Raw genomic sequence first — 57,671 nt, forward strand, 5'->3', positions numbered from 1 at the left:
GAAGCGGAATCCACCCAAGGCCTCGGCAAGACCGTCCTCGCCGAAGCCCCCGGACAGAAAATCCGCCTGCCCCTGCAAGTCCTGCAGAACATGGGCATCGACCCGAAAAACTGCATGTGCGTCGCCATGGTCGGCAACAGCATGGCCGACAAGATCCAGGACGGCTCGATCCTCGGCGTCGACCGCGAACTGACCCAGGTCATCGACGGCGAAATCTACGCCCTCGAACACGGCGGCATCCTGCGCGTCCGCTACCTCTACCGCCTGCCCAACGGCGGCCTGCGCCTGCGCAGCCACAACGACGCCGAATACCCGGACGAACTGTTCAGCGCCGAAGACATCGACCGGGAGAAAATACGGATTCTGGGCTGGATATTCTGGTGGTCGACCCTGAACAGCCGACGCAATGCCATGCTGCTGTTATGAGGTGTTTACGGCTGAAAGGCATTCGGGCTGGGCATGGGAGGCGAAGTTCAGTATCCTGTTCGCCATCCAGAGCACCTGACGCAGTCATGCGATGCGGTGTTTGAACGGGGCATGTGATCCGTTTGCCCTGTTGTCTATTCGCGCTTCTTCAAGAGGCGTACCTGTTGAAGGCGATTGCGGTCTATCAAAAATAGATCAGAACCGCCTACGAGAAGCCGGCCACAAGCCGGCTTTTTAATGTCTGCTGCTTTCTTACTGCGGCCGGACAGTGGATATCATCTGCTTGAGAAGCTTCCCGCCAAATCAGCCGCTGGCAGTACTTTGCTGGTTGTCCAATTGCTCACAGAAACTACCCACCGCCCTTCCCCAACCGCCTCCGCCGCGCCACCAGCGCCCTGCGCAGGGAAACATCCGCATACTCCATAAACAGCGTTGCCAATCGATTCAGCGCTGCCTCTTCCTCTTCACCGCCCACGATTGAATCGAAGCCGAGCGCACGCTTGTTCTGTTCGGGCAGTTCTTCCCAGCTGGTCATGAGATAGGCGTACATTGCGCTGACGATTTGGGGGCCAGTCGAGGGCTTGGGCTTTGGGGATGCCTCGGCTAGAACACCTATCCGCGAACGCAGGCGCTGGAGAGCGCGACATTTTTTGCAGATGGGTAGGTATCTTGATGCTTGACGCCGTTGCGATGATCCGCAGGCTTTGTGACGACTCATGAAGCATCTACTCCTTTGCTGTGGCAGCGACTCATCCTTGTAAAGCGCACTCGGCATAATGAATGCTATAGCGTGTAGCGCTATAACGTGCATTCAAGCGAAATCCCTTCCTTTTGTAAAGGGGGTGCGCAATGGATCTGAGCAACGCAATCGGAGCAGCACTGAAAGAAGCGCGCGAAGCGAAGGGTCTCACGCAGGAGGATTTTGTCGGGGTCAGCGGCAGGACGTATCTGTCCGAGATCGAACGCGGGTTGAAGAGCCCGACGCTTGAAAAGCTGGATCAGCTCGCGACCAGGATCGGAATTCATCCGCTTGAGCTGCTGGTCTCGTGCTATGCAAAGCAGGCGTCGATGAGTCAGCAAGCTTTGCTGGATATGCTGGATGAACGCTTGCGTAACGCGTGACGTATTTCGATACCTACACACGCCCAGCCCTCAAACCCGATAAGACTCCGCATGCGCCACGTTCCTCAGCGTGCGCCAGTACGAGCGAATGCGCTTGGCGAGAGTCGGTGAGGTGCTGAACAGTACGATGGTCGCAAAGGACACCCACCAGCCGGGGCGCAGGCAGGTCAGCAGGTATTGATTGAGCCAGATGCGCGCTATTCTCAGCCTGTAGCCCTTCGGGTCAAGCCTTTGCAATTGCTCTATCGCAGAGGCTTTGTAGAGTGTGGTCAGTACGCGGGGGCTGGTCAGAAAACGTTCCGGGAAGTCGACGCCAGCCTCGCAGTGGTTGAGGACTCTGAAGCTGCGTCTCAAGACGTTGTCCCATAACTTCAGGTTGCTCAGCCCTACCTCGCAGGGTCGTGCGAGCCGGGCGTCGATGCCCTTCCTGCGCATGACACCCAGCATCAGTGCCTGCTCGCTCACCAGGCGCGCGGACGTGTAGCCAATGAAGTTGCCAAACGGGTTGCGAGACGGCCTGTCGTTGAAAAGCGCGTCCCTTGCGAACAGTGGTTGCTCCCACATGGCGAGCATTGCTTCGCGCGTGCCGAATTGAACGAGATCCGATATGTGGAACAACATCGGCAACCGTTCAGGGTCGCGAATATAAAGCGTCGTGGTGGTGATGGGCGTGTCGAACAGCTGTGTCTCGCCCGGCTCGGTATCATCGGACTGACCTATGACAGCCAGTGCAGCGCTGGTCAGGTTGTGATCGGCGCGCATTTTCATGACATAGGGTCTTGAAGCGCTTTGAATACCGCATAGCGTCGACCGCAGCATGCGATTGATGTTGATCTGATTACCGGCGTCATCAACGAAGGCACCCGGATCATCCGACATGACGATCTGGTCCGCCTTCACATCGGACGTATCTTCATGACGCCAGGTCGAAACGATGATTTCGGCATCTGGCAGGTGCGTCCGGATCGATACGATGCAGGCGAAGATATTTCGTTTGGAACTCAGGTTGCGATACAGGGGCCCCTGAATAACCACGCTGATTTTTCTGGAGTCGACGGCCACAAGATGAGGCATGTGTTTAACCTTGTAATGAGAAGCGCCTGCTACCGACGGCTAGCGGCAGATCGGTCAATGGGATCTTGCAACACGCCGAAAGACGCGCAGAGCAACACGCCGCATTCGACGCAGGATGCCCGCCAGCAATGGAAGACTTATCAGTACTCTTTCAAGACGAGTGACCATGAACAGCCTGCCAATCTGAACGGAACGGGCTGAGGCTGTTGTGCTTGCCGGCAAATTGTTGAACGACGCATTGAGGGTTCGCGAATAAATGCCCAGGTGCATGGCGGGCACCATGATCACGAGGTTTCGCTTTCGCAGCTTGGTGCTCAGATAGTTGTAGCGAGCAATTTTCTGGATGAAGTCCATGCAGGTAGCAGAGTCATGCTGGCCAAAATCGATCAGCACCCAGTCGCTTTCGACTTTATCCATGTGCTGGGCAACTCTGTTTGCCACGATGCCGCTTACAGCATTGCAGTGAAGAAAATCATCCAGGCTGAACAAAGCGTGTTCGGTCGATGAATCGCTGGCGGGTAGTTCGGCCAGGTTGTAACGGTCATCAATCACAAGGACGGGAACGGTCGTCCTATGCTCGTGCTGAATGCGCGCCAACTGACAGATCAACTGATGGCTGGCGTTGCTGGGGCTCAAATGAGAAACGACGAATACCTTCACTTCGCCCCCTTGCTGTAGGACATAAAGGGAGTCGAGTTGTAGATGGCTTTCACAGCAGCCCACAGGCTTTCAAAATAGAAACTTTTCCCGTTATTTCGATAAGCACGAACGGCCGAAATCAAAATGCCGGGGAGCGACAGAAGGTTGTGGTGAAAGTAATCATCCTGCTGGCGAGCAAACCAGGTCTGCCTGCCGCGTTGACGCAACATATTGCGCACCTCGCAGCTCTGTGTGATCAGTGTCTGTTTGGCCAGCACAGGGTCTGTGAGGAAGCGATTGACCAGAAACTCCTGACGCATGCTCGGTAGCTGGTCGAGCAACACGAGCCTCTCGAAGTCGTTGATAAACGCTCTGACCGTCTCACTGTCGTTTTTGAACGTGGACTGCTGCACCACATTATCGATCAGTTCGATCCAGGCTCGAACAGGGAGGTGAACAAGACCGGTTGGAATAACGACCGCCGACGGATTGGCCAGGTATTTGTCAGCGAACTGCCGCAATCTGGCCAGTGCGGTCTCGGCAGACAGGTTCAAAAGAGGTTTCTTTTCCAGCAGGGACACATAACAAGGCCCGGATATTCCGAGACATCCGCCAACGGATTCGACCGGAGCATTGCCACCCAGCAGCGCCCGGGAGGTCACCGACTGAGTGATGCCAAAGGGATTGATACGGTTTGGAATACCCGCGCGCGACGCTCGCAACGCATGCTCGATGTCTTCGTACTCCACCCAGTGCAGGGACTCGTCCAGCGGGCAGGCATTCCAGACATCCTTGCGACAAATGTAGAGGCTGCCTGTCGGGTAGCTGGCGTCACTGTTGTAGCGCATCGGGCTGGCGAAACAGAACCCGGTCCGGTCGACGTCCGGGAATATTGACGGCGCAATGGACTGAGCATTACCGCTGGTGCGGTGCAGCCCCAGCAGCCCCTGAGCGACCTCGTCCATAGCCATGCCGTAATCCGAGTAACGCCGCGGATGCATGCTGATTCGGTTATCGAAGAACATGCTTTGCAAGGTCATCAACGGATAGCGCGGGCCAAAGCGGCGGACAACTTCCCCGAAGTGTTTTGGCAGAAAGACGCGGTCGTGCAGGATCACCAGATTGCTGTGTCTGGCCTCCAGTGCGAGACGGTTTTTCTTCTTGCAGATCTGCACGGGCGGGGCAGTGATGTCCTCCCCCACGATGCGGACCTTGTCGAAATAGGCGAAATTACTTCCCGGTGTGCCGCACAGCAGTATCTCCTTGTGCGGGATGTCAATTTCCAGAATGCGCTTCACGACGGCATTGAGAACAGTGGCGTCGCCCGGACCGACAGGAATGCCGAAGGTCCAGCTGTCGAGATCGTCGTTAGATTCCGCAGTCAGCCTGGATACTTTCCTGTAAGTGACCGAGTTGGCCGAACGCGCAATGACCTTGAGCGATCCCGCGAAGTAATCACGATCCAGATAACACTCGATTGGCGTGTCTTCGATAACCGTGATCTTTTCGCCAACATTCAGAAAGTGCGCACCGTCCCACAGCAGCAGCGGAGACAGCGGTGAATCACTCTGAACACCATAAAAACAGTAGCTACCCGCCCCATACAAGCACAACGGACGCCGTGCGGCATGCAGTTTCCTGATCACCCGTTCAGGCTTGCGAAACGGATGCGCGCGGAACGAGATGAAGCTGGAGCACTCATGGGGCAGCAGTAGCCCCACCGGGAGGCTGCGCAGACTGCCCGCCGCTATGTAACCGAGGCTTGGGTGGTGCTGGAGATGGGTCGTTTTCATGGTCAGACGACGTACTTGTCAGCAAGCGCACCCGGCACCTTCACGACAACGGTGGTCGCATCGGTGAGCGCTTCAAACGCCGTGATATCGCCCGGTTCCAGAACGATGATGTCGCCGGCATGCCAGACCTGATCGCGCATGTTGACCGACCCGGCAATGAGTACGGTTATCTCGGTGGCGACCTTGTGGTAATGAGCCGCTTCCTTTTCACCTGCCTTGTAGGTCTTGACCCCGACCTCACAGGACTCGGTACTGAAAACTGCAGGTTCGAATCCACCCACGAACCAGCCTTTGACCATGTCTTCCAGTCTTGCCGTTTTCATCGCATCTCTCCTGCTTCGAAAGCGTGGAGCTGACTGTCGGTTTTCAGTGGCCGGTACTGATTGGGTTCGATCCGGTAGGCGCCGATCTTCTTCTGCAACAGCACCAGCTCATTGAGAGCGGGGGCTATGTAGAAGTTGTCGTTGACCCTGGCGTCCTTGCGAATCATCTCCTTGGCTGCCGATACGAATAGCGAGCCGGACTTGAACCAGTACACACCGGCAATGGCGTTTGAGCTGATCGGGTTCTTTTCGGCTGCTTCGATAACCCGGCAGTCGCTGTCCAGGCGCGCGAATGAATAACGAGGGTGCAGAGAATTGAAGATGACCACTCCGGCATCCTCATGACGTTGCCGAAACGCACGTACTGCATCCAGCAGCTGGATATCCAGAAAGTCGCTGATGCTGAGAATCAGCAGTTCGTCATCGTTGTCGATTTCTTCGCTCGCCAGAAGCGCTGTGCAAGCCGCACCACGGGTGATGTTGTGGACCGGTAGAACACTGGCCGACGGGTGCATTTGCGGGACCATGTTGCGAAGGTGCAGCCGGGCGATATCGTTGTTCGAGAATGTGCAGATCATCCTGCGCGGCTGAAGTACTGCGCAGTTGTCTATCAGCGTATGAATCAGCGGCTTGCCTTTGAGTTCGCACAGGTAGTGCGGGTACTCGCCCTCATCATGCGGCGCCTCTGTCTGCCTGCCGGTCAGAAGAATGATATTCAACGCGCTCACAGGACTGCCGCCTTGTCGAAGTTGATCTGTTCAACTTTGCCAAGAATGTTATTGAGGTTTACATCGCAGGTTTCAGCCACGACCAGAACATGTGCGCCTGAGTCTCTGGCGGCCTTGATGCCATTCTCGTTGTCCTCGACGATGAGGCATTCTTCAGGCTGAAGACCCAGTTGGCTGATGGCCTTGGTGTAGATATCCGGCGCTGGTTTGGCATGCTTGACGTCTTCGTTGGAGAGCCGCAGATCGAGGTATCGGTCTAGATCCGCCCTGTTCATCATGACCTCCACGGTGTTGCGAATGGAGTTGGACGCCACTGCCAGCTTGTAACCCAGCGTTTTCAGTGATGACAACGCGTACTGATGCACAAAGGTCGGTTTGCACTGGGCGTAAACAATCTCCATGGTGTACTGCTGCTTCATCTCGTTGATGAAGGCGTGCAACGCAACCGGCAGGTCGCGTTCGACACTCAGCATGTCGAGTTTGCGCGAGGTGGGCAGACCGTCGTAGGCGGTGAGGTGTTCGTGGCGACTGATGTTGTAACCGAACAGGCTGAGCGCTCTGTTGAGTGCGTTGTAATGCCATTCCTTGGCGTCGATAAGAACACCGTCCATATCGAAAATCACTGCCTTGATCATGATTGCCTCACGTGAAGAAAGTGGCTGCGTCTGCGGGAAGATCAGTACACAGCATCAAACGGTCCTGCGACCTGAACTCGAGCAATTGCTGCCACAGGGCGCCATGACCACGCCCGTGCAATTCGGGTGACACCACACAAACCTGCTTGCCCAGGGAAAGAAGATCGCCAATGATCTGGTTGGAGAACCACTCACCCTCAAAACCGTCAAGCCAGACGCCTGCAGCCTGTTTGAGCCAGGCTGGCGACGGCTCTACATCGCTGAGACGGGTGTAAGTGGCGAGGTTGGCGTTGAGGTAACTCCGCATGTCCGGCACCGCCATATCGAAGGCGAACCAGTTGGTATGGCCGTAACGGGCGAAGGTTGCAGCGAGAGCCTGTGCCAGGCCATCCGCCTTGACGTTGATGGCCAGAGGCAGGTTGCGGCCCGCCATGATGTCGAGCAGGCCGTCCAGCGTCAGCTCGCCGCCCGCAGGCATGTCGTGGGAGATGACCAACTGGCCAGCCACATCACGGACATCGGTTTCGGTGCCGAAGCCAAGGTCGAATGATCGATGAAAGGCTTCGGGCAGATTGCGCTGCGGCCTTTGCAGCCAATAGCCGCGATGGCTGATGATCTGCATGTCAGGCCTCTTTTCCCGAGGCTGCCTGCCTGCTCAGCGGCAACGACAGGAACTGGTTGAGGTCTGCCGGGATGCCCAGGCCATACATGCCATGACCTTCTGCACCAATGCTGTAATGAATGACCCTGGCGCCCTGCCCGATGAGCTCGTTGTAAACCGGTGCGACATAGAACTCACCATTGACGCGAAGATCTTTCGCGACCATCGCCTCGATGGCCGATATCAGTTGACCTGCACGGCGAAAGTTATAAATGCCGACAGTGGCCTCGTCAGAGATAACCTCCTTTTCCACCACACGGTCGATCATGCCTGCTGCACTGAAGCCCACGAACGACCATTTCGGATCGCTGGCTTTCATGGTCATGATCAAGCCCTCTGCATCGCTCTCGTTAATTACCTGCAGATAGGCGTTTATATCCACATCGACGTACTGGTCGCTGTTGGCAATCATCACTTGCTGGCTGTCGTCGAGCAGGTGCCGCGCTGCATACACCGAGCACGCAGCGCCCCCGGTCAGGCCGCCGAGCTCGACGATCTCGCAGCCGGGCGCCCAGGCATTCAGTCTTTCCCTCAGCCCGTAACGTGCGACCTGTTCCGACTGACAGATAAAGATGAATCTGTGCGGGCACTTCGGCGTCAGGTTGTCGATCACGACCTTGATCATCGGTACACCATGTACAGGGATCAACGGTTTGGGGTCGGTGTAGCCCGCAACCGCAAAGCGACTCCCGGCCCCGGCCATCGGAACGATAATTTGCAACATGGAAATACCTTTATGAATTGAGTGATGGCCAAGTTGACTGGAAGCATGACATCACGAAACAATGAATCAGTAATAACCCTGCTCGGTCATCCGGCCGCGCTCAAGCGTCAAGTAACGCTGGCAAAACTCTTTACCTTCTTCTACTGCGTGGGTAACAAGGATCAAGGCCATCCCGTCATCCTGCATCATGCGAATTCGTTCGTGGCATTTGCGCTTGAACTCTTCGTCCCCTACCGCAAGAACTTCGTCAGCCAGTAATGTCTGAGGCTCGACATGAACGGCGACTGAAAAACCCAGCCTCATGTACATGCCTGACGAATAGTTCTTTACCGGCGTATCGATGAAGTTTCCCAACCCGGAAAAATCGACAATCTCGTTGAAGCGCGAACGCACTTCCTTGTTACTCAATCCAAACAGACTGGCATTGAGGTAGATATTTTCCTCGCCGGTCAGTTCAGGGTGAAAACCCACTCCTATTTCGATTAGCGGTGCTACTCGCCCCACACTGGTCAGCCGCCCACTGGTGGGCACAAGAATGCGTGAGACCAGTTGCAACAAGGTACTTTTACCTGAACCGTTATGCCCCACCAGTGCAAGCGACTCACCTTTGTGCAAGGTGAACGAGACATCACTGACTGCCGTGAATGTTTCGGCACGCTCACGATATCGAGTGTCAAACAGCCCCAGAAACTTCTTCTTCAAACCGCCTCTGTTATGGCGCAGAACAAACTGTTTGGTAAGGTTCTCTGCCTTGATGACCACGCGACTCATAGATATTCCACCACGCGGTCCACCTTCCTGAACATAAACAGGCCCACCAGCAGCGACGCAGCGCCCATGAACACGCACAGCAGCAAATCACGAGGCTCGGGAACGATTCCGCCATGCAGAATGCTGGTAAAACTGTTGAAGTACAGGCCTACCGGGTTATAGGCCGCAATGCGGGCGACACCGTCGGGCAGCGATGAGGTCACCCATACGATGGGTGTAAGCCAGAACAACAAGGGTAGAAACACATCGGTGAAGTGCTTGGCATCCCGTACGGTGACCTGGATGACGCTGAGTGCCAGACCAACGCCCATGATCAATGCCATGAAGGCGATCAGCACAATCGGATAAAACAACAGTGCACGCGAAAAGACACCGCCCAGCATGGCAAATAGCGATGCATAGACGAGCATGCAGCCGGCCCAGAAAACGACGATGGCCAGCGCCCCGGAAATGGGTAACAACAGACGGGGAAAACGCAACTTTCGAATGAGGTTGCCGTTATTGATCAGCCACTCTCCGCTTTGCGAAACAATTTGTGCCAGAAGCATCCAATGGACAACCCCTGTCACCAGGTGCAGCGCAAAGCGGTCCTGACTACTGGGCAGAATATAAGTGAACACCGTGTAATACGTGAGCGTGACAACCAATGGGTTACCCAACGACCAGACAAAACCCAACGTTGCACCCATGTAACGGATTTTTATTTCCTTGGAAACAAGATTGATGATCAGGTCACGCCACTTCATCACGCCCGGACTGCAGAAAGACGGCATACGGTATCCAGCTATTAATAGGTAAATCAGAGAGAGCGACTTTGACAACCAAGATCATAAATGGATAACCTTATGGCCTCACGCTGCGAACACATGTTCTCTTCTTTTACCCAGCTACAGCTATAGGACGCCGCCTTAGTTCCTGTGGGAATATTCCACAAGCTACCAACGGCAGCGAACTGAGCCCCTCGCTACACTCGTTCACGATCGCAAGGCACTTCCCTGCACGCGCGTTGATCTATAACGTCAATGGTCCTTTGCAACACGACCGGTCCAGCGATCCCCCTTGAACAAGCGAGGCTTCTCATGACGCAAACGCCCTACACTCCGCCGAAGGTCTGGCACCAGGAAACAAAAGCGGGCGGCACGTTCGCCAGCATCAACCGGCCCGTCGCCGGCCCTACGCACGACAAGGAGCTGCCGGTCGGCAAACACCCGCTGCAGCTTTATTCACTGGCCACACCCAACGGTGTAAAGGTCACGATCATGCTCGAAGAGCTGCTGGCGCTCGGACACCGCGGCGCGGAATACGATGCCTGGCTGATCCGCATCTCCGAGGGCGATCAGTTCTCCAGCGGCTTTGTCGAGATCAATCCCAATTCCAAGATCCCGGCATTGCTGGACCGAAGCCATGAAACACCTGTTCGGGTATTCGAGTCCGGCTCTATCCTGCTGTACCTGGCTGAGAAGTTTTCCAGCTTCCTGCCAGCCGACCCGGCAGGCCGTACCGAAACGCTGAACTGGCTGTTCTGGCAGATGGGCGCCGCGCCTTATCTGGGTGGCGGTTTCGGGCATTTCTATGCCTACGCGCCCGAGAAACTCGAATACCCCATCAACCGCTTCGCGATGGAGGCCAAGCGCCAACTCGATGTGCTCAACCGCCGCCTGGGCGAGCACCGCTATCTGGCTGGCGATACCTACACGATTGCCGATATCGCGGTCTGGCCATGGTATGGCGCGCTGGTGCGGAACAAAGTGTATTCGGCTGCCGAATTCCTCTCGGTACACGAATACCCGAACCTGATTCGCTGGACGGAAGAAATCGCCGCACGCCCGGCCGTTATCAAAGGCCAGAAGGTCAATCGCACCTGGGGCGAAGAAGCCGATCAGGTTCCGGAGCGGCATCAGGCATCCGATCTGGATAAATAAGGCACACGTCAAGTCCTTCGCGGACAGAAACCTGATGCTACAAACCCACAGGAAACTCTGGAACAGAACGTCCTGATCTGCACGTAAAGTAGCCGACCTTAACCACCGCCCAAGGACGCGCCTTTATGAGCCGAACAACCGTTCTTCCAGACTTTCGCTCGCAATCGCCCATCAGGTTGCTACGCAGTGGAGTACTTTCAGTATGAGTACTCCCAACACACCGCATACGCCTGTACATGATCGCTTTGATGAAGTGCTCGCCATGATCCGGAGCGCTCGACAGCAGGCCGCACAGGCGGTGAACACGCAATTGATCGAGCTTTACTGGCAAGTCGGCGCTTACATCAGTCGCAAGCTTGAAAACGCTGAATGGGGTGACGCGGTGGTCACCCAGCTTGCCGAGCATCTGGCCACCACCCAGCCAGGACTGCGTGGTTTCACACGCAGCAACCTTTTTCGCATGCGCCAATTCTATGAGATTTACCGTGCAGAAGAGAAAGTCGCGCCACTGGCGCGACGATTATCCTGGTCACATAACCTGATCATTTTCAGCCAGAGCAAGCGTCCTGAAGAACGCGAGTTCTACCTGAAAATGGCAACTCAGGAAAGGTGGTCAAAACGCGAACTTGAGCGCCAATTCAAGAACGCTCTATTCGAGCGTACTGTCACCCAGCCAGCCAAAGCCTCGGCGATGCTCAAGGAAACTCGGCCGGCCGCACTGGATATATTCCGTGATGCCTACATGGTGGAGTTTCTGGAGCTGCCACCGGGGCACGCCGAAGCGGACCTGCATGGCGGTTTGTTGAAACGCCTGAGGGACTTTCTGATCGAGCTAGGCCGCGACTTCTGTTTTGTCGGCTCCGAGTACGCGCTGCAGGTCGGCAGCCAGGACTTTGCTCTGGATCTGCTGTTTTTCCATCGAGGCCTCAATTGCCTCGTTGCCATTGAGCTCAAGGTCGGCCGCTTTGAGCCCGAATACCTCGGCAAACTGGACTTTTACCTGGAAGCGCTGGACCGCAACGAACGCAAACCCCATGAAAACCCGGCCATTGGCGTCTTACTCTGCGCCAGCAAAAACGACGAAGTCGTCGAGTACGCTCTGAACCGCTCGCTTTCACCCGCGTTGATTGCCGAGTACCAGACCCGCCTGCCGGACAGACAGTTACTGCAAGCGAAACTGCATGAGTTCTACGCGAGTGCTGTGTTGAACGATCAGTGATACCTGCCAGGCGCACGATGCATTACGCTTGCGGGTACCTGAGCCGCAGCCTGCAAGCCTTTTTCACCCGGAGCCTCCAATGCCGCAAGACAAAGACCCTCGTGCCCACACCGCCCTGTCGCAACGCGGTCGCAGTGCTGCCAGCGGGCCGGGGATTGCGGTCAACCCACCCGTCGTGCGCCTCAGTACGGTGCTGTTCGACAGTCTGGAAAGCTTGCGGCAGGCGGAAATTCGCACCGCAGGACCGGAGCGCTCGCTGACTTACGGCGCCAACGGCAACCCGACTGCGTTTGCCTTGCAGGACCTGATCTCCGAGCTCGAAGGTGCACACGGCACCTGCCTGTACCCGACCGGGCTGGCCGCAGTGGCGCAGATGTTTCAATCGTTTCTACGCCCTGGCGATCATGTCCTGATCACCGAATCGGTCTATGGTCCTGTTCGGCGGCTGGCGAAAACCATGCTGACCGCCTTCGACATCCCGTTCGATTTCTACGCGGCCGACGGCAGTAACGTGGAATCGCTGATCAAGGCCAACACCCGGATGATCTATGCCGAGGTGCCCGGCTCGCTGACATTCGACATGTGTGACCTGCCATCCCTGTCACAGCTGTGCAAAGCAAGGAATCTGCTGCTGGCTGTGGATAACTCCTGGGGCTCGGGGGTGCTGTACAAGCCGCTGGAACTGGGCGCGGACATTTCGCTGATGGCCCTGACCAAGTACGTGGCCGGCCACTCCGACGTGATGATGGGCAGCGTCAGCACCACCGAAGCGCACTGGCATACCCTGAAAACCATGAACACCGCCGTGGGCAATACCGTCAGCCCCGACGATGCCTATCTGGTGCTGCGTGGCGCCCGCAGTCTGGCGGCGCGCATGGCCATGCATGAGCGTCACGCGCTGCAGATCGCACAATGGCTGCAGACTCAGCCCCAGGTTGCCCGCGTGCTGTATCCCGCGTTGCCGGACGATCCGGGCCACGCGATCTGGAAGCGCGACTTCCATGGCTGCAACGGCTTGCTCAGTTTTGAATTCAACACCGTTGACCGGCAGGTGCTGGATCGCTTTACCGGCGCGTTGAAACTGTTCGGCGTCGGCTACTCCTGGGGTGGTTTTGAAAGCCTGATCACGGAAGTCGAACAACACGGTCCCGAGCGCGGTAGCGGCCCGATGCTGCGGCTGCAGGTCGGCCTGGAAAGCCCGGAAGACCTGATCGCGGATCTGCGCAACGGATTCGCGGCAGGTTGACCCCTGCAGTCGCTTGAAGAGCGCAGGTCCGTCGCCGCAATTTGCCCAGACGCCAACGCTCTGCTAGTGTCGCGCGGTTTAACCTCTACCGGAAATGCCCTCATGGCCCGCAAGAAAGCTGCACTGGATTTCGAACAGTCACTCGCTGACCTGCAAGCGCTGGTAGAGCGGCTGGAGAATGGCGAGTTGTCGCTGGAAGACTCCCTGACCGCCTTCGAGCAAGGTGTACGCCTGACCCGCGACTGCCAGAGCGCCCTCACCCAGGCCGAGCAGAAGGTTCAGGTATTGCTGGAACGCGATGGCGAGCTCAGCGAAGAGCCGTTCGACGATGCGGAACTCCCTGAATGATCGCGAGCTATCAAGCGCAAAGCCAGACTCGCGTAAACGCAGCACTCGACGCGCTGTTCAAGGCCCCGGGCCCTGAGCTCGAACGCCTCTACGAAGCCATGCGCTACAGCGTTATGAACGGCGGCAAGCGCGTGCGCCCGCTGCTCGCGTATGCCGCCTGCGAAGCACTGGGCGGTGTAGCCGAGGATGCCAACGGCGCCGCCTGTGCCGTTGAACTGATTCATGCCTACTCGCTGGTCCATGACGATTTGCCGGCAATGGACGACGACGACCTGCGTCGCGGTCAGCCGACCACCCACAAGGCCTTCGATGAAGCCTGCGCGATCCTCGCCGGTGACGGCCTGCAAAGCCTGGCCTTCACCGCCCTGCTCGCCCCTCACCTGACGTCACGCGATGCCGAGACGCGTCTGCAGATGGTCACGGCCCTCGCGACGGCGGCCGGACCGGCGGGCATGGTGGGTGGCCAGGCTATCGATCTGGGTTCAGTGGGGCTGAAGCTCGATCAGGCGGCGCTGGAATACATGCATCGCCACAAGACCGGTGCATTGATCGAAGCCAGCGTCCGGCTGGGCGCACTGGCCAGCGGTCACGCCGATCAGCCCCGCCTCGATGCCCTCCAGGTCTACGCGCGTGCAATCGGTCTGGCGTTTCAGGTTCAGGACGACATTCTCGATGTTGAAAGCGATACCTCCACCCTCGGCAAGCGCCAGGGCGCCGACATCGCCCGCGACAAGCCGACCTACCCAGCGCTGCTGGGCCTGGAAGCGGCCAAACACTACGCACTGGAACTGCGTGATCAGGCGCTGCAGGCGCTGAGCCCGTTCGATGCCGCCGCAGAGCCGTTGCGCCAGCTGGCACGCTACATCGTCGAACGTCGCCACTGATCACTGTCACCCGAACCGGAAAATCCGCTGAATCAACCACGCGTCACCGTGGTCTCAGTGAGTACACATGTCAGTCGGCAGGTCATCCGCCGACTCACTTCATGGGCAGCGTGCGATGCATAAGGTAAACTGCCGCCTCTTTTACTTATAACGATTCGCCTGATGCCCACGACGTTCAAAGAGATCCCACGCGAGCGCCCGGTCACGCCGTTGCTCGACCGAGCCGACACCCCGCACGGCCTGCGCCGTCTGGGCGAAGCCGAGCTGGAAACACTGGCCGATGAACTGCGCCTGGAATTGCTGTATTCCGTTGGCCAGACCGGAGGGCATTTTGGTGCCGGCCTCGGGGTCATCGAGCTGACCATCGCGCTGCATTACGTTTTCGACACCCCGGACGACCGTCTGGTGTGGGACGTGGGTCATCAAGCCTATCCGCACAAGATCCTCACCGGCCGTCGCGCGCGCATGTCCACGCTGCGCCAGAAGGACGGGGTTGCGGCCTTTCCGCGTCGCAGCGAAAGCGAGTACGACACCTTTGGTGTCGGGCACTCCAGCACCTCGATCAGCGCCGCGCTGGGCATGGCGATTGCCTCGCGCCTACAGGGCAGCGAGCGCAAATCGATTGCCGTGATCGGCGACGGTGCGCTGACTGCCGGCATGGCCTTCGAAGCGCTGAACCACGCGCCGGAAGTGGCCGCCGACATGTTGGTGATCCTCAACGACAACGACATGTCGATCTCGCGCAATGTCGGCGGACTGTCGAATTATCTGGCCAAGATTCTTTCCAGCCGCACCTACAGCAGCATGCGTGAAGGCAGCAAAAAGGTGCTTTCGCGCCTGCCCGGTGCCTGGGAAATCGCGCGGCGCACCGAAGAGTACGCCAAAGGCATGCTGGTCCCGGGTACGCTCTTCGAAGAGCTGGGCTGGAATTACATCGGTCCTATCGACGGCCACGACCTGCCGACCCTGATCGCCACCCTGCGCAACATGCGTGACCTGAAAGGCCCGCAGTTTCTGCATGTGGTGACCAAGAAGGGCAAGGGGTTTGCGCCGGCCGAAGTCGATCCGATCGGCTATCACGCCATTACCAAGCTCGAGCCGCTGAATGCGCCTGCCGCGCAGAAAAAGATCAGCGCACCGAAATACTCCGGTGTGTTCGGCCAGTGGATCTGTGACATGGCCGACGCTGACGCACGGCTGGTCGGCATCACACCGGCGATGAAGGAAGGTTCGGACCTGGTTGCGTTCAGCGAACGCTTCCCCGAGCGCTATTTCGATGTGGCCATCGCCGAACAACACGCAGTGACCCTGGCGGCCGGTATGGCGTGTGAAGGCAGCAAGCCGGTGGTGGCGATCTATTCGACCTTCCTGCAGCGTGGTTACGATCAGCTGATCCACGACGTCGCGGTACAGAACCTCGACGTGCTGTTCGCCATCGACCGCGCCGGGTTGGTGGGCGAAGACGGTCCGACTCACGCGGGCAGCTTCGACCTTTCGTACCTGCGCTGCATCCCCGGCATGCTGGTGATGACGCCGAGCGATGAAAACGAACTGCGCAAGCTGCTCAGCACCGGTTACCTGCATACCGGCCCCGCGGCAGTACGCTACCCACGCGGCACCGGCCCTAACGCGGTGATCGAGGCCAGTCTTGACCCGGTCGAGATCGGCAAGGGCGTTGTGCGGCGTCAGGGCCAGGGCGTTGCGATACTGGCGTTCGGTGTGCAACTGGCCGAGGCGCTGGTGGTGGCCGAGAAGCTCGATGCAACGGTGATCGACATGCGTTTCGTCAAGCCACTGGACGAAGCCTTGGTCAGCGAAGCTGCCGCCAACCACGAGTTGCTGGTCACACTGGAAGAAAACGCCGTCATGGGCGGTGCAGGTGCTGCGGTCAGCGAATTCCTGGCGCGCGCCAATATCCTCAAGTCGGTATTGCACCTGGGTTTGCCGGATGTCTACGTCGAGCATGCCAAGCCTGCGCAGATGCTCACCGAGTGCGGCCTGGATGCCCAAGGGATCGAAGCCGCGATCAATGAGCGACTGGCGCTGATTGGCTGACTGCCAGAGGTTCCTCACGCGCCTGGCGTGAGGAACGATCATCACCCGCCCTCGTGCAGCAATCCTGATAACATGCTGCGCACTTCGACACTGCCGCGATGCCAGCCGATGCCTCATGTGACCCGCTCCGCCTCCACGCCTGAATTGACCTCGTTGTTCGCCGCCTTGCAGCAGCACTTCATGCAGGTCGTCGTTCCGCTGTGGCAGGGTCCTGGCTGGAACGCACAATTGGCATTGCCTTACGAAGCACTCGACGCCGGCGATCAACCGTTGCCGCCGCAACGCTATCGCGCCATGGCCTGTGCCCGTCAGCTGTTTCTGTTTTCCAGCCTCATCGATCACGCACAAGTGCCGGATGCACGGGCGCGGGCCGGTGAATTGTTCCGCTCCCTGCAACAGCACTTCCACGATGCCGAGCATGGCGGCTGGTTCTACAGCATCGATCCACAGGGCAAGCCGCTGGATCGCCGCAAGGACCTCTACACCCACGCTTTCATTATTTTTGCCTGTGCACACTACTGGGCGAAAGCTCAGGACCCGCTGGCAGAGTCGGTGCTCAATGCAGCGCTCAACGTTGTCGCCGAACGCTTTGCCGACAACGACGGGCTGTACGAGGCGCAGCTCGATGAAGACTGGTCGATACTGGGCACCGGACCTTTGCAAAACCCCTTGATGCACCTGGCAGAGGCCTTTCTGGCCACCCTGTCGGTGCGTGCCGACCCTGCCACACAGGCTGCACTGGACGCGCTGGTTATCCACATGCAACGCCGTTTCGTCGATACGGCAACCGGCGTGATGCTGGAGAAGCCTCTGGGCGCTGTGGATAACTGGTACGAGCCAGGTCATCAGTTCGAATGGTTCTTCCTGCTGCAATCGTCCCCGGAACTGCACGGGCGCGAGCTGCATGAGTCCATGACCCGCGCGTTCGTCTACGCTCAGGCGCAAGGTGTCGATCCTCACAGCGGGGCTGTGACGGCGATGCTGGCGCTGGATGGTACAGTGCGCGATGCCACCCAGCGTATCTGGGCCCAGGCGGAATACCTGCGGGCGATGGCCCTGCGCCCGGACTGCGAAGCGGCCTTGACCCGGCAGCTGTCGGCCTTCGAGCAGCGCTTTCTGCATGCCCGGGGCTGGAACGAGTGCGTCGAGCCCGATGGCAGGGTCAGCCGCAGCGATATGCCGTCGACGACGCCCTACCACTTGGCCACCTGCTACATCGGCCTGGCAGATTTCGTCGAAAATCGCTTCGTCAGCGCATTCCCGCCGCCAACGCCGGCAGATAGCTGATCAGACCGCATCTGCGCGGCCCGATCAGCACATCATTCAACCGCGGTTGCGATCAATCGCAAAGCCGGCCCAGGTCTGGCTGACTGGCATCAGTTCCAGGCTGTTGATGTTGACGTGCGCTGGCGTGTTCATGATCCAGAAGATGGTGTCGGCGATGTCCTGAGGCTGAATCGGCTCGGCACCTGCGTAGGTCGCATCGTACTTGGCCTGATCACCGCCGAAACGTACCAGCGAAAACTCGCTCTCGCACAGCCCTGGCTCAAGGTTGGTGACTCTCACGCCCGTGCCGATCAGATCGTTGCGCAGGTTCAGCGAGAACTGCCCGACAAAGGCCTTGGTGCCACCGTAGACGTTGCCACCCGGATACGGGTAGTTACCGGCGACCGAACCCAGGTTGACAATGCTCGCGCCGCGACCATGCGCGATCAGGCGTGGCAGCAGCAGACGCGTGGTGTAGACCAGACCTTTGACGTTGGTGTCGATCATGGTGTCCCAGTCATCCAGATCGCACTTGGGTGCAGGATCGATCCCCAGCGCCAGGCCGGCATTATTGATCAGCCCGCGAATGGTGCCGAACTCTTCAGGCAAATCTGCGATGGCGCTCTCCATCGCCTTGCGGTCACGCACATCCAGCACCAGCGTATGCACCTTGGTCTGCTTCGACAGCTCGGCGCTCAAGGCATCCAGACGGTCCTTGCGTCGACCGGTCAGCACCAGCGACCAGCCCGCCTCGGCGAAACGGCGGGCACACGCCTCGCCAAAACCGGAAGTGGCGCCCGTGATGAATACAGTGGAAGTCATTTCATTCTCCTGACATGGCGCAAAAACAGCGCTGCCTGTTAATAAGTTTCTGGCAAGGGCAGCAGAATGCCCGTCAGCGGGACATCGATGCAACAACCGAGTGCATTTGTACAAAAAACAACCAACCCGGAGCAAGCCTTGCGACACGGGCCTCGCAGGTACTTTTGCCCACCTTATCCACAGTCAGACCCACAATCTCTGGGGGCAAGTCAGTGGCGCTGGACATCACGTGTTTCGGGGCCTGCAGCGTATCAGGCGAAGTTTTTTCCTTGACTTTGCCCGACACTGACAAGAGGCCGGAAAGCGTCAGAAAACGGTGATGGCCTGTAGCCCAGACCCTATAACGTCCGGGGCAGTCTTTCCAAGGCTTGTTAACAGACTTATCCACAGGCTGTTCACCTGAAAACCCTGTATGAACGACCAGCCCCCATGCTGTTGACAAACGCCCCATCAGGCCGGTCGAAAATCACTGTGCGAAATTTAACCACTCTTCTACAGGCCTTATGCATAAAGGGCTGCAGGCAAATACTCCCAAGTTATTAACAGCCGGTTCCACAGTAAACCTGAACAAGTCAAAACGGTGACAAAACAACCATTTGCAGCGGTTTTATGTCGCACTTATCAGACGCGCCAAAATTGTTTTCCACAATTGCATACGACCGCGCCCCGGATGTTTGAGCATCCAGGGCGCGCGAAGAAAACGGCAGGGTTTTGACGAACTCAATGCCCGCCCAGATAAGCGTTCCTTACCTCTTCATTTACCAGCAATTCCTGCCCGGTGCCGGACAGGCGAATCTCGCCATTGACCATGACGTAAGCCCGGTCGGACAGCTTGAGCGCATGGTTGGCGTTCTGCTCGACCAGGAATATCGTCATGCCTGTGGCTGCCAGTTCACGCAGGGTCGAGAAGATCTGTTTGACGATGATCGGGGCCAGCCCCAGGCTTGGCTCATCGAGCAGCAGCAGTTTCGGACGACTCATCAGCGCGCGGGCGATGGCGAGCATTTGCTGCTCGCCTCCGGACATGGTCATGGCTCGCTGATTGCGGCGCTCCTTGAGCCTGGGGAACAGCTCGAACATGCGCTGCATGTCTTCGGCCGAATGCTTGTCGCCAATCGGAATGGTGCCCATCATCAGGTTTTCCTCGACCGACATGTCGGGAAAGACCCGCCGCCCCTCCGGCGACTGCGCAATACCGTTGGAGGCGATGTAATGCGAGGACTTCTGGGTGATATCGGTGCCCTGATAGATGATCTGCCCGCTGGCCGCGCGCGGCTGACCGAAGATCGACATCAGCAGCGTGGACTTGCCCGCGCCGTTGGAGCCGATCAGGCTCACCGTTTCGCCCTCATTGATGTGCAGCGAGACTTTCTTCAGGGCCTGAATCGGCCCGTAAAACACATCGATCTCTTTCAGTTCGAGGATCGGCTTGCTCATACCAGCTCCTCTTCATCAGCGCCCAGATACGCGGCGATCACCTTCGGATCGTTACGGATCTGTTCCGGCCCCCCCATCGCAATCACGTTGCCATGGTCGAGCACCACAATATCGTCGGAAATCCCCATGACCATGCCCATATCATGCTCGATCAGCACGATGGTCATGTCGTGCTCGTCACGCAGCAGACGGATCATGCCGCTGAGCGCCTCGGTTTCCTGCGGGTTGAGGCCGGCAGCCGGCTCATCCAGGCAGATCACCTGCGGCCGCGTGCACATGGCTCGTGCAATCTCCAGACGGCGTTGCTGCCCGTAGGACAACTCGCCAGCCAGACGATTGGCGCAGTCCACCAGATCGACCACCTCCAGCCAGTAAAAGGCGGTATTCAGCGCGTCCTCTTCGGCCTTGCGATAGCCCCTGGTATTCAGGATCCCGCTGATCAGGCTGCGGTTGACCCACATGTGCTGGGCGACCAGCAGGTTTTCAACCACCGACATTTCCTTGAACAGGCGAATGTTCTGAAACGTGCGCGCCAGCCCTGCCCTGTTGACCAGATGGGTGCCGCCGAACATCTTGTAGTACACCCGGCTGAGGAAGCTTTTCGGCGACACGAAGTCGGTCGCCTGGAACGGCTCGCCCAATAGCTTGATCACATTGGTGGTCTTGCCACGAGTGTGCAGTTCGATGCGTCCGCCAGTGGCCTTGTAGAAACCGGTCAGGCAGTTGAAGACCGTAGTCTTGCCCGCACCGTTGGGGCCGATCAGGGCGAAAATCGAATTGCGACGGACCTTGAGGCTGACGTCGCTGAGGGCCTTGATGCCGCCAAAGTGCATCATCAGGTGCTCTACGGAGAGAATCACTTCAGTGCTCATCGCGCAGCCCCCTCAGTCACCAGCGCGCCCTTGCGCGGTTTCACCCCGGTGCGGCTGATGCGAATCAGGCCGCGTGGTCGCCAGATCATCATCAGCACCATCAGAATCCCGAACAGCAGCACGCGGTACTCGGAGAAGCTGCGCAGCAGCTCAGGCGCAACGGTCAGCACAAACGCGGCGATCACCACACCGACGGTCGAGCCCATGCCGCCCAGCACCACAATCGCCAGAATCAGCGCCGATTCGAAAAAGGTGAATGAGGTTGGGTTGACGAAGCCCTGATAGCTGGCAAAAAACACACCGGCAAGGCCTGCGGTCGATGCGCCAATCGTGAACGCCGACAGCTTGACCAGCACGTGATTGAGGCCCATCGAACGACAGGCGATCTCATCCTCGCGCAAGGCTTCCCAGGCACGCCCGATCGGCATGCGGGTCAGGCGATGCTTGATGAACAGCACCGCCAGCACGACAAGAAACAGCACGGCGTAGATGAAGATGAATTTCAGGTCAGGGTTGTAATCGAAGCCGAAATATTCATGGATCGGCACCCCGCCATCCTTGGCGCGTCGGCCGAATTCCAGCCCCAGGAAGGTAGGCGCGGGCACCGGCACACCGTTCGGGCCGCCGGTGAACGAAAGCCAGTTGTTCAGCACCAGACGAATGATCTCGCCGAACCCGAGGGTCACGATGGCCAGATAGTCACCATGCATGCGCAACACCGGGAAACCAAGAATGCATCCGGCCAGCGCCGCCGCAATCGCCGCCAGCGGTAACGCCGACCAGAAGCCCAGCCCCAGATACTGATAGCCCAGCGCCAGACCATAGGCTCCGATGGCATAAAACGCCACGTAGCCAAGATCGAGCAGCCCCGCCAGACCGACCACGATGTTCAGCCCCAGGCCCAGCAGCACGTAGATAAGACCGAGGATGACCACGGTCAGAATGTACTTGTTGGCGAAAATCGGGAACACGATGGCAATCACGATCAGCAGCGGAATGATCCAGTACAGGCGCGATCGATGATCCGGTTTGAGCACATGCACGCCGGAGTCGGAGCTTTCGAAGCTCTGGGAAACACGCAGGCCGCTGGGCGTCTGCAGAAACAGACTGAGCAGGAAGCGACCGATCATGACCACACCCACCAGCCAGGCCACGCGGGTCGGTTGCAGGTTGAAGCTGTAGCCATCGAGCACGATCCCGACGATGGGGCCGAACACAATCAGCGCCAGCAACCCGGCAACCACGGCATCGATCAGACTCTTCTTGATGTCGACAGGTTTGGAAACAGGAACAGCAACAGGAACGGACATACTTATACCTTCGCCACGAGTGGGCGACCCAGCAGGCCTTGGGGACGGAAAATCAGGATCAGCACCAGCAGGCCGAAACTGAACACGTCTTTGTAATCGGAGTTGATCAGACCGGAGAACTGCGACTCGGCAACCCCCAGGATCAAACCGCCCAGCATGGCACCCGGCAACGAGCCGATCCCGCCCAGCACGGCGGCAGTGAACGCCTTGATGCCGATGATGAAGCCGGCATAGAAGTCGAACGTACCGTAATTCATGGTGATCAGCACACCGGCCAACGCCGCCATGGCCGCGCCGATGATGAACACATAGGAAATGACCCGGTCGGTGTTGATGCCGAGAATCGAGGCCATCTTGCGGTCTTGCTGGGTGGCCCGGCACATGCGGCCCAGCTTGGTGTACTTGATGATGTAGGTCAGCACGCCCATGCCGACGAAGGCGGCAATGAGGATGAAGATCTTGGTGTAGGTGATCTGCACGAAGCCGCTGCCGACTTCAAAGCGCCACGCACCTTCGAGCAATGTAGGCACGCCTTGCTGGCGCGCACCCTGGCTGATCTGTGCGTAGTTCTGCAGGATCAGGGAAATGCCGATAGCGCTGATCAGCGGCGCCAGACGGGTCGAGTTGCGCAGTGGCTTGTACGCCACGCGCTCGATGACGAAGCCGTAAACACCGGTCACCACGATGGTGAAGATCAGCGTACCGAGAATCAGGAACGGAAAGGATTCCAGTCCGAAGAAAGACAGAACCGCGAGGCCGATGGCGGCCAGGTAGGCGGAAATCATGTACACGTCGCCATGGGCGAAGTTAATCATGCCGATGATGCCGTAGACCATCGTATAGCCGATGGCGATGAGGCCATAGACAGACCCGAGGGTGAGTCCGTTGACCATTTGTTGCAGGAAGATTCCATCCATCACGCACGCTCACACAAAAAGGCAGCTCAGCACCCTGTCAGTCACGCCCTCGTGAGGCATGACCGACAGGTCCGAAAACGATAAAAGAGATGCAGGCTCGCTCCTGGGCGAGCCCATCATCGGATCAGCGCCTGACGCGCAGGGCCGACGCGAGGTCTATCTCACTTCTGTTTTTCGAGTTGCTTGTACTTGCCGGCGGCGTCCCACTGGTAAACCACGTAGTCGGAGACTTTCAGGTCACCCTTGGCATCCCAGGCTTTCTCGCCCATGACGGTCTTGACCGGGTTGGCCTTGAGCCACGTGGCGGCTGCGTCACCCTTGTTGGACTTGGCACCATTGAAACCGGCCGCCAGGGCCTGTACCGAAGCGTACGCGTAGAGGGTGTAGCCTTCAGGCTCGTAACCGGCCTTGCGGAACTGGTCCACGACAGCCTTGCTGTCCGGCAATGCGCGCGGGTCAGCGCCGAAGGTCATGTACACGCCATCGACGTACTGTGCACCACCTGCAGTGGTGACCAGCCCGTCGGTCACGACGCCATCATCGGACATGAACTTGACGTCCTTGAGGCCCTGCTCGCGCATCTGACGAACCAGCGGACCGGCTTCCGGGTGCAGACCACCGAAGTACACGACGTCAGCGCCTACCGAACGAATCTTCGTGACCAGCGCACTGAAATCTTTTTCGCCACGGGTCAGACCCTCTTCGAGGATCGGCTTGACGCCCCGCGCGGTCAGTTGCTTGGCCGTTGCGTCAGCGAGGCCCTTACCGTAAGTGTCCTTGTCGTTGATAACGGCGACTTTCTTGCCTTTGAGCACGTCGACGATGTAGTCACCCGCAACGACACCCTGCTGGTCGTCACGGCCGCACATGCGGAACATCTCTTTCAGGCCACGTTCGGTCACGGCCGGGTTGGTCGAGCCTGGCGTAATGGCAATAATGCCAGCGTCGCCGTAGATCTCCGAAGCAGGGATGGTCGACGACGAGCAGAAGTGACCGACTACACCAATCACTTTTTCCTGATCCACCAGGCGGTTGGCAACCGCCACGGCCTGCTTGGGCTCACAGGCGTCATCGCCCGCGACCAGTACTATTTTCTCCCCGTTGACACCACCTGCCGCATTGATCGCATCGGCTGCTGCCTGCGCGCCCTTCATGTACTGCTGACCAAACGACGCGTTCGCGCCGGTCATCGGGCCCGCTACGCCGATTTTCACGTCCGCCTGTGCAAACGAAGACACGCCCAATGCAGTAGCCACTGCGATTGCCAGAAAACCTTTCCTGTAAAACGTATGCGACATAAGTGGTGCTCCTGAGGATATTTTTTTAGTTGGCACTTTCATGATCAAACAGATACAGAGTTGCTCAGAGCAAGGCGCGTGCCATCGCTTTTTAGTTGAGGGAGATGTCGTGTTCTTCGTGTCGATCCATCATGCAACGCCGCGCAACAGGGGCACTCTGGTTGCTTCGAGCACGCAAGGTGCAACCCCGGACGAAAAAAGAGCAACCCAAGCGTACTCGAGTAGCAACCAGCACATGCCGTGATGGGCAACCCACCTGTAACAGCACACGTCACCGAATTGCACACGCCCGGTGCGCGAACGCTACGAGACGCACCATTTGAGGCTAGCGGATTAAACGGGACCTGCTGCAGCCATCGTCAGATTCTGAAAAGCGCGTCACGCGGCGCCAGTAATAACCTCCCTGCATGCGCCCGACAAACGACCTTTAAGCGAGATATCATTCCGATAATTCATATTGCTTACGCCAGCCCCTTCGCGCCGCAAACAGAGAAGTCATCATGCTGAACAAACGTCATCTGCCCTCGATAGCCGCATTGCAATGCTTTGAGGCAGTGACCCGGCACCTGAGCTTCACGCGCGCGGCAGAAGAACTCAACCTGACCCAGAGCGCCGTCAGCAAGCAGGTCGCGCAACTCGAAGAGCTGGTTCAGCACCTGTTGTTCCAGCGCGTGCGCCGCCGTCTGCAACTGACGCCGGCCGGGGCGCTGTACCTGGCCGAAGTGCGCAAGATCCTGACCCAGATTGAGATGTCCACCCACTTCCTGCGCTCCTACGGCGGAGAAACCGAAGTACTGCGCGTCTCCACCCCGTCGACATTCGGCGCCCGCTGGCTGGTGCCGCGCCTCAAGGGCTGGCGCTTGCGTCACCCGCACATTCATCTGGACCTGATCAACGAGCAGGAATCCGATGATCTGATCAAAGGCCGTTGCGACGTGTCGTTCTATTTCGGCCAGGCCGCCACGCCCGGTGCAGAAAGCGTGAAGCTGTTCGGCGAGGAACTGGTGGCGGTGTGCGCCCCCGAAAGCCTGCCGGACGAGCCGCTCAGCGACCCGACCCAACTGAGCGAGCTGGTCCTGCTGCAGAATGCCTTCCGCCCAGAAGCCTGGCATGAATGGTTCGAAAGCCAGGGCTATCACACCGACCACAGCTATCACGGGCCGCGCTTTGAAACCTTCTATATGTGCATCCGCGCAGCCCAGGTTGGCTGCGGCGTTGCGCTGCTGCCACGCTTTCTGGTCGAGGAGGAACTGGCCGAGGGCAAACTGGTGATTGCCTGGGATTACGCATTGCCCAGCACTAACAGCGCCTACTACCTGTCCTATCCGGAACACACCGCCGACGTGCCCAAAATCCGGGTTTTTCTACAGTGGATGCTGGAACAGTTGGATCAACCCCCCGCTTAAGGGCGACAATGCACACCCATCCGGCCGTGAGCCTTCCATGGTGACAGACAGGAAGTCACGTGCCCCACTTTATCCGGCTGCTCTGGAGAGCCTGATTCAATGAGCGAGAGCGCCTTTTCAAATCGCATCGTGCAAAGCCTGCTCGATACCGATTTCTACAAGCTGACCATGATGCAGGCCGTCCTGCATAACTACCCGAACGTGGACGTCGAGTGGGAGTTCCGTTGCCGCAACGGGGAGGACCTTCGCCCCTATCTGGATGAAATCAAGCACCAGATCGAGCTGTTGTGCGAGCTGTCGCTGAGCCCTGAACATTTGGCTTTTCTGGAGCGCATCACCTTCATCAAACCGGATTTCCTGCGCTTTCTCGGGCTGTTCCGCTTCAATACCCGCTACGTGAAAACCACCATCGAGAATGACGAACTGTGCATTCGCCTGCATGGGCCGTGGTTGCATGTCATTTTGTTTGAAGTGCCGCTGCTGGCCATCGTCAGCGAAGTGCGCAACCGGCATCGTTACCCGGATACCCTGCTCAGTCAGGCGCGGGATCGTCTGTATGACAAGTTCGAATGGCTGACCACGCATGCCACGGCAGATGAACTGGCCGAGCTGAAAGTGGCGGACTTCGGCACGCGCAGGCGGTTTTCCTATCGTGTGCAGGAAGAAATGCTTGGTGTCCTGAAAAACGACTTTCCAGGTCAGTTCGTCGGCACCAGCAACGTTCATCTGGCCCGTCAGCTGGACCTGAAACCCTTGGGCACCATGGCTCACGAATGGATCATGGCCCATCAGCAGCTGGGACCGCGTCTGATCGACAGTCAGATCGCCGCGCTTGATTGCTGGGTCCGCGAATACCGCGGCCTGCTGGGGATCGCGTTGACCGACTGCATCACCACCGATGCCTTCCTGAACGACTTCGATCTGTACTTCGCCAAGCTGTTCGACGGTTTGCGCCATGATTCGGGCGACCCGGTGAAGTGGGCCGAAAAATGCATCTCGCATTACCAGAAGCTCGGTATCGACCCGATGAGCAAGACGCTGGTGTTTTCCGATGGGCTGAACCTGCCCAAGGCGCTCGATATCTTTCGTGCGTTGCGCGGACGCATCAATGTCAGCTTCGGTATCGGCACCAACCTGACGGCCGACATCCCCGGCATTGCGCCGATGAACATGGTATTGAAAATGACCGCTTGCGCCGGTCAGGCCGTGGCGAAAATCTCTGACGAGCCCGGCAAGACGCAGTGCAAGGATCCGAACTTTGTCGCCTACCTGCGGCATGTGTTCAAGGTGCCGGATTTGCCGAGCCCGGAAAAACCCGCTTGAATTGTCCTATTTACGAGGAGTGAATCATGCACGCCGTACAGCGCCAGATTGCTGAACAGCTCAAGGTCCAGCCACCTTTCGCGGACCAGAACGCGCTGCAGGCCGAGGTCGCCCGCCGCGTCAACTTCATCAAGGAGTGCCTGCAGAACGCACGGCTCAAGACCCTGGTGCTCGGCATCAGTGGCGGGGTAGACTCACTGACGGCCGGCCTGCTCGCTCAGCGTGCGGTCAAGGAACTGCGTGAAAGCACGGGCGACAACGCTTATCGCTTCATCGCGGTGCGCCTGCCTTACGTGGTGCAGGCCGATGAGCACGAAGCCCAGGCCTCTGTCGATTTCATCGAGCCGGACGAGCGCCATACCATCAACATCGGCAGCAGCGTCAAGGCACTGGCCGCCGAGGTGAAGGCGTTCGACGGACTTCCGGCGACCTCGGTGGATTTCGTGCTCGGCAACACCAAGGCGCGCATGCGCATGGTCGCGCAGTACACCGTCGCCGGGGCCTATCATGGGCTGGTGATCGGCACTGATCACGCGGCCGAAGCGGTGATGGGCTTCTTCACCAAGTTCGGCGACGGCGCATGCGACCTGGCACCGTTGAGCGGTCTGGTGAAAAACCAGGTACGCGCCATCGCCCGCCATTTCGGCGCACCGGAATCATTGGTCGAGAAAGTACCGACTGCGGACCTGGAAGACCTGTCACCCGGCAAACCGGACGAAGCCTCGCACGGCGTGACCTACGCCGAGATCGACGCCTTCCTGCACGGCGAGCCGGTGCGCGAAGAAGCGTTCCGGATCATTTGCGAAACCTACGCCAAGACTCAGCACAAACGCGAATTGCCGTACGCGCCGTGAGAGGGTGCGGAACGAGAGAGCTGCAACACTATCGTGCCCATGCTCCGCGTGGGTACGCCTTTCTGGACGCTCTGCGTCCTATCCGGAATGTACGGCGCGGCGCAGATCTGTGACGCAGAGCGTCACCCAAGGCATTCCCACGCTGGAGCCTGAGGAACGATGATCTCAACTCGTGCGACGCTCCTCACACGCCTCAAGGGACCTGTCGTTACTTCAGGGTCACAGCGCCTTTCATCATGCTGATGTGCCCGGGGAAGGTGCAGAAGAACTGGTATTCCTGTGCCGGGTCGAGCTTCGACACGTCAAACGTCACCGCGTCCTTTTCGCCAGCGCCAATGACTTTGGTGTGGGCGATGACGCGGCTGTCGTCCGGCTTCAAATAGTCCTTGTCGATGCCCGCCGCCATGCCGTCGGTGACGATTGCCTGGGTGTCGGCCTTTTTGCCCAGCACCCAGTTATGGCCCATGACATTCTTCGGCAGGCTGCCGGAGTGAGTCAGGTTGACGGTGAATTCCTTGCAGCTCTTGTCGATCTCAATGGCTTTGGTGTCGTACATCATTTGATCGGTCGAATCGACTGTGACCGAGCACTCGGCAGCCAGCAATTGACCACTGGCCAATGACAACAGCGAAATCGCTACAAGCTTGCGAATCATTTGAATCTCCAGGGCAGGACTTGATTAACGTAAAACTGATGTAAGAAGAGAGTGCCCGATCAGGGCCGGGGTTCCAAGAACGTGCGTCAAATGGTCCCGCGGACGCTCGCGACGGAGCGCCCTTCTGAAGAACGATTCACGGGAGCAGGTAATTAGGCGCTGACCGGCATCACCGTCACCCTCACCTCAGGATCATGCGTGCCGCCGCCCAGAATCACGCCACGCAACGGCGAGACATCAGAGAAGTCGCGCCCCCAGGCCAGGCTGATATGCTCCAGCGCAGGCTGCACATTGTTGGTAGGGTCGAAGTCGACCCAGCCAGAGGCCGGACAGAATACCGAGACCCAGGCGTGCGAGGCGTCGGCACCGATCAACCGGGGTTGGCCCGGTGGCGGCTGGGTCAGCAGATAGCCGCTCACATAGCGCGCCGCCAGGCCACGGGAGCGCAGACACGCCAGCATCAAGTGGGCGAAGTCCTGACACACGCCTCGCCGCCGCTCCAGCACTTCCACCAGCGGCGTGGCGACCTGAGTGGCCTCTTCATCGAAGGTAAACTCCTCGAAGATCTTTTCCATCAAGGCCTGCACACACAGCAACAATGGACGGCCCGGCGGGAAACAGACCTGCGAGAACTCGACGAACGAGCGCTTCAGGTGAACGTAGGGGGATTCGAAACGATAGCGGCAGGCCTCCAGAATATCTTCGGTCATCGGCTTGGCGCTGTATGTCAGCGCGCTGCGGGTCACTTCCCATTCGGGCGACAGATTGAAGTCCAGAAACGGCTTCTCCATCACCTCGATACGCAACCGCGCATTGACCTGCAATTCATCATGTGGACGCTCGAAGGCCAGACGGGTCAGCGGGTTGCCGAATACATCCAGCTCATCGCGACGCGTGGTGGGTTCAGGAAGAATCTCCAGCGCCTGCTCGGTGCAACGCTGCCAGGGACTGCTGCGCGGCCACAGGTGCGCCAGTTGCTGGGCCAACGAGACCGGGCTGTCGTACTTGTAATGTGTGTCATGGAAAATCTGGTAGAAAGCGCTCATCAGACAGACACCGTACGTTGGCTGACATCATCGACGTGGGCAAAATGGCGCAACGCCAAGCGATCGGACGCCAGGCCACTGCTGTCGCCAATGCTCTGCAGCAGGTCCGCCAGCCCGTCGAGTACGGCGTCGATACTGCTCTGGCCAAACAAAGGATTCTCCAGGCTGCCCAGGTCGAACGCGGCAAGACGCTGCGCCAACACCGTCAGGCTGCTGTCGCGTGGCGCATCGAACTCGTCGTTCAGGCGGCGCAACGAGCGCTGCACCAGCTTGAGCTGAAACAGCACCGCATGCGGGTTCTGCTCGTCGAGCAACAACAGGTCCAGCACCGGAATCAGATGCGGCACCGCCATGTACCGCGAGCGATAGGTGATGCTGCTGTTGCCCAGCTCCAGCAACCACTCCAGCCCGGCCTGTTCGAAAACCACCAGCCCGCGCAAAAACGCCGACAGGCTGGTGCTGAGAAACTTCAGGCGCTCGATACGTCGCCCGATCATCAGGAAGCTCCAGCCTTCGTCGCGGGTCATGTCGTCCAGCGCGAAACCGGAGAGCGCTGCCAGCGACATCACCAGACGGTTGAGAAAATCCAGCAGTTCGCCGAAATCCGGCTCTTCGGTTTCCAGACTCAAGGCTTCGCGCTGCAACTCGACCAGCGCCTGCCAGTTTTCCTTGGATAACTTGCCACGCACTTGCGAAGCGGCCCACTGCAAACGCTGCAAATTGGCGCGCAGGCTGAACGGCCACTCGTCACCCATCAGCGCGACAAGCAGGCGATCCTTCAGCTCTTCGCCTTCCTGCGCCTCGGGCAGCATGCCCAGACTCTCGGCCAGCGCGACGGCGGCTTGCAGCGCAAGAGGGTCATCGTCGTCGACGTAGCGCGTCAGCATGATACGCAGCAGGCGTGCACTGTCGTCACAGCGCTCGCAGTAACGTCCGAACCAGAACAGGTTTTCCACCACCCGTGACGGCAGATAAGGGTCGCGACGAATCAGGTCGTAGACACCCAGCTTACGCTGGCCTTTCCACGGCTCGCCGAGGTGCGAGCGCTCACCCAGCACCCAAGTGTCCTTGCTCGCCCCGCCACGCTGCATCGATACCACGTCGGCGTCGGCTTCAGCGGCCACTCGGGTCAAGCCGCCCGGCAGCACACGATAGCCATCAAGACTGGCCACTGCATACACACGCATGCCAATGGCGCGCGGCTGTAAACCGGTGCCATCAGCCTGTAGCACCGGAGCATGGGACAACTGCGCCAGCTCCTGCGCGACGTAGGCATAGGGCCGCGACTGCATGCGCTGGGCAAGGGCCAGACGCTGCTCCTCATTCAAATCACGGCCAAACACCGGCGCGAAATGTTGCGAGGGGAACGCCGGCTTGATCAACAGATCCGGCAGTTTTTCCAGCGCCTGGGCCAGCACCGGCGGCTCTCCGCACCACCAGGTTGCCACCGAGGGCAGGATCAGATCCTCGCCAAACAGGTATTGACTGATTTTCGGCAAAAAGCCCAGCAGCCCCGGAGACTCCAGCACACCACTGCCCAACGCATTGGCGACCAGCACGTTGCCCTGACGCACGGCCTCAAGCAGCCCCGGCACACCCAGCGCGGAGTCGGTGCGCAATTCCAGAGGGTCGCAGAAGTCATCGTCCAGACGGCGCATGATGGCGTGAACCCGACGCAAGCCGCTGAGGGTTTTCAGGTAGACCGTGGCATCGCGCACCGTCAGATCACCACCCTCGACCAGCGGATAGCCCAGTTGTCGCGCCAGGTACAAGTGTTCGAAGTAGCTTTCGTTGAAACGGCCCGGCGTCAGCAGGACGATCAGCGGTGCCTCGTTGCTGGTGGGCGCCTGACGGGCCAGCGTCTGCTGCAACGCGTCGAAGAAACCCGACAGGTGCCGGACCTGCAGGTCGCGATAGGTCTCCGGCAAGGCGCGCGCGACGCTTTGGCGGTTTTCCAGCGCATAACCGGCACCCGAAGGCGCCTGGGTACGGTCGGCAGTGACCCACCAGCGTCCGTCCGGGGTACGCGCCAGGTCGACGGCGTACATGTGCAGGAACGTGCCTTCAGGGGGCTTCACGCCCTGACACGGCCAGAGAAAGTTATTGTGGCCAAACACCAGTTCGGCGGGCAGCAGGCCATTGGCGATCAGCGTCTGCGCGCCGTAAAGGTCCGCGAGCACTGCGTTGAGCAGCCGTGCACGCTGGGCAATCCCTGCCGCCACGTGCTGCCATTCATCCGCCGCAATGATGTGCGGCAACAAGTCCAGCTCCCACGGGCGATCGGCACCCTTGGGGTCGGCATAGACGTTGTAGGTGACACCGTTTTCCTGAATCTGCCGGGTCAGCAGGGCCTGGCGCTGGATCAGTTGCGCCGCGCTGCTGCGCCGCATGTGCTCGTACAGACGACGCCAGTGCGGGCGAACGGCTCCGTCGGCGTCGAGCATTTCGTGGTAAGTACCCTCGGACAGCGGGTAGTGGTCAAGCAGGTCGGGCATGGAAGGCTCGGCAGGCAACGTAAGGACTTCAGATTAGTGCAGTCAGATGTCACGTCCGTGTGCATCTGACGCACAGAGCCACTGTTTTTTTAATGCAGACGCATATCCAGCGTCATCGGCAGCTCGTCGTTAATGTTGAGCGACGGAACGTCCAGTTTGCCTGGGGTGTGGCCGATGCGGAAGAAACGTGACAGGCGACGGCTTTCCGCTTCGTTGGCGTTGACCGGCAAGGTTTCGTAGTTACGGCCGCCCGGATGGGCGACATGATACTCGCAGCCGCCCAGCGAGCGGTGCATCCAGGTGTCGAGCAGATCGAAAACCAGTGGCGCATGCACGCCAATGGTCGGTTGCAGGCAATTGGCCGGCTGCCAGGCGCGATAACGCACACCCGCGACGAACTCGCCGACCCGTCCGGTCGGCTGCAGGGGCACTGCGACACCGTTACAGGTCAACACGTAGCGTTGCGGTGGCAGCCCGCTGATATGCACTTGCAGACGCTCCAGCGATGAATCGACGTAGCGCACCGCGCCGCCGGCCGAGCCCTCTTCACCCAGGACATGCCAGGGCTCCAGCGCCTGACGCAGCTCCAGCTCGATGCCGTTGACGGCGTAATCGCCCACTTTCGGGAAGCGGAATTCCAGGTGCGCAGAGAACCAGTCGGCCTGCACCGGGTAGCCTGCCGCGTTGAGGTCGGCGACCACATCGGCAAAATCCTGCTCGATGAAGTGCGGCAGCATGAAGCGGTCATGCAGTTGCGTGCCCCACCGCGCCAGCTTCGCGGGTGCGTAGGGTTCACGCCAGAAGCGCGCCACCAGCGCGCGCAGCAGCAACTGTTGCGCCAGGCTCATGCGCGCATGCGGCGGCATCTCGAAGGCTCGCAGCTCGAGCAGCCCCAGACGTCCGGTTGCGCCATCGGGCGAGTAAAGCTTGTCGATGCAGAACTCGGCACGGTGGGTATTGCCGGTGACGTCAATCAGCAGGTTACGCAGCAGACGGTCCACCACCCACGGCGCAACCTGCTCGCCTGGCTTCGGCATCTGTGCAAAAGCGATTTCCATCTCGTAGAGCGAGTCATTGCGCGCTTCGTCGATGCGCGGTGCCTGAGACGTCGGGCCGATGAACAGGCCGGAAAACAGGTACGACAGCGAAGGATGGTTGTGCCAGTAGCTGATCAGGCTGCGCAGCAGGTCCGGACGCCGCAGAAACGGCGAATCTGCCGGCGTTGCGCCGCCCAGCACGAAATGGTTGCCCCCGCCGGTGCCAGTATGACGGCCGTCGATCATGAACTTCTCGGTGGTCAGACGCGTGAGGCGCGCCTGTTCATAGAGAAACTCGGTGCGCTCGACCAGTTCGTCCCAGCTCGCCGAAGGCTGCACGTTGACCTCGATCACACCGGGGTCCGGCGTGATCCGGAAATTGCACAGCCGCGGATCGCTCGGCGGTTCGTAGCCTTCCAGCAGGATCGGGCACTGCAGCTCCTCTGCAGTCGCTTCGATCACCGCCACCAGTTCAAGGTATTCCTCAAGCTTTTGCAGCGGCGGCATGAACAGGTACAGCCGCCCCTCGCGCGCTTCGGCACACAGCGCCGTGCGGGTCAGCCAGTCGGCCGACTCGTCGATCTTCGGCGGGCGCTCGGCGTCCGTGTCTGTGGACTTGAGCGCTGAGGTCAACGAGTCGCTGTCGGCCAGTTCGGGGAAGTCCTGGTTATGGTCGGTCGGATGAATGAACGGGTATTCCGCCGCCTTGACCCAAGGCTGCGACGCCAGCGGCAATCGATAGCCCAGCGCAGAATCCCCCGGCACCAGACGGCAATGCTCGTCACGCAAGTACCAGCGGCCACTCTGCCAGCTGTCACCGTCCGCGTTGCGAGCCAGCGGCAGAACCTGACCGATCATCTTGTCCAGCCCCTGAGCGAAGACCTTGCGCAGACGGGCACGCTCCAGCTCGTCACCCAGCCGCGAATCTTCGGCGGTGACGTTGACTGGCAATGCGCCTTCGCGCCACAAGTAATAGAAATTGTCTTCGTAAGCCGGGAAAACGAAGCGGGCCGGCAGCTTCAGGCGCTCGGCAACACTGGCGAGAAAACGCCCTGCCAGTTCGCCCGTAGCACCGTAGTCACGGGTTTCATCGGCGATCAGCGCATTATTGCGCCACACCGGCTGGCCGTCCTTGCGCCAGAAGCAGTTTAGCGACCAGCGCGGCAACTGCTCACCTGGATACCATTTGCCTTGCCCGAAATGCACGATGCCCAGCGGCGCGTAATGCTCGCGCATGCGCTGGAACAGCTCGGCGGACAGCTCGCGCTTGCGCGGCCCCAGCGCGGCGGTGTTCCATTCGGCGCCATCGCGGTCGTCGATGGACACGAAGGTCGGCTCGCCGCCCATGGTCAGACGCACATCGTCGCGCAGCAGATCGGCGTCGATCTGTCGACCAAGCGCCTGAATGTCCTGCCATTGCGCTTCGGTGTAAGGCTTGGTGACGCGCGGCGCCTCCCAGATGCGTTCGACCGACATTTCGTGGCTGAAATCGGTTTCGCACGGCTCGACCAGACCACTGATCGGCGCTGCCGAGGAAGGCTCGGGGCTGCACGCCAGAGGAATGTGTCCTTCGCCGGCGAACAGGCCGGACGTGGCGTCCAGCCCGACCCAGCCTGCGCCCGGCAGATAGACCTCGCACCAGGCGTGCAGGTCGGTGAAGTCGACATCCGTACCGGACGGCCCGTCGAGCGCCTCGACATCGGCCTTGAGCTGAATGAGGTAGCCCGACACAAAGCGCGCCGCCATGCCCAGATGACGCAACAGCTGCACCAGCAGCCATGCGGAGTCGCGGCACGAGCCCGATGCGTTTTCCAGGGTGAATTCCGGGGTCTGAACGCCGGGTTCCATGCGGATCAGGTAGGCGACGTCCTGACTCAGGCGCTGGTTGAGGCCGACCAGGAAGTCGATGGCCGGAATCGGCTCGCGACTGATGCTGTCCAGATACGCCTGAAATCTCGGGGTCAGCGGCAGTTTTTCGAGGTACGGCGCCAGCTCGCGCTGCTCTTCGCTGGCGTAGGTGAACGGAATGTTCTCGGCGTAGGGCTCCAGGAAGAAGTCGAACGGATTGAACACCGCCATCTCGGCGACCAGATCGACTTCGACACGGAATTCGTCGGTCTTTTCCGGGAAGACCAGACGCGCGAGGTAATTGCCTTGAGGGTCCTGCTGCCAGTTGATGAAATGGTTTTCAGGCAGGACTTTCAGCGAATAAGACAGCACGCGTGTGCGGCTATGAGCGGCCGGACGCAGGCGAACGATCTGCGGACCCAGTTCGACCGCGCGGTCGTAGCGATAGTGCGTGACATGGTGCAAGGCAATATGAATCGACACGGCGTGCCTCCTGCGAGCCTGAACGGTAATTGAGCCGCGCAAGACTTATGCCATCCGGTCAAAGTCGTGCGCCAACGAGAGTGGCATTCCCCGCCTGAACAGGCGCAGCACCAAAATCGTGCCGGCCAAAGCCAACGGTGCAAGGGTCGCACAGTAATAAGGCAGACAGTGTGGCAGAGGGATTGAGTGGGGGGTGAAGAATTGTGAAGGCGTTTGGATACGCATGCGGCGCGTTGCAGGTGTAAGACGCGCAGCTTCACCCAAGGCATTCCCACCCCGTGGGAGCGAGCTTGCTCGCGAAGGCGTCATCACTGAACCACCGCTTTCGCGAGCAAGCTCGCTCCCACAAGGGATTGCAGGTGGGTTTTCAGCACTGCCCGACCCTACATTTCCGGCACTATCAGCACACGAGCACATGATAGGTACACCCACAGAACGAGGAACGATAATACCAACTATCGTGCGACGCTCTGCGTCTGCGCGGATACCTCGCCTTAGCGTGGCACTACTGGCTTGCGCTTGGGCGGTTTGGTGCCTTTGCCCTTGGCTGCATCCATGCGCTCCTTGGCGGCCTGCTTGTTGCGCGCCATGGCGGCAGCCTTGGCCTCTTCACGCTTGTCCCACGGCTTGCTGCCATCGCTTCCGCGTGGCGGCAGGCCGGTGTGCTGGGTCTGGATCAGCGTGGTCTTGGCATTTTTCGCAACCTTGTGGCTGCCCGCTGGCGTCGAGTTCTTGCGGCGCGCGCTCTGATAGCTGTCAGTAGCCGGCTGATGCAACGGGATCAGTTGATCCTTGCCCGGCCCGATCAGGTCGGCACGGCCCATGCGTTCCAGTGCCTCACGCAGCATCGGCCAGCCTTTCGGATCGTGATAGCGCAGGAAAGCCTTGTGCAAACGACGCTGCGCTTCGCTTTTCACGATGGTGACCGCATCACTCTTGTAGGTGACCTTGCGCAGCGGGTTCTTGCCCGAGTGGTACATGGCGGTGGCCGTGGCCATCGGCGACGGGTAGAACGCCTGCACCTGGTCCGCGCGGAAACCATTGCCCTTGAGCCACAGCGCCAGGTTCATCATGTCTTCATCGGTGGTGCCAGGGTGGGCGGCGATGAAGTAAGGAATCAGGTACTGCTCCTTGCCGGCTTCCTTGGTGTACTTCTCGAACATGCGCTTGAACTTGTCATAGCTGCCAATGCCCGGCTTCATCATCTGGTTGAGCGGACCTTCCTCGGTGTGTTCCGGGGCGATCTTCAGGTAACCACCTACGTGGTGAGTAACCAGTTCCTTGACGTACTCCGGCGACTCGACCGCGAGGTCGTAGCGCAGGCCGGAGGCGATCAGGATCTTTTTCACGCCCGGCAAGGCGCGCGCGCTGCGATACAGCTGGATCAGCGACGAGTGATCGGTATTCAGGTTCGGGCAGATGCCCGGGAATACGCAGGACGGCTTGCGGCAGGCCGACTCGATCTCCGGGCTTTTGCAGGCGATGCGATACATGTTCGCGGTCGGCCCGCCCAGGTCGGAAATGACCCCGGTAAAGCCCGGCACCTTGTCGCGGATTTCTTCGATTTCGCGAATGATCGACTCTTCGGAGCGGTTCTGAATAATCCGCCCTTCGTGCTCGGTGATCGAGCAGAAGGTGCAGCCGCCAAAGCAGCCGCGCATGATGTTCACCGAGAAACGAATCATGTCGTAGGCAGGGATCTTTTCCTTGCCGTACGCTGGATGCGGGACGCGCGCGTAAGGCATGCCAAACACGTAGTCCATTTCTTCAGTGGTCATCGGAATGGGCGGCGGGTTGAACCAGACGTCCACGTCGCCATGTTTCTGCACCAGCGCGCGAGCATTGCCCGGGTTGGTCTCCAGGTGCAACACGCGGTTGGCGTGGGCATACAGCACAGCGTCGTTACGGACCTTTTCCACCGATGGCAGGCGGATGACCGTCTTGTCGCGGGTCATGCGCGGGCTGGCGAGAATCTGCACCACCTTGGCTTCGTTGGGGTCCTCGACGTTGCCTTTTTCCTGCTCGATGGCGCAGGCCTGCGTGTCCTGGGTGTTGACGTACGGGTTGATGATCTTGTCGACCTTGCCCGGACGGTCGATACGCGTGGAGTCGACCTCATACCAGCCCTGCGGCGTGTCACGACGAATGAACGCCGTACCGCGCACGTCGGTGATGTCTTCGATCTTGTGGCCGTAGGACAGACGCTGGGCGACTTCGACGATCGCGCGTTCGGCATTGCCGTACAGCAGGATGTCGGCGCAGGCGTCAATCAGGATCGAGTTGCGAACCTTGTCCTGCCAATAGTCATAGTGCGCGATTCGGCGCAGCGAAGCCTCGATGCCGCCCAGCACGATCGGTACATGCTTGTAGGCTTCCTTGCAGCGCTGGCTGTAGACCAGACTTGCGCGGTCCGGACGCTTGCCAGCCATGCCGCCAGGGGTATAGGCGTCATCGGAGCGAATCTTCTTGTCTGCGGTATAGCGGTTGATCATCGAGTCCATGTTGCCGGCAGCGACACCGAAAAACAGATTCGGCTCGCCGAGCTTCATGAAGTCGTCCTTGGACTGCCAGTTGGGCTGCGCGATGATCCCGACCCGGAAGCCCTGGGATTCGAGCAGACGACCGATGATCGCCATGCCGAAAGACGGGTGATCCACGTACGCATCACCGGTAACAATGATGATGTCGCAGGAATCCCAGCCAAGCAGATCCATTTCTTCCCGGCTCATGGGCAGGAAAGGTGCTGGTCCGAAACATTCGGCCCAGTACTTGGGATAGTCAAATAACGGCTTGGCTGATTGCATGTTCAGGACCTACGTTTGCACGTTGGAAAAATCGCGGGCGCGGAATATAGCACATTTTTTGATCAAGTCCGACCACGGTGGTCGGATTTGATGGAGTCGACCCGAAGTCAATCGTCGTCGAAGTTGTAACTGCCCGGCGCCAGGTTCTCGAAGCGCGTGTATTTGCCGATGAACGCCAGACGCGTGGTGCCGATGGGGCCGTTACGCTGCTTGCCGATGATGATCTCGGCAATGCCCTTGTGCTCGGTTTCCGGGTGATACACCTCGTCCCGGTAAACGAACATGATGACGTCGGCATCCTGCTCGATCGCTCCGGATTCCCGGAGGTCGGAGTTGATCGGGCGCTTGTTGGGGCGCTGCTCAAGAGAGCGGTTGAGCTGCGACAGGGCAATGACCGGGCAGTTGAATTCCTTGGCCAGCGCTTTCAACGAGCGCGAGATCTCGGAAATCTCGTTGGTACGGTTATCACCGCTGGAACCAGGGATCTGCATCAACTGCAGGTAGTCGATCATGATCATGGCGATGTCGCCATGCTCACGCACGATCCGCCGCGTCCGCGCGCGCATTTCAGACGGGCTGATACCAGCCGTATCGTCGATGAAAAGCTTGCGGTCATTGAGCAGATTGACCGCCGATGTCAGGCGTGGCCAGTCATCGTCATCAAGCTGGCCGGCCCGCACCTTGGTCTGGTCGATGCGCCCCAGCGACGACAACATACGCATGATCAGCGATTCGCCTGGCATCTCCAGCGAGTAGACCAGCACCACCTTGTCACTGCGCAGCACTGCGTTCTCGACCAGGTTCATGGCGAAGGTGGTCTTACCCATCGACGGACGTCCGGCAACGATGATCAGGTCGGCGGGTTGCAATCCGCTGGTTTTTTCATCGAGATCGGTATACCCGGTCGACAGACCGGTAATGGCGTTGTCGCTGTTGAACAGGGTATCGATACGGTCGATGGCCTTGGTCAGCAGGTCATTGACGCTGACCGGGCCGCCAGTCTTGGGGCGCGCTTCGGCGATCTGGAAGATCTGCCGTTCAGCCTCGTCAAGAATCTCTTCGGCGGTCCGGCCTTCGGGGTTGAACGCACTGTCGGCGATTTCGGTACTGATGCCGATCAATTGCCGCAGCGTGGCCCGGGCCCGGACGATCTGCGCATAAGCCTTGATGTTGGCGACAGAAGGCGTGTTTTTTGCCAGCTCACTGAGGTAGCCCAGGCCGCCTACTTGCGAGGTCTGCCCTTCCTTGTCCAGCTGTTCAGCCAGCGTGACCACGTCAATCGGGCTGTTCTGGTCGGCCAAGCGGGCGATGGCGCGGAATATCAGGCGGTGGTCATGTCGATAGAAATCACCATCGGAAACTTGATCGAGTACCCGCTCCCAGGCGTTGTTGTCCAGCATCAAGCCACCGAGTACAGCCTGTTCGGCCTCGATGGAATGCGGCGGCACTTTCAGGGCAGCGGTTTGCAGATCGTATTGTTCGGGGGCGGAAATATCGTTCATGGCCACTTCAATTCGGGGTTTGCAGAATGGGGATGGCACAAAGACAAAGGGCACGACCTGTGAACAGGATCGTGCCCGATGTTAATCCTCTGACGTCAATGCCGCCAGACGATTACGTGTTGCTTAAGCAGCCACTACGACAACGCGTACGGTCGCTTCTACGTCGCTGTGCAGGTGCACGGCTACGTCGAATTCACCAACGTTGCGGATAGTGCCGTTCGGCAGACGAACTTCGCTTTTTGCAACTTCAACGCCAGAGGCGGTCAGTGCATCAGCGATGTCGTGGGTGCCGATCGAACCGAACAGCTTGCCTTCGTCACCAGCAGTGGCAGTGATAGTCACTTCCAGCTCAGCCAGTTGGGCAGCGCGAGTTTCGGCAGATGCTTTCTTGTCTGCAGCCAGTTTTTCCAGCTCGGCACGACGCTCTTCAAACGCAGCCACGTTGGCAGCGGTTGCAGCGGTTGCTTTGCCGTAAGGCAGCAGGTAGTTACGACCGTAGCCGGCCTTAACGCTTACTTTGTCGCCCAGGTTGCCCAGGTTGGCGACTTTTTCCAGAAGGATCAGTTGCATGTGGAAATCCTCTTAACTTTTAACCTTCACCGTTCGCAGGACCATTGCCGGGATCTTTCGAGCTCCGGCGACCGCGAAAATCAATCAGGCTGTCGACAATGGCAATTACCACGAGCAACGGATAAATCAGCTGCATGAACACCAGCAGCGTGATGTACATCCCCACCAGCCAGAACCTGGACAGACGCTTTTCAGCGACCAGACCGTGAATCAGGGCCAGGCCCGCAAAGACCAGCGGTACGCTGCACAGCGGTGTAAGCATCGCTATCTGCGGACCGAAATTCGGCCCCACCAGCATGCACACCACCAGCACCAACGCCGGCACCAGCGGGAGTTTCACGGCGCGAAATTCACGCCCGAAACCACCAGGGTTGTACAACATCGCTTGCCAGTACCGCCCAAGAATCAGGCACAGCACACTGACGATTTGCAGCACAGCCGCTATCAGGCCATTCAGGACGGGTGCAATCAGTGCCCCCAGACGCGCTCGCTCTTCTACGTTCAACTGCTCGTAGAGCCCGGCCAGCATTGTCGGCAGATGTTTCTGCAACTCCTGCGACATTGCTTCCAGAGGCTCGCGAAAAACCGTGCCCAGAATTACTGCATACACCACACCCAATGCCACGCTGACCAGCAGCACACGGACCCAGGACTCGCTGGCACGCAAAACCATTGCCAAACTCAGTGAACCCGCCAGCACCATGGCTGTACGAGGTTCACCGAAATACCACCAGACCAAAGCCGGCAGCAGAGCCCAGGACAGGACACCAACGGCATCACTGAACCCGCGTCGCAGGAGCACAAGGCACCCTGCGGCAGCACTCAACCAGAACAACAGCGGCAATGCCGCACATCCAGCCACTACGAGAGTGGCCTGCATACGGCCGCGCATGATGAATTCAGCCAGGGCACGCATGCTTTCTATCCTTTGTTACGTTTTGTCGACTACCTGGTCTCAGCGGCCGTGGCTGTCGGTGTAGGCCAGCAGGGCCAGGAAGCGGGCACGCTTGATAGCGGTGGCCAGCTGACGCTGATAACGTGCTTTGGTACCAGTGATACGGCTTGGAACGATTTTGCCGGTCTCGGATACGTAGGCTTTCAGAGTGTTGAGATCTTTGTAATCGATCTCTTTGACGTCTTCAGCGGTGAAGCGGCAGAATTTACGACGACGGAAGAAACGTGCCATGTAATTGGCTCCTCAAAAGGTCCGTGGATTACTCGTCAGCGTTATCGCTAACGTCGCTGTTGTCGCCGTCATCGCCATCGGCGCTGTCGGAGTGCTCAGGACGGTCACGACGCTCACGGCGCTCACTGCGGTTCTCTTCAGCCTTGAGCATCTCGGACTGGCCGGTTACGGCTTCGTCGCGACGGATGACCAGGTTACGGATCACAGCATCGTTGTAACGGAAGTTGTCTTCCAGCTCGGCCAGAGCCTTGCCAGTGCACTCAACGTTCAGCATCACGTAGTGAGCCTTGTGAACATTGTTGATTGCGTAAGCCAGTTGACGACGGCCCCAATCTTCCAGACGGTGGATTTTGCCGCCGTCTTCTTCGATCAGCTTGGTGTAACGCTCTACCATGCCGCCGACTTGCTCGCTTTGATCCGGGTGGACCAAAAAGATAATTTCGTAATGACGCATGAATGCTCCTTACGGGTTGTAGCCTGCCGCTCAAATAGCGGTCAGACAAGGAGTGAATGACACTGTTGGTCTTGCTCAGGGACAGGCACATGCGCGCCTGCCGTGACAGCAAGGGGCGCAATTGTAGAGAAGGGTCGTGGGAGGCGCAAGGCAATTGGTGAATTAATGAGCAGATCGCATGGCGCGACCTGCTCACTCTGGCCAGAAGCCGCAATCAGGCTTTTTTGCCGGCAGCCTTGACACTGCGCTGGCGCAGCGCTTCGAACAGACACACGCCAGTCGCGACCGACACGTTGAGGCTGCTGACACTGCCCACCATCGGCAGGCGCACCAGATAATCACAATGCTCACGGGTCAGGCGACGCATGCCCTTGCCTTCCGCGCCCATGATGATAATGGTCGGCCCGGTCAGGTCCTGCTGATACAGCTCGACCTCGGCCTCGCCCGCAGTACCGACCACCCACAATCCGCGCTGCTGCAGTTTTTCCAGAGTACGCGCCAGGTTGGTCACTGCCACGAGCGGAATGACCTCGGCTGCACCGCAGGCGACCTTGCGCACGGCTGGCGTCAGGGTTGCGGATTTGTCCTTGGGCACGATGACCGCCAGCGCACCTGCCGCATCGGCAGTACGCAGGCAGGCGCCAAGGTTGTGCGGATCGGTCACGCCGTCCAGCACCAACAGCAGCGGCGAGCCTTCACTGCGGTCCAGCAGCTCGTCGAGCATTGCCTCGCCCCAGACCTGGCTCGGGCTGACATCGGCAACAACACCCTGATGCACGCCTTCGACCCAGGCATCCATTTCGCGGCGCTCGGCCTGCCCGATGGTGACGCGATTTTCGGCCGCCAGTGCGACCAGGGTCTGAACGCGAGGGTCGTTACGACCCTCGGCCAGCCAGATGTGCTTGACGCGTTTCGGATGATGACGAAGTAACGCTTCTACGGCGTGAACGCCGTAGATTTTTTCCAGCTGACTCATGACTTGGCCTTGGGTTTACGAGCGCCGCTGCTTTTCGCAGCTGGCGCGGAGCCCGTTTTTGACGAGCCTTTACGGTGTTTGCTGGCCGGTTTGCCCGATGAGGGCGCAGAACCCGACCTGTCAGACTTTCCCGACGATGCCTTGCTACCACCCTTCGCGTCTGCCAGAAGCGCTTTTTTCAGCTCGCGGCTTTTACGCACTTCTGCGTTTTTCGCGGCGGCATCGCTCGGGCGATACGCTTCGGTGCTGCTTTCCTTGGTCGAAGCGCTACGGCGTCCGGACTTGGCAGGCGCCTTATCCTTCTCAGCCGTGGTCGTGGCAGCAGGTGCCGCGGTGTCATGACCACGACGCTTGCGAGCCGTCGGCTTTGCAGCCGCTGCCGCTTCGGAGATCTCGAAATCGATCTTGCGCTCGTCCAGATCGACGCGCATGACGCGCACTTCAACGGTGTCGCCCAAGCGGAAGTTACGCCCGGTACGCTCGCCGGCAAGGCGGTGGTGCAGCGGATCGAAGTGGTAGTAGTCACCCGGCAAGGCGGTCACGTGGACCAGGCCCTCGACATAGATGTCGGTCAGCTCGACGAACAGACCAAAGCCGGTTACAGCGGTGATCACGCCCGGGAACGACTCGCCGACGCGATCCTTCATGTATTCGCACTTGAGCCAGTTGACCACGTCGCGCGTAGCCTCGTCGGCACGGCGTTCGCTCATCGAGCATTGTTCGCCCAACTGGTCGAGCAGCGCGTCGTCGTATGGGTAGATGCGCGCCTTCGGGATCGTGGCAGCGCCGGCACGACGAACGTGCGGCGTATCCTGCTTGGAGCGAATGACACTGCGAATCGCACGATGGGTCAGCAGGTCCGGATAACGACGGATCGGCGATGTGAAGTGCGTGTACGCTTCGTAATTCAGACCGAAGTGACCGTTGTTGTCCGAGCTGTAGACCGCCTGGCTCAACGAACGCAGCATCACGGTCTGTATCAGGTGGTAGTCAGGACGATCACGAACGGTTTCAAGCAGCGCCTGATAATCCTTTGGTGTCGGACCTTCCTTGCCTTTATGCAACGTCAGGCCCAACTCACCGAGGAACGCACGCAGTTTTTCCAGGCGCTCCGGCGGCGGACCATCGTGGACGCGGTACAACGCAGGAATTTCGTGCTTCTTCAGGAACTGCGCGGTGGCCACGTTGGCGGCCAGCATGCATTCCTCGATCAGCTTGTGGGCATCATTGCGAGTGGTCGGACGGATTTCGGCAATCTTGCGCTCGGAACCGAAGATGATCCGGGTTTCCTGAGTTTCGAAATCGATCGCACCGCGCACATGACGCGCGCCCAGCAATACCTTGTACATGGCATAAAGCTGTTTGAGGTGCGGCACCACATCGCCGTATTCACCACGCAAGCTTTTGGCTTCAGCGGTTTTCGGCTGCTCCAGAATCGTGCTGACCTTGTTGTAGGTCAGGCGAGCGTGAGAGTGGATGATGCCTTCGTAGAACACGTAGTCAGTCATCTCGCCGGTCTTGGAGATGGTCATCTCGCAGACCATGGCCAGACGATCGACATGCGGGTTCAGCGAGCAGAGGCCGTTGGACAATTGCTCAGGCAGCATGGGCACGACGCGCTCGGGGAAATACACCGAGTTGCCGCGCACCTGGGACTCTGCATCCAGCGCCGAGCCGATCTTCACGTAGCTCGATACGTCGGCAATCGCCACGTAGAGCTTCCAGCCGCCGGAGAACAAACGCAGCTTGCCCGGCTTGGCTTCGCAATAGACCGCATCGTCGAAGTCACGAGCGTCTTCGCCGTCGATGGTCACGAACGGCAGATGGCGCAGATCGACGCGGTGTTCCTTGTCCTTCTCTTCGACTTCCGGCTTGAGCCTGGCAGCTTCCTTCAGGACAGCTTCGGGCCAAACATGCGGGATATCGTAGGTACGCAGCGCGACATCGATCTCCATGCCGGGCGCCATGTAGTTGCCCACCACTTCGATCACGTCGCCTTGCGGCTGGAAGCGCGGCGTCGGCCAATGGGTGATTTTCACCTCGACGAACTGACCGATCTTGGCGCCGTTGTTGCGACCCGGCGTCACCAGCACTTCCTGCTGGATTTTCGGGTTATCGGGTACAACAAAACCAATGCCGCTCTCTTCGAAGTAGCGACCAACGATGGTTTCGTGAGCACGCGAGATCACTTCGACAATAACGCCTTCGCGACGACCGCGACGGTCAAGGCCGGAAACACGCGCCAGCGCCCGGTCACCGTCGAATACCAGACGCATTTGCGCCGGGCTCATGAACAGGTCATCGGAACCGTCGTCTGGAACCAGAAAGCCGAAGCCATCGCGATGCCCGGAGATGCGACCCAGGATCAGGTCAAGCTTGTCTACCGGTGCATAAGTGCCGCGACGGGTGTAGATCAACTGGGCGTCACGCTCCATCGCCCGAAGGCGGCGGCGCAGAGCCTCGAATTGATCTTCGGTGGTCAGGCCGAACTCTTCGACCAGTTGCTCGCGACTGGCCGGCGAACCGCGCTCAGCAAGGTGCTGCAAGATCAGCTCGCGGCTGGGAATAGGGTTTTCGTATTTTTCCGCTTCACGAGCGGCCTCGGGATCGAGGGACTGCCAATCGGCCATTAGATAGTTTTCACCTTGTATATATAGGGGTTAGTTTGGCATAGACCTCATGAAACGGGAAATTTCACGCTCAAACCACTCGACAAAAAGCCTGCTCAACCCCGCTGAAACACCCGAAACACGCCGTCCGCGATTTTTTTCGAGTTTTTTGCACTGCCGGGCTTTACAGCCTAAAAGGCGCTCCGTATAGTGCGCGCCATCGGCAGGTTGATGCCTTCCGATACTGCCCAGATGGTGAAATTGGTAGACACGCCAGCTTCAGGTGCTGGTGACCGCAAGGTCGTGGAAGTTCGAGTCTTCTTCTGGGCACCAATTCAGGCAACAGACTACAACAGTCTCAAGCCTCACAAAAACCCGCGAAAGCGGGTTTTTGCATTTTCAGGGTTTCGATTATTAAATCAAAACAGGGGTTTACAGAGTAAAACGATCGCCGTATAGTGCGCCCCATCAACGGCGGAGACGCTGCTGATGCTGCCCAGATGGTGAAATTGGTAGACACGCCAGCTTCAGGTGCTGGTGACCGCAAGGTCGTGGAAGTTCGAGTCTTCTTCTGGGCACCAATTCAAAAAAACCGAGCCAATGGCTCGGTTTTGTGCTTTCAGTGGTTTGAACTTTCCGGGGTCTGAAAGTGTTATGACCCTGCGCGTGTACAGCGCCACATTAGGTGGCGCCCTACGAAAGCCTCAAGCCCTGAATTGCCCCAGGCTCGCCTTCAACTGCGCAGCCAGTCCGTTGAGCACTTTGCCACTGGCGGTTGTTTCCACCACAGCCTTGGCAGCACGCTCGGCCTGAGCATGGATCACCTCTACCCGACCGCGCACCGCCTGGGCACCTTCAGCCTGATGAACGGCCGCCTTGGTCGCCAGACCAATGGCCGCATGCACCTGCTCGACGGAGGCCTGCACGGTCTGCTGCCGCTTGGCGCTGTCGCGTAATACCTCCAGCCCTTCCTTGGCCTGTCGGCCAGCGATGCCGATGGCGGCCACCGCTTCTTTTGCACCGCGCTGTAAGGCCACGATGTGTTCCTGAATATCACCCGTCGAGCTTTGCGTCTTGCTGGCCAGCGCCCGCACTTCGTCAGCCACCACGGCAAAGCCCCTGCCCGTTTCACCCGCGCGTGCGGCTTCAATGGCTGCGTTGAGTGCGAGCAAGTTGGTTTGCTCGGCAATACCGTGGATAACTTCCAGCACGACCTCGATCTGCTGGCTTTGCTGCGCCAGACGCTCAATGACCTGCGCACCGGTTTCAACCTGCCCGGCCAGCGCCTCGATCAAACCGCCGACCTGATTGGACGTGCGGGTGTTTTCATCGGTTGCCTGTTTGATATCGATCACCTGACGCAAGGCTGCCTGCATCGCCTGGCTTTCCGACTGCGCCTCGTCGGCCATCTGCTCCAGCGCTTTCAGACTGGCCGCCACTTGGTCCCGCTGCAATTCGGCCGCCGCATCGGCACCGGCGTTACGCTCGCTCATGACACCGATTTCCTGCCCGGTGCGCTGCGCCACCTCGCCCGCCTCACGAACGATAGGCTGCAACTTGTCGATGAAGCGGTTGACCGCCGCCGACATGTCGCCAATCTCGTCGTTGCTGTCCAGCTTGACGCGCTTGGTCAGATCGCCCTCGCCCGCCGCCAGGTCATTGAGTGCCGCGATCAGCAGATGCAGCTTGCTGACGACCCGACGCCCGAGCACCACCGCCAGTAACAACAATACACCCAGGCCGACCAGGGCCAGACCCATGCCGATTCTCCAGCGCAGCGTTTCGGCAGCTTCCTGAACCGCCACACGCGTGTTGGCGGTCATTGCCGCTCCCGCCGCCTGAGCCGACTGCAGGCGCGTGCGTAGCGCGGCAGAGCTGTCCTTCGAGGCACTGGCAAGGCTGTCAGACACCAACTGCTCACCACTGGTGATCAGGGTCGCGAAACGCTTGTCCAGGGCAGTAAGATTCTCTTCGACCGTTGCCGTGGACACACCCATGCGCACCTTGCCGATCTCTACGCCGTTAGGGCTGATGGATGCCTCGACGTAATACACCGAAGGGTCGCTTTTCGCCGCATTGAGGACCTTGTCCATCGCCCGCTCGCCTTCGCCCTTGGCCAAAAGAGCCTTGACCAGCGGATTGTCACGGTTCATGTAACGCGTGAGGTGCTCACCTGCGGCGTCGTCATAAACGACGAACAGTACGTTGGGATTGCGCTGGGCACGGCGTGCGAATTCGGAAAGCGTTGGCGTGTCGTTGTCCCACATCGCACGCGGAGCAACGGCAGCCAGCAATTCGGCCATGTCCGTCGCGGACTCGCGCAGGTCTTTCTCCAGCGTGGCACGCAGTTGAGTCTGCTCTTCCTTCAGACGGGTAGAGAGCCCGACGCTCAGGCGCTGTCGAGTGCTGGCTGACAATGCATCGAGGCTCGATGCCACTTCGCTACTCGCCGACTCCAGCTCTGAGGACAGATGTTGCGAATCTACCCCCAGACGATTGGCGAGATCGGCCTCAAGCGCAGTGACGGTGCTCCGGGTAAGCGCAACCGCCACCACCACCTGCACCAAAAGAGCGATACCCAGCGCAATGAAGACCGGGCGCAGCAGACGGCTTTGCAATAGAGATAAGACAGCAGACACAGGAGAATCCCTCCACCCTCAGCGCCATTAAAATGATGGCACTTTTCTGTCATCTTTGTAGCAAGCGCCGTGCCGTGACACAAGTCTCACTTTTCTGAGCTTCCCTGCCGCCGGTGCGACAATAAAAAAGGGCCGCACATGCGACCCTTTTTGGCACAGCCCGGTGACGTATCAGCCGAACGGATGACGCAGCACGATGGTTTCGTTGCGGTCAGGACCGGTCGAAATGATGTCGATAGGCGCACCCACCAGCTCTTCAACACGCTTGATGTAAGCGCGAGCGGCAGCAGGCAGCTCTTCGAGGGTCTTGGCACCCAGCGTGGATTCGCTCCAGCCTGGCATCTGCTCGTAGACCGGACGCAGGCCCAGATAGCTGTCAGCGTCGGTAGGCGCGTCGATGACGGCACCCTCTTCGTTCTCGTAGCCCACACAGATGTTGATGGTTTCCAGACCGTCGAGCACGTCCAGCTTGGTCAGGCACAGGCCCGAGATGCTGTTGATTTCGATGGCGCGACGCAGGATGACGGCGTCGAACCAGCCGCAACGGCGTGCACGACCGGTGGTGGCACCGAACTCATGACCACGCTTGGCCAGGAAGGCACCGACGTCATCGAACAGCTCAGTCGGGAAAGGACCCGAACCCACGCGCGTGGTGTAGGCCTTGGTGATGCCCAGGATGTAATCCAGGTACATCGGACCAAAACCGGAACCGGTGGCAATGCCGCCCGCCGTGGTGTTGGAGCTGGTGACGTACGGGTAGGTACCGTGGTCGATGTCCAGCAGCGAACCCTGGGCACCTTCGAACATGATGTCCTTGCCGTCGCGACGCATCTCATGCAGCGCAGCGGTGACGTCGAGCATCAGCGGCTTGAGCATGTCGGCGTATTCCATGCACTCGTCGAGCGTCTTCTGGAAGTCGATGGCAGGCTCTTTGTAGTAATTGACCAGCACGAAGTTGTGGTAGTCGAGCAGTTCGCCCAGCTTGGCGGCGAAGCGCTCACGATGGAACAGGTCGCCGATACGCAGACCGCGACGTGCGACCTTGTCTTCGTAGGCCGGGCCGATACCACGACCGGTGGTGCCGATCTTGAACTCGCCGCGGGCTTTTTCACGCGCCTGGTCGAGTGCCACGTGGTACGACAGGATCAGCGGGCAGGACGGGCTGATGCGCAGACGCTCACGCACCGGAATGCCTTTCTCTTCCAGCTTGACGATTTCGCGCAGGAGCGCGTCGGGAGCAACCACCACACCGTTACCGATCAGGCACTGCACGCCTTCGCGCAGCACACCGGACGGAATCAGGTGCAATACGGTTTTCTCACCGTCGATCACCAGTGTGTGGCCGGCGTTGTGGCCACCCTGATAGCGAACTACGGCGGTAGCATGTTCGGTCAGCAGATCAACGATCTTGCCTTTGCCCTCATCACCCCATTGAGTGCCCAGGACTACGACATTCTTACCCATAACACTTGTCCTCATTCACGCAAACTTGGTGCCGGCGGCGGCCGGCAGGAATACTCAAGAAGCCAGCGGCATTACCTGCCAGTGCTCGCCATGCTGAATCAATTGCCGGTCACAGTCGGCTTCACGCGCGGCGCTCGCCTGCTGCCCAGGCAACGCCTGAACCACACGCTGACCTTCACTGCGCAACTGGCAAACCATCTGCCAGAGTGCCGCATCCGTACTGTCCGGCACCCAGATGCCACCAGACGGTAAGACGATTTCTGCCTGCCCCAGGGTAACCAGGGTTTTCAGGTCGGTGGAAAAGCCGGTCGCCGGACGGGCACGACCGAAGTCGGCACCGATGTCATCGTAACGACCGCCCTGAGCGATCGACTGGCCCACGCCCGGTACGAACACCGCGAACACCACACCGGTGTGGTAGTGGTAACCGCGCAGCTCGCCGAGATCAAAGTACAGCGGCAGCTGCGGGAAACGCGCAGCCAGACGCTCGGCAATCGACAGCAGGTCGTCCAGAGCGGCCAGCACTGGCGCCGGTGCGCCGGCCAGACGATCGCGTGCGGCGTCCAGCACCTCACGACCACCGCACAGATCAACCAGTGCGCGCAGCATGGCGGCCAGCTCTGGCGGCAGATCGGCGGTGAGGGCAATCACTTCATCGATGGCCTTGCGCTGCAGTGCATCGAACAGCTGCTGCTCGACTTCACCCGACAGGCCGGCGGCACGCGCCAGACCGCGATAGATACCGACATGCCCGAGGTCCATGTGCACATCCGGCACATCGGCCAGTTGCAGCATGGCCAGCATCAGGCTGATGACTTCAACGTCGCTGCTCGGGCTCGCATCGCCGTAAAGTTCGGCACCCAGTTGTATCGGGCTGCGCGAGGACGACAGCGCGCGCGGCTGAGCGTGCAGAACGCTGCCCGCGTAGCACAGACGGCTCGGGCCTTCACGTTTCAGGGTGTGAGCATCGATACGTGCAACCTGTGGCGTGATGTCGGCGCGAAAGCCCATCTGCCGGCCCGATTGCGGGTCAATAACCTTGAAGGTACGCAGATCCAGATCCGAACCCGCGCCAGTCAGCAGCGACTCGAGATACTCGATATGCGGGGTGACGACAAACTCATAGCCCCAGCTCTGAAACAGATCCAACACCTGACGGCGCGCTACTTCAATGCGCGCCGCTTCCGGTGGCAGTACTTCTTCGATGCCATCTGGTAGCAGCCAGCGGTCGACCGTTGCCATTACGCCATTCCCCTGTGATCCAGGCGGCCAGCCTACAGGCCGACCTTGAGTGAAGCAGAAAGTGGTGCGCCGTATGACGGGCACGACAAATGCCCGAGACAGGCCTTGCAGACCACTTTCCTCGAAAAATCTTGCCGCGTTCCGATTCAGATACGGCCAATCAATCGTGCAGACGCAAAAAAGCCGGGAATTTCCCGGCTGCCGCATGATACACACGTTTCACCGTACGTTCACCCCACCGGGCGGTTTTGCCGCCCGGCGGGTGATTAATTACGGCTTGGCTTTTTCCATGTAGCGAAAGAATTCGCTGTTCGGATCAAGCACCATCACGTCGCTCTTGTTCGCAAAGCTTTCGCGGTAGGCACGCAGGCTGCGATAGAACGCGTAGAACTCCTGGTCCTGACCATACGCCTTGGAGTAGATCGCGGCAGCCTGGGCATCACCATCACCACGCGCTTCTTCCGACTCGCGATAGGCTTCGGCCAGCAGCACACGACGCTGACGATCGGCGTCGGCACGGATGCCTTCAGCCAGCTCGTTACCCTTGGCACGGTGTTCGCGGGCTTCACGCTCACGCTCAGTGCTCATGCGTTCGAAAACGCTGCGATTCACTTCCTTCGGCAGATCGATGGCCTTGACCCGGACATCGACCACTTCGATACCCAGTTCTTTCTCGGCCATGCGGTTCAGCGAACCGGTGATGTCCGCCATCAGCGCGTCTCGCTCACCCGACACGACTTCGTGCAGGGTGCGCTTGCCGAACTGGTCACGCAGGCCGGATTCCAGACGACGCGAAAGACGCTCGTCGGCAATCTGCTTGAGGCCGGAAGTCGCGGTGTAAAAACGCTCCGCATCCTTTACACGCCACTTGGCGTAGGCATCGACCATGACCGCTTTCTTTTCCAGTGTCAGGAAGCGCTGGGTCGGTGCATCGAGGGTCAGCAAACGACCGTCGAACTTGCGCACCTGGTTCACGTAAGGAACCTTCACATGCAGACCCGGCTGAACGTCAGCCTGGACCACACGACCGAATTGCAGCAGAACCGCGCGCTCGGTCTGGGACACTATGTAAAAGCTGTTCCAGGCGATGACCGCCAGTACCACGCCGACAATAAGGGTGATCAGTGATTTGTTACTCATCAGCGAGTCTCCCTGGTACGTACTTCACCACGCTGCTGAGCCTCATTCGCCCGGGCAGCGGCGGCAGCAGCGGCAGCATCATTGGCCGACTGCGATGGCGTACCTGAATTGGAGCCATTGCCGTTACTGCTGCGGCTGCTCTCGATCATCTTGTCGAGCGGCAGATAAAGCAGATTGTTCTGCCCCTTGTCGCCGGTCACGAGAACCTTGCTGGTGTTGCTGAAGACTTCCTGCATAGTGTCCAGATACAGACGCTGGCGGGTAACTTCAGGAGCCTTGCGGTACTCGGCAACCAGTTTGGTAAAGCGATCCGCCTCACCCTTGGCGCGCGAAACCACTTCATCGCGGTAACCGTTGGCATCTTCGAGAATACGCTGAGCCTGACCACGGGCTTCCGGGATCACACCGTTGGCATAGCTTTCAGCCTGGTTACGCGCACGCTGCTCGTCTTCACGGGCGCGGATCACGTCATCGAAGGCTTCCTGAACTTCACGCGGCGCGGCAGCGCTCTGTACGTTGACCTGAGTGACGGTGATGCCGGTACGGTAGGTATCGAGGAAACGTTGCAGACGCTCCTTGATTTCGCTGGCCATCAGTTCACGGCCTTCAGTCAGCACCTGATCCATGGCCGTGGAACCCACGACATGGCGCAACGCACTTTCAGTCGCGTGCTGCAGGCTGATTTCAGGCTGGTCGACGTTCAGCACGAACGCCTGAAGGTCGCTGATCTTGTACTGCACGGTCAGCGGCACTTCGACGATGTTCTCGTCTTCGGTGAGCATCTGGCCTTGCTTGCTGTAAGCACGCTCGCGAGTCACGTTCTCCATGTACTTGCGATCGAACGGAGGGAAGTAGATGTTAAGGCCCGGGCCCACGGTCTCGTGGTACTGACCGAAACGCAGCACGACAGCCTGCTCTTGCTCGTCAACCACATAGATAGCGCTGTAAAGCCAGAAAGCGACCAGTACTACAAGCCCGATGCCTAGCAGGCCGAAGCCACCGCCCTTGCCTGAGCCGCCACCACTGCCACTGCTGCCGCCATCGCTGCCGCGTTTGTTACCGCCGCCGAACAACCCCTTCAGGCTTTCCTGCAGCTTACGGAAGGCCTCGTCGAGATCAGGTGGTCCCTTGCGGTCGCCGCCACGGCGTTTGCCACCCCAGGGATCTTGATTATTCGAGTTGCCACCCGGCTCATTCCAAGCCATAGCGCTCTCCATCTGATAAAGCAAAGACGCGCCCGCGGCGCGCCGACCAATGCTACAGAATGCTCGCGAAAGCCGTACAACGGCTTTCTCGTGCTTTTATTGCAAAGTGTGTTGCTCGATGAACTCCAGCGGCTGCAATCCTTCGCGACTCACCAGTCGATTGAGTTCAACGCGCGGCAGTCGTACGGCCAACACGCTGGCACCTTCCTCGTCATGCGTTTCGCTCTGCACCGCACCCAGCTCAAAGAACTGGGCACGCAGCCGGGCGAGACTTTGAGGCAGAAGCAGCGTGCCGACAAACAGGTCGTCGCCGAGCAGTTCGGCGATAGCCTGCTTGAGCAGATCAAGCCCTCGACCATCACGGGCAGAAACCCAGACACGCTGCGGCTTGCCGTCGGCATCGCGCTGTATCTGAGGCTCTACGCCTTCAAGCAGATCGAGTTTGTTATAGACCTCGAGGATCGGCAAGCCCTCGGCTCCGATCTCGCCGAGCACGGCCATGACTTGCTCGATCTGCGACATGCGATCCGGCTCGTGGGAGTCGATCACATGCAGCAGCAAATCGGAGTTGCTCGATTCTTCAAGCGTCGCGCGAAAGGCCTCGACCAGTTTGTGTGGCAGATGGCGAATGAAGCCCACGGTATCGGCCAGCACGATCGGACCCAGGTCATCGAGCTGCAGACGACGCAGGGTCGGATCGAGCGTGGCAAACAGTTGGTCTGCCGCGAACACATCCGAATCGGTTACCGAGTTGAACAGGGTCGATTTGCCGGCGTTGGTATAGCCCACCAGTGAAACCGATGGAATATCCGCGCGACGACGCCCGCGACGGGCCTGATCCCGCTGACTGCGAACCTTCTCCAGCCGTCCCTTGATCTGCCGCAGGCGAACCCGCAATAGACGTCGGTCGGTTTCGAGCTGGGTTTCACCCGGACCGCGCAGGCCGATACCACCTTTCTGTCGCTCAAGGTGAGTCCAGCCGCGGACCAGACGGGTACTCATGTGCTCAAGCTGGGCCAGTTCGACCTGCAGCTTGCCTTCGTGAGTACGCGCCCGTTGCGCAAAGATATCGAGAATCAGACCGGTACGATCAAGCACACGACACTCGAAAACGCGTTCGAGGTTGCGTTCCTGACTGGGCGTGAGGGTGTGATTGAAGATGACCAGATCGGCCTGTTCGGCCTTGACCTGATCGCGAAGCTCTTCGACCTTGCCAGAGCCGATCAGATACTTGGCCGAAGGCCGATGACGCGGCACGTTGATAAACGCAACGGTATCGGCACCGGCCGAGATGGCCAATTCCTGAAACTCCTGCGGATCTTCGCGCGCCTCAGGGTCCTGACCATCCAGATGAACGAGAATTGCACGTTCACCACCACTGTGGCGCTCAAAGAACAAGGCAGACTCCTATCAGGCGTTACCTGGCTCGGCGTCCGCGCCGTCAGCGTCTGTAGCGCTTGGCAGGCGGATCGGGCGAACCGGTACGACGGTGGAAATAGCGTGTTTGTAGACCATCTGGCTGACCGTGTTCTTCAGCAAAATGACGAACTGGTCGAAAGACTCGATCGTACCCTGCAGCTTGATACCGTTGACCAGATAGATCGATACCCCGACCTTCTCTTTACGCAAGGTATTCAGGTAAGGGTCTTGTAGCGAATGCCCTTTTGACATGTGCCGCACTCCTTTAAGGATCAATAAAATAATAAATCGAATTCGATTGGCTTACCGGCCACCCCCCAAGGATAGACGGCTATTGCAGGGACTCAGCTCAATATGGAGACCGATCCCAGGTATTTCAAGGCGCGCGACAGATTGTCGCTGGCCAGGCTGTCCAGCCAGTGCAAGTCGTCCCAGCTACGTAGCCAGGTGAACTGCCTTTTGGCCAGCTGGCGCGTCGCAATGATGCCGCGCTCCTGCATTTCATCCCGCGTCAGTTTCCCATCCAGGTGATCCCAGACCTGGCGATAACCGACAGCTCTTATCGATGGCAACCCTGAATGCAGATCACCTCTTGAGCGCAATGCCAGTACTTCGTCCAGAAACCCCTGATCCAGCATTTGCTCGAAACGTAGCGCGATGCGTTGGTGCAGCACCTTGCGATCAGCCGGAGCGATGGCAAGGTTCGCAACAGTATAGGGCAATTGCTGGCGCCCTGATGCGGCTGCTTCGGTACTTTGCGCAGTTTGTTGCTCGCGGTGTGCCGTCATGCTCATTCCGCTGACGCGATACACCTCAAGTGCCCTGATCAGCCGTTGCGGATCATTGGGGTGAATACGTGCCGCCGAAACGGGATCGACCACCGCCAGTTGATCGTGCAATGACTGCCAGCCGAAGGCCTGTGCATCCGCCTCAAGCTGCGCCCTGACCTGCGCATCGGCCGCCGGCATATCCGCCAGCCCGTCCAATAGAGCCTTGAAATACAACATAGTGCCGCCGACCAGCAAAGGAATATTTCCGCGCGCAGTAATTTCCGCCATGGCCGCCAGGGCGTCACTGCGAAAATCGGCGGCGGAGTAGCTTTGCGCCGGGTCGAGAATGTCGATCAGACGGTGAGGATATTCAGCCAGCTGAGCCTTCGACGGTTTGGCGGTACCGATGTCCATGCCGCGATAGACCAGCGCAGAGTCGACGCTGATCAGCTCGCAGGGCAGCACTTTGGTCAGTTCTATCGCAAGGTCGGTCTTGCCTGCAGCGGTAGGCCCCATGAGAAAGATGGCCGGAGGTAAAGCGTTCATTCATTGACCGCGCAGGAATAATTTATCCAGATCATTGAGACCCATCTGGGTCCAGGTAGGACGACCGTGGTTGCATTGCCCGCTGCGCTCGGTGTTTTCCATGTCACGCAGCAGGCCGTTCATTTCCGGGATGGCCAGACGCCGATTGGCGCGAATCGCGCCGTGGCAGGCCATGGTCCCGAGCAACTCGTTCATGTGCGCCTGCACCCGGTCGCTGGTGCCGTATTCCATGAGGTCGGCCAGCACATCGCTGACCAGCCGGTTGGCTTCGGCCTGCTTGAGCAAGGCGGGGATCTGGCGGATCGCCAGGGTTTCCGGGCCGAGCCGTTGAAGCTCGAAGCCCAGGCGCTGGAAGGTCGCAAGATGCTCTTCGGCGCAGTCCGCTTCACGCTGGCTGACCGCAATGGACTCGGGCACCAGCAATGGCTGGCCGCTCAAACCTTCGTTGGCCATGGCTATTTTCAGGCGCTCGTACATGATCCGCTCGTGAGCGGCGTGCATGTCCACCAGCACCAGGCCGTGAGCGTTTTCAGCAAGGATGTAGATACCCTTGAGCTGCGCCAGCGCATAACCCAGCGGCGGAATATCCCCGGGCGATTCAGGCAGCGACGCGGGCGCAGCACTGGGCAGCGGCGCGAAGAATTCACGATAAGCACTTTGCGCTTCGGCCACCGGCACGCCAGCGGTGGGCCGAGGCGTGTATTGATACTGATAACCGCTGCCAGCGCCGCCACCGGCAGCAGGCCGGGCAAACGACTCGCCCTGGGGCTGCTCCAGCACATTGTTGGCCAGACGCATTTCACCCTGCGGCCCGAATTCGCCCGCTTCAGGCCCGCTCGGGCGTGTCTCGGCGACAACCGGCACGCTGCCACCCAGCTGATTTTCAGGGCGCACATCGCCCAGCGCGCGGTAGAGGGTGCCATACAGAAAGTCGTGCACCATGCGCCCGTCGCGGAAGCGCACTTCGTGTTTGGTCGGGTGAACGTTGACGTCCACAGCGGCCGGATCGACCTCGAAGAACAGCACGAAGGTCGGATGACGGCCATTGAACAGCACGTCGCGATACGCTTGACGCACTGCGTGGGCGACCAGCTTGTCGCGCACTGCGCGGCCATTCACGAAGAAATATTGCAGGTCGGCCTGGCTGCGCGAAAAGGTCGGCAGCCCGACCCAGCCCCACAGATGCAGACCATTGCGCTCGATCTCGATGGGCAGCGCCTGCTCCAGAAAGCCAGGCCCGCAGATTGCCGAGACACGTCGCGCCCTGGCGGTGTCGTCATGCGCTTCATGCAGGCTCAGCACGGTCTTGCCGTTGTGACGCAGGTGGAAGGCCACGTCGAAACGCGCCAGCGCCATGCGCTTGATGACTTCCTGCAAATGATCGAATTCGGTTTTTTCGGCTTTCAGAAACTTGCGCCGGGCCGGCGTGTTGAAGAACAGGTCGCGCACTTCAACGGAGGTGCCTACCGGATGCGCGGCTGGCTGCACGCGCGGCGCCATGTCCCG

Annotated in this window: 50 protein-coding genes and 2 tRNA genes (2 of these 52 running past the window's edge); 14 read left to right on the top strand and 38 right to left on the bottom strand. The window is 59.4% G+C overall.

From position 1 onward, the window contains the following. Nucleotides 1-426, top strand: the 3' portion of a protein-coding gene (locus tag LCH65_RS20580) for an XRE family transcriptional regulator (protein ID WP_032609236.1). 306 nt of this gene lie to the left of the window's left edge; only the last 426 of its 732 coding nucleotides appear in the window; its start codon lies beyond the left edge, outside the window; its stop codon occupies nucleotides 424-426. A gap of 349 nt (nucleotides 427-775) precedes the next feature. Here LCH65_RS20580 and LCH65_RS20585 read toward each other — a convergent pair whose 3' ends face one another. Then, nucleotides 776-976, bottom strand: coding sequence for a hypothetical protein (locus LCH65_RS20585; RefSeq protein ID WP_083553781.1), 201 nt, complete (start codon nucleotides 974-976; stop codon nucleotides 776-778). Between the two features lie 299 nt (nucleotides 977-1,275). Between LCH65_RS20585 and LCH65_RS20590 the strand changes: the two genes are divergently transcribed. Then, on the top strand, nucleotides 1,276-1,548 hold the full coding sequence (locus LCH65_RS20590; protein WP_003317245.1) for a helix-turn-helix transcriptional regulator: 273 nt from the start codon (nucleotides 1,276-1,278) through the stop codon (nucleotides 1,546-1,548). Between the two features lie 30 nt (nucleotides 1,549-1,578). Here LCH65_RS20590 and LCH65_RS20595 read toward each other — a convergent pair whose 3' ends face one another. The 10 genes from LCH65_RS20595 to LCH65_RS20640 form a co-directional block, all read right to left on the bottom strand. Further along, the gene (locus LCH65_RS20595) at nucleotides 1,579-2,622 is read right to left on the bottom strand and encodes a WavE lipopolysaccharide synthesis family protein (RefSeq protein WP_226439752.1); all 1,044 of its coding nucleotides are present in this window, start codon (nucleotides 2,620-2,622) and stop codon (nucleotides 1,579-1,581) included. Between the two features lie 54 nt (nucleotides 2,623-2,676). After that, on the bottom strand, nucleotides 2,677-3,282 hold the full coding sequence (locus LCH65_RS20600) for a hypothetical protein (protein WP_226439753.1): 606 nt from the start codon (nucleotides 3,280-3,282) through the stop codon (nucleotides 2,677-2,679). After that, nucleotides 3,279-5,054 carry a hypothetical protein gene (locus LCH65_RS20605; RefSeq protein ID WP_226439754.1) on the bottom strand — a complete coding sequence of 592 codons (1,776 nt, stop codon included), beginning with the start codon at nucleotides 5,052-5,054 and terminating at the stop codon, nucleotides 3,279-3,281. The genes LCH65_RS20600 and LCH65_RS20605 overlap by 4 nt, the downstream gene beginning before the upstream one ends. 2 nt (nucleotides 5,055-5,056) lie before the next feature. Next, entirely contained in the window at nucleotides 5,057-5,377 is a 321-nt protein-coding gene (locus LCH65_RS20610) for a hypothetical protein (protein WP_003317241.1), read from the bottom strand. Further along, the gene (locus LCH65_RS20615; RefSeq protein WP_058416250.1) at nucleotides 5,374-6,105 is read right to left on the bottom strand and encodes a glycosyltransferase family 2 protein; all 732 of its coding nucleotides are present in this window, start codon (nucleotides 6,103-6,105) and stop codon (nucleotides 5,374-5,376) included. Before LCH65_RS20615 ends, LCH65_RS20610 begins: the two co-directional genes overlap by 4 nt. Next, on the bottom strand, nucleotides 6,102-6,740 hold the full coding sequence (locus LCH65_RS20620) for an HAD family phosphatase (RefSeq protein ID WP_003366391.1): 639 nt from the start codon (nucleotides 6,738-6,740) through the stop codon (nucleotides 6,102-6,104). Before LCH65_RS20620 ends, LCH65_RS20615 begins: the two co-directional genes overlap by 4 nt. Nucleotides 6,741-6,747: 7 nt before the next feature. Beyond that, the gene (locus tag LCH65_RS20625) at nucleotides 6,748-7,362 is read right to left on the bottom strand and encodes a phosphodiesterase (RefSeq protein ID WP_226439755.1); all 615 of its coding nucleotides are present in this window, start codon (nucleotides 7,360-7,362) and stop codon (nucleotides 6,748-6,750) included. A gap of 1 nt (nucleotide 7,363) precedes the next feature. Continuing rightward, complete coding sequence (locus tag LCH65_RS20630; RefSeq protein WP_058416248.1) at nucleotides 7,364-8,125, bottom strand: glycosyltransferase family 2 protein; 762 nt, start codon at nucleotides 8,123-8,125, stop codon at nucleotides 7,364-7,366. A 66-nt stretch (nucleotides 8,126-8,191) separates the two neighbouring features. Next, complete coding sequence (locus LCH65_RS20635; protein WP_003366382.1) at nucleotides 8,192-8,896, bottom strand: ABC transporter ATP-binding protein; 705 nt, start codon at nucleotides 8,894-8,896, stop codon at nucleotides 8,192-8,194. Further along, complete coding sequence (locus tag LCH65_RS20640) at nucleotides 8,893-9,669, bottom strand: ABC transporter permease (protein WP_058416247.1); 777 nt, start codon at nucleotides 9,667-9,669, stop codon at nucleotides 8,893-8,895. The genes LCH65_RS20635 and LCH65_RS20640 overlap by 4 nt, the downstream gene beginning before the upstream one ends. Nucleotides 9,670-9,975: 306 nt before the next feature. Between LCH65_RS20640 and yghU the strand changes: the two genes are divergently transcribed. The 7 genes from yghU to LCH65_RS20675 all read left to right on the top strand — a co-directional run bounded on the left by yghU (nucleotide 9,976) and on the right by LCH65_RS20675 (nucleotide 17,857). Continuing rightward, nucleotides 9,976-10,818 (top strand): glutathione-dependent disulfide-bond oxidoreductase, encoded by an 843-nt coding sequence (gene yghU / locus LCH65_RS20645; protein WP_058416246.1) that lies wholly within the window; start codon nucleotides 9,976-9,978, stop codon nucleotides 10,816-10,818. A gap of 202 nt (nucleotides 10,819-11,020) precedes the next feature. Beyond that, nucleotides 11,021-12,037: a PDDEXK nuclease domain-containing protein gene (locus tag LCH65_RS20650; protein WP_003366377.1), complete on the top strand. Its 1,017-nt coding sequence runs from the start codon at nucleotides 11,021-11,023 to the stop codon at nucleotides 12,035-12,037. Between the two features lie 79 nt (nucleotides 12,038-12,116). Then, the gene (metC, locus tag LCH65_RS20655) at nucleotides 12,117-13,283 is read left to right on the top strand and encodes a cystathionine beta-lyase (RefSeq protein ID WP_096127771.1); all 1,167 of its coding nucleotides are present in this window, start codon (nucleotides 12,117-12,119) and stop codon (nucleotides 13,281-13,283) included. 102 nt (nucleotides 13,284-13,385) lie between these two features. Beyond that, nucleotides 13,386-13,631 carry an exodeoxyribonuclease VII small subunit gene (locus tag LCH65_RS20660; protein ID WP_002551852.1) on the top strand — a complete coding sequence of 82 codons (246 nt, stop codon included), beginning with the start codon at nucleotides 13,386-13,388 and terminating at the stop codon, nucleotides 13,629-13,631. Next, the gene (locus tag LCH65_RS20665; RefSeq protein WP_226439756.1) at nucleotides 13,628-14,515 is read left to right on the top strand and encodes a farnesyl diphosphate synthase; all 888 of its coding nucleotides are present in this window, start codon (nucleotides 13,628-13,630) and stop codon (nucleotides 14,513-14,515) included. The genes LCH65_RS20660 and LCH65_RS20665 overlap by 4 nt, the downstream gene beginning before the upstream one ends. 162 nt (nucleotides 14,516-14,677) lie before the next feature. Continuing rightward, nucleotides 14,678-16,570, top strand: a complete 1,893-nt coding sequence (gene dxs / locus LCH65_RS20670; RefSeq protein ID WP_024662689.1) for a 1-deoxy-D-xylulose-5-phosphate synthase — start codon at nucleotides 14,678-14,680, stop codon at nucleotides 16,568-16,570. A 72-nt stretch (nucleotides 16,571-16,642) separates the two neighbouring features. Next, on the top strand, nucleotides 16,643-17,857 hold the full coding sequence (locus LCH65_RS20675; RefSeq protein WP_003366369.1) for an AGE family epimerase/isomerase: 1,215 nt from the start codon (nucleotides 16,643-16,645) through the stop codon (nucleotides 17,855-17,857). 36 nt (nucleotides 17,858-17,893) lie between these two features. Here the strand turns inward: LCH65_RS20675 and LCH65_RS20680 are convergent, their stop codons facing one another. From LCH65_RS20680 to LCH65_RS20705, 6 genes are all read right to left on the bottom strand, one after another. Beyond that, entirely contained in the window at nucleotides 17,894-18,658 is a 765-nt protein-coding gene (locus LCH65_RS20680) for an SDR family oxidoreductase (RefSeq protein ID WP_003431917.1), read from the bottom strand. 720 nt (nucleotides 18,659-19,378) lie between these two features. Next, on the bottom strand, nucleotides 19,379-20,095 hold the full coding sequence (locus LCH65_RS20685; RefSeq protein ID WP_004407872.1) for an ABC transporter ATP-binding protein: 717 nt from the start codon (nucleotides 20,093-20,095) through the stop codon (nucleotides 19,379-19,381). Continuing rightward, complete coding sequence (locus LCH65_RS20690; RefSeq protein WP_003431920.1) at nucleotides 20,092-20,967, bottom strand: ATP-binding cassette domain-containing protein; 876 nt, start codon at nucleotides 20,965-20,967, stop codon at nucleotides 20,092-20,094. Before LCH65_RS20690 ends, LCH65_RS20685 begins: the two co-directional genes overlap by 4 nt. Next, nucleotides 20,964-22,277 carry a high-affinity branched-chain amino acid ABC transporter permease LivM gene (livM, locus tag LCH65_RS20695; RefSeq protein WP_024662691.1) on the bottom strand — a complete coding sequence of 438 codons (1,314 nt, stop codon included), beginning with the start codon at nucleotides 22,275-22,277 and terminating at the stop codon, nucleotides 20,964-20,966. The genes LCH65_RS20690 and livM overlap by 4 nt, the downstream gene beginning before the upstream one ends. Nucleotides 22,278-22,279: 2 nt before the next feature. Continuing rightward, complete coding sequence (locus tag LCH65_RS20700) at nucleotides 22,280-23,194, bottom strand: branched-chain amino acid ABC transporter permease (protein ID WP_003366358.1); 915 nt, start codon at nucleotides 23,192-23,194, stop codon at nucleotides 22,280-22,282. 161 nt (nucleotides 23,195-23,355) lie between these two features. After that, a complete protein-coding gene (locus LCH65_RS20705; RefSeq protein WP_226439757.1) occupies nucleotides 23,356-24,492 on the bottom strand; it encodes a branched-chain amino acid ABC transporter substrate-binding protein in 1,137 nt (378 codons plus the stop codon). A gap of 500 nt (nucleotides 24,493-24,992) precedes the next feature. Here LCH65_RS20705 and LCH65_RS20710 point away from each other — a divergent pair, with 500 nt between their 5' ends. The 3 genes from LCH65_RS20710 to nadE all read left to right on the top strand — a co-directional run bounded on the left by LCH65_RS20710 (nucleotide 24,993) and on the right by nadE (nucleotide 28,075). After that, on the top strand, nucleotides 24,993-25,898 hold the full coding sequence (locus tag LCH65_RS20710; RefSeq protein ID WP_003366356.1) for a LysR substrate-binding domain-containing protein: 906 nt from the start codon (nucleotides 24,993-24,995) through the stop codon (nucleotides 25,896-25,898). 99 nt (nucleotides 25,899-25,997) lie between these two features. Further along, nucleotides 25,998-27,221 carry a nicotinate phosphoribosyltransferase gene (gene pncB, locus LCH65_RS20715; protein WP_024662694.1) on the top strand — a complete coding sequence of 408 codons (1,224 nt, stop codon included), beginning with the start codon at nucleotides 25,998-26,000 and terminating at the stop codon, nucleotides 27,219-27,221. Between the two features lie 26 nt (nucleotides 27,222-27,247). Then, entirely contained in the window at nucleotides 27,248-28,075 is an 828-nt protein-coding gene (gene nadE / locus LCH65_RS20720; protein ID WP_003317217.1) for an ammonia-dependent NAD(+) synthetase, read from the top strand. A 208-nt stretch (nucleotides 28,076-28,283) separates the two neighbouring features. On the opposite strand, the gene azu is transcribed toward nadE, so the two are convergent. The 12 genes from azu to rnr all read right to left on the bottom strand — a co-directional run bounded on the left by azu (nucleotide 28,284) and on the right by rnr (nucleotide 45,761). Next, nucleotides 28,284-28,730 (bottom strand): azurin, encoded by a 447-nt coding sequence (gene azu / locus LCH65_RS20725; RefSeq protein WP_003366351.1) that lies wholly within the window; start codon nucleotides 28,728-28,730, stop codon nucleotides 28,284-28,286. Between the two features lie 152 nt (nucleotides 28,731-28,882). After that, a complete protein-coding gene (locus LCH65_RS20730; protein ID WP_003431929.1) occupies nucleotides 28,883-29,776 on the bottom strand; it encodes a transglutaminase family protein in 894 nt (297 codons plus the stop codon). Next, nucleotides 29,776-32,271 (bottom strand): circularly permuted type 2 ATP-grasp protein, encoded by a 2,496-nt coding sequence (locus tag LCH65_RS20735; RefSeq protein WP_054081313.1) that lies wholly within the window; start codon nucleotides 32,269-32,271, stop codon nucleotides 29,776-29,778. The genes LCH65_RS20730 and LCH65_RS20735 overlap by 1 nt, the downstream gene beginning before the upstream one ends. A gap of 89 nt (nucleotides 32,272-32,360) precedes the next feature. Next, complete coding sequence (locus LCH65_RS20740) at nucleotides 32,361-35,639, bottom strand: transglutaminase family protein (protein WP_058397721.1); 3,279 nt, start codon at nucleotides 35,637-35,639, stop codon at nucleotides 32,361-32,363. A 494-nt stretch (nucleotides 35,640-36,133) separates the two neighbouring features. Continuing rightward, nucleotides 36,134-38,443, bottom strand: a complete 2,310-nt coding sequence (locus LCH65_RS20745) for a YgiQ family radical SAM protein (RefSeq protein ID WP_003431932.1) — start codon at nucleotides 38,441-38,443, stop codon at nucleotides 36,134-36,136. Between the two features lie 107 nt (nucleotides 38,444-38,550). Beyond that, nucleotides 38,551-39,945: a replicative DNA helicase gene (dnaB, locus tag LCH65_RS20750; RefSeq protein ID WP_003366338.1), complete on the bottom strand. Its 1,395-nt coding sequence runs from the start codon at nucleotides 39,943-39,945 to the stop codon at nucleotides 38,551-38,553. Between the two features lie 123 nt (nucleotides 39,946-40,068). After that, the gene (gene rplI / locus LCH65_RS20755; RefSeq protein ID WP_096106174.1) at nucleotides 40,069-40,515 is read right to left on the bottom strand and encodes a 50S ribosomal protein L9; all 447 of its coding nucleotides are present in this window, start codon (nucleotides 40,513-40,515) and stop codon (nucleotides 40,069-40,071) included. Nucleotides 40,516-40,534: 19 nt separating this feature from the next. Then, a complete protein-coding gene (locus LCH65_RS20760; RefSeq protein WP_003366336.1) occupies nucleotides 40,535-41,431 on the bottom strand; it encodes a hypothetical protein in 897 nt (298 codons plus the stop codon). A 39-nt stretch (nucleotides 41,432-41,470) separates the two neighbouring features. Next, nucleotides 41,471-41,701: a 30S ribosomal protein S18 gene (gene rpsR / locus LCH65_RS20765; protein ID WP_002551829.1), complete on the bottom strand. Its 231-nt coding sequence runs from the start codon at nucleotides 41,699-41,701 to the stop codon at nucleotides 41,471-41,473. 28 nt (nucleotides 41,702-41,729) lie between these two features. Continuing rightward, nucleotides 41,730-42,155 (bottom strand): 30S ribosomal protein S6, encoded by a 426-nt coding sequence (gene rpsF, locus LCH65_RS20770; RefSeq protein WP_002551828.1) that lies wholly within the window; start codon nucleotides 42,153-42,155, stop codon nucleotides 41,730-41,732. Between the two features lie 214 nt (nucleotides 42,156-42,369). Further along, nucleotides 42,370-43,131, bottom strand: coding sequence for a 23S rRNA (guanosine(2251)-2'-O)-methyltransferase RlmB (gene rlmB / locus LCH65_RS20775; RefSeq protein ID WP_226439758.1), 762 nt, complete (start codon nucleotides 43,129-43,131; stop codon nucleotides 42,370-42,372). After that, the gene (gene rnr / locus LCH65_RS20780) at nucleotides 43,128-45,761 is read right to left on the bottom strand and encodes a ribonuclease R (RefSeq protein ID WP_072364992.1); all 2,634 of its coding nucleotides are present in this window, start codon (nucleotides 45,759-45,761) and stop codon (nucleotides 43,128-43,130) included. Before rnr ends, rlmB begins: the two co-directional genes overlap by 4 nt. A 225-nt stretch (nucleotides 45,762-45,986) precedes the next feature. Here rnr and LCH65_RS20785 point away from each other — a divergent pair. Next, nucleotides 45,987-46,073 (top strand) — tRNA-Leu (locus LCH65_RS20785). 161 nt (nucleotides 46,074-46,234) lie between these two features. Continuing rightward, nucleotides 46,235-46,321, top strand: a tRNA-Leu gene (locus LCH65_RS20790). A gap of 123 nt (nucleotides 46,322-46,444) precedes the next feature. On the opposite strand, the gene LCH65_RS20795 is transcribed toward LCH65_RS20790, so the two are convergent. The 9 genes from LCH65_RS20795 to mutL all read right to left on the bottom strand — a co-directional run. Continuing rightward, nucleotides 46,445-48,379: a methyl-accepting chemotaxis protein gene (locus LCH65_RS20795; protein ID WP_226439759.1), complete on the bottom strand. Its 1,935-nt coding sequence runs from the start codon at nucleotides 48,377-48,379 to the stop codon at nucleotides 46,445-46,447. A 171-nt stretch (nucleotides 48,380-48,550) separates the two neighbouring features. After that, a complete protein-coding gene (locus LCH65_RS20800) occupies nucleotides 48,551-49,843 on the bottom strand; it encodes an adenylosuccinate synthase (protein ID WP_003366319.1) in 1,293 nt (430 codons plus the stop codon). 54 nt (nucleotides 49,844-49,897) lie between these two features. After that, nucleotides 49,898-51,085, bottom strand: a complete 1,188-nt coding sequence (locus tag LCH65_RS20805) for an ATP phosphoribosyltransferase regulatory subunit (protein WP_003431936.1) — start codon at nucleotides 51,083-51,085, stop codon at nucleotides 49,898-49,900. Nucleotides 51,086-51,355: 270 nt separating this feature from the next. Further along, complete coding sequence (hflC, locus tag LCH65_RS20810) at nucleotides 51,356-52,225, bottom strand: protease modulator HflC (protein ID WP_003366315.1); 870 nt, start codon at nucleotides 52,223-52,225, stop codon at nucleotides 51,356-51,358. After that, a complete protein-coding gene (gene hflK / locus LCH65_RS20815) occupies nucleotides 52,225-53,430 on the bottom strand; it encodes an FtsH protease activity modulator HflK (RefSeq protein ID WP_003366313.1) in 1,206 nt (401 codons plus the stop codon). The genes hflC and hflK overlap by 1 nt, the downstream gene beginning before the upstream one ends. Nucleotides 53,431-53,526: 96 nt before the next feature. Beyond that, nucleotides 53,527-54,828: a ribosome rescue GTPase HflX gene (gene hflX, locus LCH65_RS20820; RefSeq protein WP_002551820.1), complete on the bottom strand. Its 1,302-nt coding sequence runs from the start codon at nucleotides 54,826-54,828 to the stop codon at nucleotides 53,527-53,529. Nucleotides 54,829-54,840: 12 nt separating this feature from the next. Continuing rightward, entirely contained in the window at nucleotides 54,841-55,101 is a 261-nt protein-coding gene (hfq, locus tag LCH65_RS20825) for an RNA chaperone Hfq (RefSeq protein ID WP_002551819.1), read from the bottom strand. Nucleotides 55,102-55,193: 92 nt separating this feature from the next. Beyond that, on the bottom strand, nucleotides 55,194-56,165 hold the full coding sequence (gene miaA, locus LCH65_RS20830) for a tRNA (adenosine(37)-N6)-dimethylallyltransferase MiaA (RefSeq protein WP_003366310.1): 972 nt from the start codon (nucleotides 56,163-56,165) through the stop codon (nucleotides 55,194-55,196). Continuing rightward, nucleotides 56,166-57,671 carry the 3' portion of a DNA mismatch repair endonuclease MutL gene (mutL, locus tag LCH65_RS20835; RefSeq protein ID WP_003431939.1) on the bottom strand. The gene runs 441 nt beyond the window's last position, so only the last 1,506 of its 1,947 coding nucleotides appear in the window; the start codon falls outside the window, past its right edge — the gene reads right to left on this strand; the stop codon is at nucleotides 56,166-56,168.

The organism is Pseudomonas sp. MWU16-30316 (genome assembly GCF_020515645.1).
Classification (GTDB): Bacteria; Pseudomonadota; Gammaproteobacteria; order Pseudomonadales; family Pseudomonadaceae; genus Aquipseudomonas; species Aquipseudomonas cerasi.

What these genes read in the sequence shown, in the direction of transcription:
- LCH65_RS20585 (WP_083553781.1), bottom strand. Translation starts at nt 976, where the DNA reads ATGTACGCCTATCTCATGACCAGCTGGGAAGAACTGCCCGAACAGAAC.
- LCH65_RS20590 (WP_003317245.1), top strand. Translation starts at nt 1,276, where the DNA reads ATGGATCTGAGCAACGCAATCGGAGCAGCACTGAAAGAAGCGCGCGAA.
- LCH65_RS20595 (WP_226439752.1), bottom strand. Translation starts at nt 2,622, where the DNA reads ATGCCTCATCTTGTGGCCGTCGACTCCAGAAAAATCAGCGTGGTTATT.
- LCH65_RS20605 (WP_226439754.1), bottom strand. Translation starts at nt 5,054, where the DNA reads ATGAAAACGACCCATCTCCAGCACCACCCAAGCCTCGGTTACATAGCG.
- LCH65_RS20610 (WP_003317241.1), bottom strand. Translation starts at nt 5,377, where the DNA reads ATGAAAACGGCAAGACTGGAAGACATGGTCAAAGGCTGGTTCGTGGGT.
- LCH65_RS20620 (WP_003366391.1), bottom strand. Translation starts at nt 6,740, where the DNA reads ATGATCAAGGCAGTGATTTTCGATATGGACGGTGTTCTTATCGACGCC.
- LCH65_RS20625 (WP_226439755.1), bottom strand. Translation starts at nt 7,362, where the DNA reads ATGCAGATCATCAGCCATCGCGGCTATTGGCTGCAAAGGCCGCAGCGC.
- LCH65_RS20630 (WP_058416248.1), bottom strand. Translation starts at nt 8,125, where the DNA reads ATGTTGCAAATTATCGTTCCGATGGCCGGGGCCGGGAGTCGCTTTGCG.
- LCH65_RS20635 (WP_003366382.1), bottom strand. Translation starts at nt 8,896, where the DNA reads ATGAGTCGCGTGGTCATCAAGGCAGAGAACCTTACCAAACAGTTTGTT.
- LCH65_RS20640 (WP_058416247.1), bottom strand. Translation starts at nt 9,669, where the DNA reads ATGCCGTCTTTCTGCAGTCCGGGCGTGATGAAGTGGCGTGACCTGATC.
- yghU (WP_058416246.1), top strand. Translation starts at nt 9,976, where the DNA reads ATGACGCAAACGCCCTACACTCCGCCGAAGGTCTGGCACCAGGAAACA.
- LCH65_RS20650 (WP_003366377.1), top strand. Translation starts at nt 11,021, where the DNA reads ATGAGTACTCCCAACACACCGCATACGCCTGTACATGATCGCTTTGAT.
- metC (WP_096127771.1), top strand. Translation starts at nt 12,117, where the DNA reads ATGCCGCAAGACAAAGACCCTCGTGCCCACACCGCCCTGTCGCAACGC.
- LCH65_RS20660 (WP_002551852.1), top strand. Translation starts at nt 13,386, where the DNA reads ATGGCCCGCAAGAAAGCTGCACTGGATTTCGAACAGTCACTCGCTGAC.
- LCH65_RS20665 (WP_226439756.1), top strand. Translation starts at nt 13,628, where the DNA reads ATGATCGCGAGCTATCAAGCGCAAAGCCAGACTCGCGTAAACGCAGCA.
- dxs (WP_024662689.1), top strand. Translation starts at nt 14,678, where the DNA reads ATGCCCACGACGTTCAAAGAGATCCCACGCGAGCGCCCGGTCACGCCG.
- LCH65_RS20675 (WP_003366369.1), top strand. Translation starts at nt 16,643, where the DNA reads ATGCTGCGCACTTCGACACTGCCGCGATGCCAGCCGATGCCTCATGTG.
- LCH65_RS20680 (WP_003431917.1), bottom strand. Translation starts at nt 18,658, where the DNA reads ATGACTTCCACTGTATTCATCACGGGCGCCACTTCCGGTTTTGGCGAG.
- LCH65_RS20685 (WP_004407872.1), bottom strand. Translation starts at nt 20,095, where the DNA reads ATGAGCAAGCCGATCCTCGAACTGAAAGAGATCGATGTGTTTTACGGG.
- LCH65_RS20690 (WP_003431920.1), bottom strand. Translation starts at nt 20,967, where the DNA reads ATGAGCACTGAAGTGATTCTCTCCGTAGAGCACCTGATGATGCACTTT.
- livM (WP_024662691.1), bottom strand. Translation starts at nt 22,277, where the DNA reads ATGTCCGTTCCTGTTGCTGTTCCTGTTTCCAAACCTGTCGACATCAAG.
- LCH65_RS20700 (WP_003366358.1), bottom strand. Translation starts at nt 23,194, where the DNA reads ATGGATGGAATCTTCCTGCAACAAATGGTCAACGGACTCACCCTCGGG.
- LCH65_RS20705 (WP_226439757.1), bottom strand. Translation starts at nt 24,492, where the DNA reads ATGTCGCATACGTTTTACAGGAAAGGTTTTCTGGCAATCGCAGTGGCT.
- LCH65_RS20710 (WP_003366356.1), top strand. Translation starts at nt 24,993, where the DNA reads ATGCTGAACAAACGTCATCTGCCCTCGATAGCCGCATTGCAATGCTTT.
- pncB (WP_024662694.1), top strand. Translation starts at nt 25,998, where the DNA reads ATGAGCGAGAGCGCCTTTTCAAATCGCATCGTGCAAAGCCTGCTCGAT.
- nadE (WP_003317217.1), top strand. Translation starts at nt 27,248, where the DNA reads ATGCACGCCGTACAGCGCCAGATTGCTGAACAGCTCAAGGTCCAGCCA.
- azu (WP_003366351.1), bottom strand. Translation starts at nt 28,730, where the DNA reads ATGATTCGCAAGCTTGTAGCGATTTCGCTGTTGTCATTGGCCAGTGGT.
- LCH65_RS20730 (WP_003431929.1), bottom strand. Translation starts at nt 29,776, where the DNA reads ATGAGCGCTTTCTACCAGATTTTCCATGACACACATTACAAGTACGAC.
- LCH65_RS20735 (WP_054081313.1), bottom strand. Translation starts at nt 32,271, where the DNA reads ATGCCCGACCTGCTTGACCACTACCCGCTGTCCGAGGGTACTTACCAC.
- LCH65_RS20745 (WP_003431932.1), bottom strand. Translation starts at nt 38,443, where the DNA reads ATGCAATCAGCCAAGCCGTTATTTGACTATCCCAAGTACTGGGCCGAA.
- dnaB (WP_003366338.1), bottom strand. Translation starts at nt 39,945, where the DNA reads ATGAACGATATTTCCGCCCCCGAACAATACGATCTGCAAACCGCTGCC.
- rplI (WP_096106174.1), bottom strand. Translation starts at nt 40,515, where the DNA reads ATGCAACTGATCCTTCTGGAAAAAGTCGCCAACCTGGGCAACCTGGGC.
- LCH65_RS20760 (WP_003366336.1), bottom strand. Translation starts at nt 41,431, where the DNA reads ATGCGTGCCCTGGCTGAATTCATCATGCGCGGCCGTATGCAGGCCACT.
- rpsR (WP_002551829.1), bottom strand. Translation starts at nt 41,701, where the DNA reads ATGGCACGTTTCTTCCGTCGTCGTAAATTCTGCCGCTTCACCGCTGAA.
- rpsF (WP_002551828.1), bottom strand. Translation starts at nt 42,155, where the DNA reads ATGCGTCATTACGAAATTATCTTTTTGGTCCACCCGGATCAAAGCGAG.
- rlmB (WP_226439758.1), bottom strand. Translation starts at nt 43,131, where the DNA reads ATGAGTCAGCTGGAAAAAATCTACGGCGTTCACGCCGTAGAAGCGTTA.
- rnr (WP_072364992.1), bottom strand. Translation starts at nt 45,761, where the DNA reads ATGGCCGATTGGCAGTCCCTCGATCCCGAGGCCGCTCGTGAAGCGGAA.
- LCH65_RS20800 (WP_003366319.1), bottom strand. Translation starts at nt 49,843, where the DNA reads ATGGGTAAGAATGTCGTAGTCCTGGGCACTCAATGGGGTGATGAGGGC.
- LCH65_RS20805 (WP_003431936.1), bottom strand. Translation starts at nt 51,085, where the DNA reads ATGGCAACGGTCGACCGCTGGCTGCTACCAGATGGCATCGAAGAAGTA.
- hflC (WP_003366315.1), bottom strand. Translation starts at nt 52,225, where the DNA reads ATGAGTAACAAATCACTGATCACCCTTATTGTCGGCGTGGTACTGGCG.
- hflK (WP_003366313.1), bottom strand. Translation starts at nt 53,430, where the DNA reads ATGGCTTGGAATGAGCCGGGTGGCAACTCGAATAATCAAGATCCCTGG.
- hfq (WP_002551819.1), bottom strand. Translation starts at nt 55,101, where the DNA reads ATGTCAAAAGGGCATTCGCTACAAGACCCTTACCTGAATACCTTGCGT.
- miaA (WP_003366310.1), bottom strand. Translation starts at nt 56,165, where the DNA reads ATGAACGCTTTACCTCCGGCCATCTTTCTCATGGGGCCTACCGCTGCA.